The organism is Aeromicrobium wangtongii (assembly GCF_024584515.1).
Classification (GTDB): Bacteria; Actinomycetota; Actinomycetes; order Propionibacteriales; family Nocardioidaceae; genus Aeromicrobium; species Aeromicrobium wangtongii.
Window position 1 is genome coordinate 1853770 of sequence record NZ_CP102173.1, and the last position, 56423, is coordinate 1910192.

The 56423-nt window shown below is 69.6% G+C and carries 55 protein-coding genes (2 of these 55 only partly in view); 31 read left to right on the plus strand and 24 right to left on the minus strand.

Features of this window, described 5'->3' with window-relative positions:
- Positions 1-425 carry the end of an HAD-IC family P-type ATPase gene (locus NQV15_RS09200; protein WP_232399525.1) on the plus strand. It extends 2257 nt beyond the left edge of the window, so 425 of the gene's 2682 nt are visible here — the last part of the coding sequence; the start codon falls outside the window, past its left edge; its stop codon occupies positions 423-425.
- Here NQV15_RS09200 and NQV15_RS09205 read toward each other — a convergent pair.
- Together NQV15_RS09205 and NQV15_RS09210 are read right to left on the minus strand one after the other, a co-directional pair.
- Positions 413-1261: a universal stress protein gene (locus NQV15_RS09205; protein ID WP_232399526.1), complete on the minus strand. Its 849-nt coding sequence runs from the start codon at positions 1259-1261 to the stop codon at positions 413-415. The genes NQV15_RS09200 and NQV15_RS09205 overlap by 13 nt on opposite strands.
- A gap of 6 nt (positions 1262-1267) precedes the next feature.
- The gene (locus NQV15_RS09210; protein WP_232399527.1) at positions 1268-1678 is read right to left on the minus strand and encodes an Hsp20/alpha crystallin family protein; all 411 of its coding nucleotides are present in this window, start codon (positions 1676-1678) and stop codon (positions 1268-1270) included.
- Between the two features lie 527 nt (positions 1679-2205).
- Between NQV15_RS09210 and NQV15_RS09215 the strand changes: the two genes are divergently transcribed.
- Complete coding sequence (locus tag NQV15_RS09215; RefSeq protein ID WP_318532941.1) at positions 2206-2931, plus strand: response regulator transcription factor; 726 nt, start codon at positions 2206-2208, stop codon at positions 2929-2931.
- Positions 2924-3325: a hypothetical protein gene (locus tag NQV15_RS09220; protein WP_232399528.1), complete on the plus strand. Its 402-nt coding sequence runs from the start codon at positions 2924-2926 to the stop codon at positions 3323-3325. Before NQV15_RS09215 ends, NQV15_RS09220 begins: the two co-directional genes overlap by 8 nt.
- 15 nt (positions 3326-3340) lie before the next feature.
- Here NQV15_RS09220 and NQV15_RS09225 read toward each other — a convergent pair whose 3' ends face one another.
- From NQV15_RS09225 to NQV15_RS09235, 3 genes are all read right to left on the minus strand, one after another.
- A complete protein-coding gene (locus tag NQV15_RS09225; RefSeq protein ID WP_232399529.1) occupies positions 3341-4909 on the minus strand; it encodes a GAF domain-containing sensor histidine kinase in 1569 nt (522 codons plus the stop codon).
- Positions 4910-5505: 596 nt separating this feature from the next.
- Positions 5506-6177 carry a response regulator gene (locus NQV15_RS09230; protein ID WP_232399530.1) on the minus strand — a complete coding sequence of 224 codons (672 nt, stop codon included), beginning with the start codon at positions 6175-6177 and terminating at the stop codon, positions 5506-5508.
- Between the two features lie 4 nt (positions 6178-6181).
- A complete protein-coding gene (locus NQV15_RS09235; RefSeq protein ID WP_232399531.1) occupies positions 6182-7402 on the minus strand; it encodes a sensor histidine kinase in 1221 nt (406 codons plus the stop codon).
- Between the two features lie 286 nt (positions 7403-7688).
- Between NQV15_RS09235 and NQV15_RS09240 the strand changes: the two genes are divergently transcribed.
- Entirely contained in the window at positions 7689-9074 is a 1386-nt protein-coding gene (locus NQV15_RS09240) for a magnesium chelatase (RefSeq protein ID WP_232399532.1), read from the plus strand.
- Positions 9067-11121, plus strand: coding sequence for a vWA domain-containing protein (locus NQV15_RS09245; RefSeq protein WP_232399533.1), 2055 nt, complete (start codon positions 9067-9069; stop codon positions 11119-11121). Before NQV15_RS09240 ends, NQV15_RS09245 begins: the two co-directional genes overlap by 8 nt.
- Before the next feature lie 7 nt (positions 11122-11128).
- On the opposite strand, the gene NQV15_RS09250 is transcribed toward NQV15_RS09245, so the two are convergent.
- Complete coding sequence (locus NQV15_RS09250; RefSeq protein ID WP_232399534.1) at positions 11129-12541, minus strand: serine/threonine-protein kinase; 1413 nt, start codon at positions 12539-12541, stop codon at positions 11129-11131.
- Positions 12542-12616: 75 nt separating this feature from the next.
- On the minus strand, positions 12617-13111 hold the full coding sequence (locus NQV15_RS09255; RefSeq protein ID WP_232399535.1) for an Lrp/AsnC family transcriptional regulator: 495 nt from the start codon (positions 13109-13111) through the stop codon (positions 12617-12619).
- 121 nt (positions 13112-13232) lie between these two features.
- Between NQV15_RS09255 and hppD the strand changes: the two genes are divergently transcribed.
- From hppD to NQV15_RS09275, 4 genes are read left to right on the plus strand one after another with little or no spacing between them, the layout of a single operon-like run.
- Positions 13233-14432, plus strand: coding sequence for a 4-hydroxyphenylpyruvate dioxygenase (gene hppD, locus NQV15_RS09260; protein ID WP_232399536.1), 1200 nt, complete (start codon positions 13233-13235; stop codon positions 14430-14432).
- Positions 14433-14450: 18 nt separating this feature from the next.
- A complete protein-coding gene (locus tag NQV15_RS09265) occupies positions 14451-15719 on the plus strand; it encodes a homogentisate 1,2-dioxygenase (RefSeq protein WP_232399537.1) in 1269 nt (422 codons plus the stop codon).
- Entirely contained in the window at positions 15716-16891 is a 1176-nt protein-coding gene (gene fahA, locus NQV15_RS09270; RefSeq protein WP_232399812.1) for a fumarylacetoacetase, read from the plus strand. Before NQV15_RS09265 ends, fahA begins: the two co-directional genes overlap by 4 nt.
- A gap of 14 nt (positions 16892-16905) precedes the next feature.
- A complete protein-coding gene (locus NQV15_RS09275) occupies positions 16906-17793 on the plus strand; it encodes a phenylalanine 4-monooxygenase (protein WP_232399538.1) in 888 nt (295 codons plus the stop codon).
- A gap of 3 nt (positions 17794-17796) precedes the next feature.
- Here the strand turns inward: NQV15_RS09275 and NQV15_RS09280 are convergent, their stop codons facing one another.
- On the minus strand, positions 17797-20232 hold the full coding sequence (locus NQV15_RS09280) for an excinuclease ABC subunit UvrA (RefSeq protein WP_232399539.1): 2436 nt from the start codon (positions 20230-20232) through the stop codon (positions 17797-17799).
- A 9-nt stretch (positions 20233-20241) separates the two neighbouring features.
- Complete coding sequence (locus NQV15_RS09285) at positions 20242-20727, minus strand: MarR family winged helix-turn-helix transcriptional regulator (protein ID WP_232399540.1); 486 nt, start codon at positions 20725-20727, stop codon at positions 20242-20244.
- 22 nt (positions 20728-20749) lie between these two features.
- Between NQV15_RS09285 and NQV15_RS09290 the strand changes: the two genes are divergently transcribed.
- The 3 genes from NQV15_RS09290 to NQV15_RS09300 all read left to right on the plus strand — a co-directional run bounded on the left by NQV15_RS09290 (position 20750) and on the right by NQV15_RS09300 (position 23684).
- Entirely contained in the window at positions 20750-22843 is a 2094-nt protein-coding gene (locus tag NQV15_RS09290) for an MMPL family transporter (RefSeq protein ID WP_232399541.1), read from the plus strand.
- The gene (locus NQV15_RS09295; RefSeq protein ID WP_232399542.1) at positions 22840-23058 is read left to right on the plus strand and encodes a hypothetical protein; all 219 of its coding nucleotides are present in this window, start codon (positions 22840-22842) and stop codon (positions 23056-23058) included. The genes NQV15_RS09290 and NQV15_RS09295 overlap by 4 nt, the downstream gene beginning before the upstream one ends.
- A gap of 152 nt (positions 23059-23210) precedes the next feature.
- Positions 23211-23684, plus strand: coding sequence for a ribonuclease H family protein (locus NQV15_RS09300; RefSeq protein ID WP_257125123.1), 474 nt, complete (start codon positions 23211-23213; stop codon positions 23682-23684).
- 15 nt (positions 23685-23699) lie between these two features.
- Here NQV15_RS09300 and NQV15_RS09305 read toward each other — a convergent pair whose 3' ends face one another.
- A complete protein-coding gene (locus NQV15_RS09305; protein WP_232399544.1) occupies positions 23700-24299 on the minus strand; it encodes a flavin reductase family protein in 600 nt (199 codons plus the stop codon).
- 169 nt (positions 24300-24468) lie between these two features.
- On the opposite strand from NQV15_RS09305, the gene NQV15_RS09310 reads away from it, so the two are divergent.
- The gene (locus tag NQV15_RS09310) at positions 24469-25983 is read left to right on the plus strand and encodes an MFS transporter (protein WP_232399545.1); all 1515 of its coding nucleotides are present in this window, start codon (positions 24469-24471) and stop codon (positions 25981-25983) included.
- A 9-nt stretch (positions 25984-25992) separates the two neighbouring features.
- Here the strand turns inward: NQV15_RS09310 and NQV15_RS09315 are convergent, their stop codons facing one another.
- Positions 25993-26754 carry an exonuclease/endonuclease/phosphatase family protein gene (locus NQV15_RS09315; protein WP_232399546.1) on the minus strand — a complete coding sequence of 254 codons (762 nt, stop codon included), beginning with the start codon at positions 26752-26754 and terminating at the stop codon, positions 25993-25995.
- A gap of 65 nt (positions 26755-26819) precedes the next feature.
- Here NQV15_RS09315 and NQV15_RS09320 point away from each other — a divergent pair, with 65 nt between their 5' ends.
- The 3 genes from NQV15_RS09320 to NQV15_RS09330 are packed head-to-tail and all read left to right on the plus strand — an operon-like array spanning position 26820 to position 29078.
- Entirely contained in the window at positions 26820-27590 is a 771-nt protein-coding gene (locus tag NQV15_RS09320) for a CPBP family intramembrane glutamic endopeptidase (RefSeq protein WP_232399547.1), read from the plus strand.
- A gap of 47 nt (positions 27591-27637) precedes the next feature.
- Positions 27638-28453, plus strand: coding sequence for a phosphatase PAP2 family protein (locus tag NQV15_RS09325; protein ID WP_232399548.1), 816 nt, complete (start codon positions 27638-27640; stop codon positions 28451-28453).
- Positions 28454-28502: 49 nt separating this feature from the next.
- Positions 28503-29078, plus strand: a complete 576-nt coding sequence (locus NQV15_RS09330) for a hypothetical protein (protein ID WP_232399549.1) — start codon at positions 28503-28505, stop codon at positions 29076-29078.
- Here NQV15_RS09330 and NQV15_RS09335 read toward each other — a convergent pair.
- On the minus strand, positions 29056-30528 hold the full coding sequence (locus NQV15_RS09335) for a vWA domain-containing protein (protein WP_232399550.1): 1473 nt from the start codon (positions 30526-30528) through the stop codon (positions 29056-29058). The genes NQV15_RS09330 and NQV15_RS09335 overlap by 23 nt on opposite strands.
- Complete coding sequence (locus tag NQV15_RS09340; protein ID WP_232399551.1) at positions 30525-31403, minus strand: AAA family ATPase; 879 nt, start codon at positions 31401-31403, stop codon at positions 30525-30527. Before NQV15_RS09340 ends, NQV15_RS09335 begins: the two co-directional genes overlap by 4 nt.
- 15 nt (positions 31404-31418) lie before the next feature.
- Between NQV15_RS09340 and NQV15_RS09345 the strand changes: the two genes are divergently transcribed.
- Together NQV15_RS09345 and NQV15_RS09350 are read left to right on the plus strand one after the other, a co-directional pair.
- On the plus strand, positions 31419-31823 hold the full coding sequence (locus NQV15_RS09345) for an SRPBCC family protein (RefSeq protein ID WP_232399552.1): 405 nt from the start codon (positions 31419-31421) through the stop codon (positions 31821-31823).
- A gap of 123 nt (positions 31824-31946) precedes the next feature.
- Complete coding sequence (locus tag NQV15_RS09350; RefSeq protein WP_232399553.1) at positions 31947-33239, plus strand: M20/M25/M40 family metallo-hydrolase; 1293 nt, start codon at positions 31947-31949, stop codon at positions 33237-33239.
- A gap of 207 nt (positions 33240-33446) precedes the next feature.
- On the opposite strand, the gene NQV15_RS09355 is transcribed toward NQV15_RS09350, so the two are convergent.
- The 3 genes from NQV15_RS09355 to NQV15_RS09365 form a co-directional block, all read right to left on the minus strand.
- Positions 33447-34442, minus strand: a complete 996-nt coding sequence (locus tag NQV15_RS09355) for a carbon-nitrogen hydrolase family protein (RefSeq protein WP_232399554.1) — start codon at positions 34440-34442, stop codon at positions 33447-33449.
- Positions 34443-34754: 312 nt separating this feature from the next.
- Positions 34755-34940, minus strand: a complete 186-nt coding sequence (locus tag NQV15_RS09360; protein WP_056610197.1) for a DUF5703 family protein — start codon at positions 34938-34940, stop codon at positions 34755-34757.
- Between the two features lie 11 nt (positions 34941-34951).
- Positions 34952-35905 carry an aldo/keto reductase gene (locus tag NQV15_RS09365; RefSeq protein WP_232399555.1) on the minus strand — a complete coding sequence of 318 codons (954 nt, stop codon included), beginning with the start codon at positions 35903-35905 and terminating at the stop codon, positions 34952-34954.
- Positions 35906-35953: 48 nt separating this feature from the next.
- On the opposite strand from NQV15_RS09365, the gene NQV15_RS09370 reads away from it, so the two are divergent.
- The gene (locus tag NQV15_RS09370; protein WP_232399556.1) at positions 35954-36787 is read left to right on the plus strand and encodes an undecaprenyl-diphosphate phosphatase; all 834 of its coding nucleotides are present in this window, start codon (positions 35954-35956) and stop codon (positions 36785-36787) included.
- Between the two features lie 79 nt (positions 36788-36866).
- Entirely contained in the window at positions 36867-37535 is a 669-nt protein-coding gene (locus NQV15_RS09375) for a class I SAM-dependent methyltransferase (RefSeq protein WP_232399557.1), read from the plus strand.
- A 4-nt stretch (positions 37536-37539) separates the two neighbouring features.
- On the opposite strand, the gene NQV15_RS09380 is transcribed toward NQV15_RS09375, so the two are convergent.
- The gene (locus NQV15_RS09380) at positions 37540-37896 is read right to left on the minus strand and encodes a hypothetical protein (protein WP_232399558.1); all 357 of its coding nucleotides are present in this window, start codon (positions 37894-37896) and stop codon (positions 37540-37542) included.
- A gap of 45 nt (positions 37897-37941) precedes the next feature.
- On the minus strand, positions 37942-38901 hold the full coding sequence (gene corA / locus NQV15_RS09385; RefSeq protein ID WP_232399559.1) for a magnesium/cobalt transporter CorA: 960 nt from the start codon (positions 38899-38901) through the stop codon (positions 37942-37944).
- 77 nt (positions 38902-38978) lie between these two features.
- Here corA and mshC point away from each other — a divergent pair, with 77 nt between their 5' ends.
- Positions 38979-40205: a cysteine--1-D-myo-inosityl 2-amino-2-deoxy-alpha-D-glucopyranoside ligase gene (gene mshC, locus NQV15_RS09390; RefSeq protein WP_232399560.1), complete on the plus strand. Its 1227-nt coding sequence runs from the start codon at positions 38979-38981 to the stop codon at positions 40203-40205.
- Positions 40206-40209: 4 nt separating this feature from the next.
- Here the strand turns inward: mshC and NQV15_RS09395 are convergent, their stop codons facing one another.
- The 5 genes from NQV15_RS09395 to metH form a co-directional block, all read right to left on the minus strand.
- Complete coding sequence (locus NQV15_RS09395; RefSeq protein WP_232399561.1) at positions 40210-41091, minus strand: FHA domain-containing protein; 882 nt, start codon at positions 41089-41091, stop codon at positions 40210-40212.
- 2 nt (positions 41092-41093) lie between these two features.
- Positions 41094-41339, minus strand: a complete 246-nt coding sequence (locus NQV15_RS09400; protein ID WP_232399562.1) for a hypothetical protein — start codon at positions 41337-41339, stop codon at positions 41094-41096.
- 95 nt (positions 41340-41434) lie between these two features.
- Positions 41435-42286 (minus strand): PAC2 family protein, encoded by an 852-nt coding sequence (locus NQV15_RS09405; protein ID WP_232399563.1) that lies wholly within the window; start codon positions 42284-42286, stop codon positions 41435-41437.
- A 67-nt stretch (positions 42287-42353) separates the two neighbouring features.
- Positions 42354-42953: a hypothetical protein gene (locus NQV15_RS09410; RefSeq protein ID WP_232399564.1), complete on the minus strand. Its 600-nt coding sequence runs from the start codon at positions 42951-42953 to the stop codon at positions 42354-42356.
- Between the two features lie 111 nt (positions 42954-43064).
- The gene (gene metH / locus NQV15_RS09415; protein ID WP_232399565.1) at positions 43065-46865 is read right to left on the minus strand and encodes a methionine synthase; all 3801 of its coding nucleotides are present in this window, start codon (positions 46863-46865) and stop codon (positions 43065-43067) included.
- A gap of 194 nt (positions 46866-47059) precedes the next feature.
- Between metH and NQV15_RS09420 the strand changes: the two genes are divergently transcribed.
- A complete protein-coding gene (locus tag NQV15_RS09420) occupies positions 47060-47710 on the plus strand; it encodes an HAD family hydrolase (protein WP_232399566.1) in 651 nt (216 codons plus the stop codon).
- Positions 47711-47872: 162 nt separating this feature from the next.
- Positions 47873-48178, plus strand: a complete 306-nt coding sequence (locus NQV15_RS09425; protein ID WP_232399567.1) for a GIY-YIG nuclease family protein — start codon at positions 47873-47875, stop codon at positions 48176-48178.
- Between the two features lie 85 nt (positions 48179-48263).
- Here the strand turns inward: NQV15_RS09425 and NQV15_RS09430 are convergent, their stop codons facing one another.
- Positions 48264-49079 carry a RecB family exonuclease gene (locus tag NQV15_RS09430; RefSeq protein WP_232399568.1) on the minus strand — a complete coding sequence of 272 codons (816 nt, stop codon included), beginning with the start codon at positions 49077-49079 and terminating at the stop codon, positions 48264-48266.
- Positions 49080-49156: 77 nt separating this feature from the next.
- Here NQV15_RS09430 and NQV15_RS09435 point away from each other — a divergent pair, with 77 nt between their 5' ends.
- The 8 genes from NQV15_RS09435 to prcB all read left to right on the plus strand — a co-directional run.
- Positions 49157-50092 (plus strand): site-2 protease family protein, encoded by a 936-nt coding sequence (locus NQV15_RS09435; RefSeq protein WP_232399569.1) that lies wholly within the window; start codon positions 49157-49159, stop codon positions 50090-50092.
- A complete protein-coding gene (locus NQV15_RS09440; protein WP_232399570.1) occupies positions 50089-50988 on the plus strand; it encodes a tRNA (adenine-N1)-methyltransferase in 900 nt (299 codons plus the stop codon). The genes NQV15_RS09435 and NQV15_RS09440 overlap by 4 nt, the downstream gene beginning before the upstream one ends.
- A 136-nt stretch (positions 50989-51124) precedes the next feature.
- Positions 51125-52837: a proteasome ATPase gene (gene arc / locus NQV15_RS09445; protein WP_404801331.1), complete on the plus strand. Its 1713-nt coding sequence runs from the start codon at positions 51125-51127 to the stop codon at positions 52835-52837.
- Between the two features lie 59 nt (positions 52838-52896).
- Positions 52897-53319, plus strand: coding sequence for a GNAT family N-acetyltransferase (locus NQV15_RS09450; protein WP_255669959.1), 423 nt, complete (start codon positions 52897-52899; stop codon positions 53317-53319).
- Complete coding sequence (locus NQV15_RS09455) at positions 53316-54158, plus strand: hypothetical protein (RefSeq protein WP_232399573.1); 843 nt, start codon at positions 53316-53318, stop codon at positions 54156-54158. The genes NQV15_RS09450 and NQV15_RS09455 overlap by 4 nt, the downstream gene beginning before the upstream one ends.
- Positions 54159-54167: 9 nt before the next feature.
- Positions 54168-55670, plus strand: a complete 1503-nt coding sequence (dop, locus tag NQV15_RS09460; RefSeq protein ID WP_232399574.1) for a depupylase/deamidase Dop — start codon at positions 54168-54170, stop codon at positions 55668-55670.
- Positions 55671-55747: 77 nt separating this feature from the next.
- Positions 55748-55945 (plus strand): ubiquitin-like protein Pup, encoded by a 198-nt coding sequence (locus tag NQV15_RS09465; protein WP_232399575.1) that lies wholly within the window; start codon positions 55748-55750, stop codon positions 55943-55945.
- Positions 55945-56423, plus strand: the 5' portion of a protein-coding gene (gene prcB, locus NQV15_RS09470) for a proteasome subunit beta (protein WP_232399813.1). Its footprint extends 343 nt past the window's final position; 479 of the gene's 822 nt are visible here — the first part of the coding sequence; the start codon lies at positions 55945-55947; its stop codon lies off the right edge, out of view. The genes NQV15_RS09465 and prcB overlap by 1 nt, the downstream gene beginning before the upstream one ends.

Consider the following 56423-nt stretch of genomic DNA (forward strand, 5'->3'; position numbering starts at 1 on the left):
CCATCGTGAGCCGTCCCATGGTGGTGCGGACGGCGCTCGTCTCGGCGCTGCTGCTGGTCGGCTCGTGGTGGGTCTTCCGGGCAGAGGTCGACGGCGGTTCCTCGCTCGAGGCGAGCCGGACGGCTGCGGTCAACGTGTTCGTGATGGTCGAGGCGTTCTACCTGTTCATCTGTCGTTCCCTGACCCGGCCCAGCTGGCGGGTGGGGCTGCTGAGCAATCCGTACCTGGTGGTCGGGGTCACCCTGCAGGCCATCGGGCAGCTGGCGCTGACGTACCTTCCCGCCATGAACACGTTGTTCCAGACCGCCCCGATCGGTTGGGACAGCTGGTTGAGGATCGTGCTGGTCGCGATCGCCATGTCCTTGGTCGTGGCGATCCACAAGTACCTGGCGAACGGACGCCGGTCCGGCGGTCAGACCGTGTAGCGCGGCGGCACCACGGCGACCGGCCGGCGGCCCGACCGGGTCAGTGCGCGGGTCACCGGGGCCCGCCACCCGCGCGCCGGGCCGCCCGCGGGACGTCCGGCCACCACGAGAGACCCCTCGCCCGCCACGTCCGTCGTCTCCTCGGCCGGGTCACGGCCCTCGGCCAGCACCGTGCTGGCGGAGACGTCGGGATATGTCTCGGCCCAGCCGGCCAGCGTCTCGGCCAGCACCAGTCGTGCCGAGTCGATGTCCTTGATGGCCTCGCGATGACTCATGACGTGCACGACGCGGACGGGCAGCGACAGCCGGTCGGCGATCTCGAAGGCGAACTGCATCGGGCCCCGCTCGGGGCCGCGCCCGTCGACCGCGACGACGATCTCGTCGACGGCGAACGACGAGATGTCGGGTGGCACCACCACGATCGGGCTGGAGGAGTGCAGGCACAGGAAGTTCGTGACCGCCTCGCCAGTGACCCGGTCCAGCCATCCGGCGTCATCGGTGCCGACCACGACGGCCTTGGCCCCGGTGCTCTCGGCGCCGAGCACCGCCGGTGGGAAGCCGACGACCAGGTCGTACTCGACGTCGGTCACCGCCAAGGACGTGTCGAGGTGCTCCTGGGCTCCGGCCACCACCCGTCGAGCGGCGGACACAAGATTCTCCGGCAGGTCTGCCGCGGTGTGGGGACCGTACCCATAGGGATAGGGAACCTGACATGCATGCACGACCCGCAGGCGGGTCCCGAAGCCGGCGGCCAGGCCGGCCGCGAAGTCCAGCGGGCCGGTCTCTTCGCCACGGACACCGACGACGACGGGGCGTCCGGAGGATGAGGGGCTCATGGAGACCTACTTGGACCGCTCGATGACGATCTTCTGCGGCCCGCCCTCCGATGCCTTCAGGGGGACGCGCACCTCCAGGATGCCGTCGGCGTAGCTGGCCTTGACGTCGTCCGCGGCGGCACGCGGGATGCGCACCTGCCGGGTGAACGAGCCGTACCGGTGCTCCTGCCGGTTCTTGTCCTTCTTCTCCTCGCGACGCTCCCCGTGAATCGTCAGGACATCGCCCTCGACGGTCACGGTGACGTCCTTGTCCGGGTCGACGCCCGGCAGCTCGGCGCGGACCACGTACTGGTCGTCCTCCGTGTAGTCCTCCACCGGCACCGAGGGGGCGACGCCGACGTGGCGCATCTCGGTCTCGAACCAGTCCACCAGGTCGGTGAAGGGTCCCTGCGAACGCCTGACGATGCCTTGGGCCATGGGAGTCTCCTGATGTCGGGTGTGAAGGGGCGCGGCGCGGCCCCGCACCCGACGATTCCACCCGGGCCGGCGTTCAACACCGGACCCAGGTCCTCTCGATCAGGGACCGCCGGCCCTGTGTCGCTCCGCACCACCGCTGCCCAGGACCGCCCCGACGGCTCGGAGGGGAGACGAGCGGGGCGGTCGAGGAGCACGGGGAAGGCTGCAGACGGAGCCTGCGGCATCCTCGGCTCGATCTCACGGTGCCATCCGGGTTCCGGTGGCCGAAAGGGACGAAGGACATCGAAGGCCGTCACCGTCGGTCCGATCCGATGGGCCGTGGAAACCGGGCCCTTCGTCCCTATGGCCGAGGCGTCGCCTGACCTTGGGTGTGTAGCACGCGGGTATGTCCTCGTACCCGCGCTGGTGGCCATCCTTTGTCCGCAACCGATCTGTCCGGACCGCTCCCGCACCATGGCCCTGCGAGTGCGGAACAGCTTGCTCGATGCAACAGTCATTGCACACCGAAAGATTCGTGAAGGGGCCACATGATGATTCGGGTCTTCTTGTTGGATGACCACGAGGTGGTGCGTGCGGGAGTCAAGAAGCTGCTCCAGCGCGACGGCGACATCGAGGTCGTTGGCGAGGCCGGGACGGCCGCGTCGGCGCTGTCGCGAATACCCGCTGTCATGCCGCACGTCGCGGTGCTGGACGGCCGTCTGCCTGACGGCAGCGGTATCGAGGTGTGCCGCATGATCCGCTCGAAGCTGCCCGAGATCGCCACCATCATCCTGACGACCTATGACGACGACGACGCGCTCTTCTCGGCCATCATGGCCGGCGCCTCCGGCTACGTCCTCAAGCACATCAGCGGCCAGGAGCTCGTCGACGCCGTACGGCACGTCGCCCGCGGCGGATCGCTCCTGGACCCGCTCGCCACGGCGAAGGTCATGGAGCGGCTGCGGGTGGGCAACCCCGAGGAGCCCGACGAGTTCAAGCGGCTGACCCCGCAGGAGCGCCGCATCCTGGTCCTGGTCGCCGAAGGGCTGACCAACCGGCAGATCGGTGTCCGTCTCCACCTGGCCGAGAAGACGGTCAAGAACTACATGTCCAACGTCCTGGCCAAGCTCGGTTTCGAGCGTCGCACCCAGGCCGCGGTCTTCGCCAGTCGCCTGCTCGGCGAGCAGGCTCCCGGGACGTCGGTCCTCGGTGAGGGGGGCGACACGACCCTGCACGGCACGACCGGTCCGCCCTCAGGCTGGCGGAATGACTGATCGACCTGCACGACCCGGAGGCCCACCGATCATCACCGTGCTGGTCCTGGCCGACGACTTCTCGGGCGCTCTCGCGTATGCACTGGACTACGCCCTGTTCAGGCCGGCGGCCGTACGGGCCGTGCGCGTGCCCGGAGCGGCCTTGATGCACCCACCGGCCCCGATACCCATCCGTGACGTCGGCGGTAACGCAGGCGCCTCGCTGATGCGCCTCAGCACGTCGTCGGAGCGCATGGTGGCGCAGACCGGCGGCCGCGATCCCAGGGGCGTTCTGGCGCAGCTGCGACAGAGCACGCACAGCCCGTTGGTGGAGGTCGATCGAGACGGCGCGGTGGTCCGGTTCACCGACCCGTGGCACTGGTCGAGGTCCCTCCGCGGGTCGGCGGCGGGCTGACGGGAGCGGGTCGGGTCACAGCGGGACGGACCACGTCAGCTTCGTGCCCCCGGCGGGTGGCCCATGCAGCTTGAACGTGCCGCCCCGCGACTCGGCGCGACGGCGCAAGTTGAGCAGGCCGCTGACCTCCGCGGCCTCGCCGGGTCCCCGACCGTCGTCGGTGACCTCGACGTTCACGGTGCCATCCATGGCAGTGACGGCGACGTCGACCTTCGACGCCTCGGCATGCTTGACCACGTTGATGAGGCCCTCAGTGACGACGGCCGCGACGTCGTCACGGCATGTCCCGGTGATCAACGTGTCGACGGGCCCGGACAGCACCAGCTGGGTCGTGCCTGGTGACGCGCCGGTCACATGATCGACGATCTGCAGGATGCGGGTGCGCAGATTGACCGCGCCCGGGCGCGGCTCACGCCGCAGCTCGAAGATGCTCTGCCGGATCTGCGTGATCGTGCTGTCGATCGAGTCGATCTCGGACCCGATGCGTGCCGCGGCGTCCGCTGGGACCATCGCCGCGATCTCCTCGAGGTTCAACCCGGTGGCGAACAGGCTCTGGATGACGTGGTCGTGCAGGTCCCTGGCGATCCGCCCGCGATCCTCGAGCACGGCGACCCGCTGGCGGGTCTGCAGCAGCTCCCGGCGCCGGGACATCTCGTTGATGAGTGCCGCGAACTCCACGCCCATCTCGATGTCCTGTGCGTCGAAGAACTCCTTGCCGGCATCGCGGCAGACGACGAGCGCTCCGACTGCTGCACCGTGGCGCGGATAGGTCACGATCATGGTGGGCCCGGACAGCGCCGGCACGGCGAGCCCGCCGGGCTCCGGCGGGACGAGCCGGTCCAGGAGGACCGGCACACCCGCGGTGACGACGGCTGCCAGGGCGGCTGCGTCCAGCGGGAAGGAGACGTCGCTGAGGTCCTCGGTGGCGCTGCCGGCGGCACGTTCCACGATCACTTCACCGGTCGCAGCGATCTTGGCCAGGAAGGCCAGATCGGCGGAGGACTGCTGGCGGACCTCCTCCACGATGCGGCACAGATTTCCCTCGTCGTCGATCTCGATGGGTCGCCTGGCCAGGTCGGCGAGCGCGGCCGACCACTTCGCCCGGCGGTTGGAGGCGTCGAGCTGACGGGCGTTCTGGAGCGCGATCCCAGCAGTCGCCGCCAGCGCCTCGGCCATCTCCTCGTCGGCGTCCGAGAACGCCCCGCGCTCGCTGTCGGCGATCAGGAGCGTGCCGTAGAAGACGTCCTGCACGCGGATCGGCACGCCCAGGAAGCTCTTCCACGGATGGTGCGCCGGAAATCCGACGGATCCGTCCGGGTCCCCCTCAGCGGCATCCAGCCGGAGGGTGTCGATCAGGGCCCCCAACAGGTCCTTGCCTTGCGGCATCGTGCCCATCAGCTCCACACCGTCGTCGTCCATCCCGGTGTGGATCAGCGCCTTGATCCGGTGCTCGTCGTCCAGGATGCCGATCGCGGCGTATCGCGCTTCCAACAGCTCCTTGCCGAGCTCGGCGATGGTCTGCAGGATCCTGGGCGTGTCCAAGTTGTCGGTCAGCTCGTGGTGGATGCGGATCAGATCTCTCAACCTGGCTTGGGAGTAGGCGCGAGTCGTCTGATCCGTGATCTCGGTCGAGGCAGGCCTCGTGCGCGGCCCCGACCCGCTTGAGTGCAACTCGTCCATGATCGTGCTCCTGTCTAACACGTGCCTCTCACGTTACGCCGGAACCTCGGAGACGGCCTGCTGTAGCAGGCGGCCACAATCTGAGGAGGGCGAACGGCTGTCCGTGCGCCGCAACTCGCGGGGAGGCCGCCCCGTTGCCTCCGGGCGGGCGGGTAGCTGAGCGGCTCCGCCTTCTCGTGCCAGATGCCGTCCGGCGCGATGGTGAGCCGGGTGACGACGAAGCGGTCGGCGGCGAGCGAGCTGGCGACGGAGTTGGCCGATGCTGGACCGGCCCGGCCGTCCCTGCCGCGCCCCCCGCTGATCACGGCGACACGTAGGGGTCGCTTGGTGGGCATCCGATGCTCCTCGGGACGGCGGGGCGAGGCTCTTTAGGAAGGACAGTAGAAGAAAGACTGTCCTTTCGGATCCACCTGAGGTACCGCCTCGCGGCCCTCAGGTACCGGTCCGATCGATCCTGTGGTGCACCGTCCGGCACGCGACCAGCGTAGGGCGATGTTCGCTCAGACGGTGCTGGTTATCCCGTGATCGTGGGAGAAGACCACGATCTGCACGCGGTCGCGCAAGCCGAGCTTGCGCAGGATCCCGCCCACGTGCGTCTTCACAGTTGACTCACTCGACAAGATCTCCTCCGCGATCTCGGCATTGCTGAGTCCGCGGGCCACGGCGCCGAACACCTCAAGCTCCCGATCGGTGAGCTCGTGGTATCCATCGGGGAGCACACGCGGCTCCGCGAAGGTCGCCGACATCAGCGTCGTGAGGTCTGTGGGGGAGAGCACCGCATTGCCCGCATGGACCGTGCGAATGGCCTGGCACAGCATCTCCGGGGTGACGTACTTGAGCAGGAAGCCGCTCGCACCGTGCCGGATCGCCGTGGCAGCACGCTCATCGAGGTTGAACGTCGTCAGGATGACGACGCGGACGATCCTGTCGCGATGGCTGACCCGATCCGGCGAGAAGATCAACTGGGTGGCCTCCACTCCGTCCATGTGGGGCATCCGGTTGTCCATGAGGACGATGTCCGGTGACTGCTCATCGACCAGCAGCACCGCCTCGGCACCGTCGGCCGCCTGCCCGACGACCTGCATGTCCGGCTGCGCGTCGACGATGGCAGCGATCCCGGCGCGGAACAGGTCCTGGTCGTCCGCCAGGACGACGCGGATCGAGCTGGTCATGCCGTCACGGTACGCGAAGTGGGATGCTCGCGGTGGCGATGAACATGGCGCCGGTGGCATGATCGTGCGTCTCGACCGCCAGCCGGCCACCGACGGATTCGACCCTGCGGCGCATGCCCGCCACGCCGTGGCCGCCCCCGGGGCGGTGCTCACAGGGCGGACGGACGACGTTGCGCACCTCGAGCTGCAGGTCATTCTCCCAGCGCTGTGCCACCCACAGCGGCGCGTCCAGCAGCCCGTGCCGCAACGCGTTGGTCAACATCTCCTGAAGCACACGGAATGCGACGAATTCGACATCGTGGGGAAGGGGCTGCGGCATTCCGACGACGCTGACACGGATGTCCCTGCCGGCTTTTCTGAGTCCGTCGATGAGGTCCTCGACCCTCACGGAGGCGGGCCCGGCATCGGAACCACCCGCCCGCAGGACGGCGTGGATGTCCTGCAAGGACAGGCGGGCCGCGGAGGCGACATGCTGGAGAATCTCGCGAATTCGGTCGGGCTGGTCGTCGTCGAGGAAACGGGCCGACTCCGCCTGCGCGAGGATCACCGCGAGCGAGTGCCCCACCACGTCGTGGACCTCATTGGCCATTTGCGTCTGCGCCGCCCTCAGGTCCGCGACCTCGGTGGCGTGGGCGAGCCGAGCCTCGGCCTCGTGCTGCCTCGCCTCCGCGACGTCCCTGTCGATCCGCGACCGCTCGTTGGCGTCGTGGCTGCGCAGGAGAAGCCCGATCAGCCAGGGTGTCGAAAGGGTGACCACGGCGACGGCGAGGGGGGCGAGTACGTCGGACGTCGCGCCGTGGGCGACGGACCCGGCGCGGTCACCGACCCGTAGTACGTCGAGGGGATCGCCGTCCTGGTGGAAGATCAGCACCTCGACGCCAGCCTCCAGCGCGATCGAGAGCCCGCTGAGCCACACGACGAGTGCGTTGCCGTAGCGAGCGGCGCCAAAACTGACGAGGAGAGCAACGAGGTGAGCTGAGGTCAGGTGGACGGAGGCCGTCATCATGGCGAGGTTGGCCAGCCACGCTGTCAGCAAGGCAGCACCCGGGGCACGGAACAACAGCGCCGCGGCGACCGTACACCCGAGCATCCCGGCCCACGCGCCCGCTGGGACGTCCGACCAGCCGCTGTACCGCAGCTTCAGGTCGAACCAACCGAGCGCCGCCACGGGGAGGCTGACCAGAGCAGGCAGCCACGATACGCGGAAGACCGGATGCGAGGTCATGCTGAGGTTCATCCTCGAAACGGCGGCTCCGAACGGCACGGCTCTGAGAATGGCACGCTGGCGCCCGATTGTCACCGCCCAGCCTGTTCGGCGGTACTGACGAGCCCCTTGCGCTCCACGGCGTCCCGGACGAGCACCGTTCGCTGGCCCCGTCCCCTCATGACCGGTTTGACGGCAACGGGCCCGTTCCACCGGACCGAATCGGCGGTCCTCGACGTCGCGACCGCACCCGAGGCGGTCAAGAGGAGGGAGGCCGGTCGTTGTGCACCGCAGTAGCGTGGAGGACGTGACCCACCCCACGATCGCCACCGCCGGTGAGCTGCGCGCCTCCGGCCACGTCCAGAAGTCCCTGCGTGCCGAGATCCGCGACAACCTCCTGTCGGCCCTGCGGGAAGGCCGTGATCCCTGGCCCGGCCTGCACGGCTTCGAGTCCACCGTGATCCCGCAGCTGGAGCGCGCGCTGATCGCCGGCCACGACATCGTGCTGCTGGGTGAGCGCGGGCAGGGCAAGACCCGCCTGCTGCGCACCCTGGTCGGCCTGCTCGACGAGTGGTCGCCGGTCATCGCCGGCTCCGAGCTGGGCGAGCACCCGTTCGAGCCCATCACCGCCGCGAGCGTGCGCCGGGCCGCCGAGCTCGGTGACGACCTCCCCGTCCAGTGGCGCCATCGCGACGAGCGCTACGCCGAGAAGCTCGCCACCCCCGACACCAGCGTCGCCGACCTGATCGGTGACGTCGACCCCATGAAGGTCGCCGAGGGACGCAGCCTGGGCGACCCGGAGACGATCCACTTCGGGCTCATCCCGCGCAGCCATCGCGGCATCGTGGCCATCAACGAGCTGCCCGACCTCGCCGAGCGCATCCAGGTCGCCATGCTCAACGTCATGGAGGAGCGCGACATCCAGATCCGCGGATACGTCCTGCGCCTGCCCCTGGACGTCCTGGTCGTCGCGAGCGCCAACCCCGAGGACTACACCAACCGCGGCCGCATCATCACGCCGCTGAAGGACCGCTTCGGCGCCGAGATCCGCACGCACTACCCGACCGAGCTGGTCGACGAGATCGCCGTGATCCGGCAGGAGGCCGAGCTGGTCGCCGACGTCCCGGACCACCTGGTGGAGATCCTCGCCCGTTTCACCCGGGCACTGCGCGAGTCCAGCGCGGTGGACCAGCGCAGCGGCGTGAGTGCGCGGTTCGCGATCGCCGGTGCCGAGACGATCGCGGCTGCGGCGATCCACCGCGCCACACGTCAGGGTGAGGAGGAGGCCGTCGCACGCCCCGTCGACCTCGAGACCGCCGTCGACGTGCTCGGCGGCAAGATCGAGTTCGAGTCGGGGGAGGAGGGCCGCGAGGACGAGATCCTCGACCACCTGCTGCGCACGGCCACCGCCGAGACCGTCCGCGCGCACCTGCGCGGCGTCGATCTCGACCTGCTCGTCGCGGCGATCGAGAACGGTGCCCTGGTCACGACCGGCGAGCAGGTCACCGCCCGGGACTTCCTGACCGGGCTTCCTGCCCTGGGCGAGTCCGAGGTCTACGACGAGATCTGCGAGCGGCTGGGAGCCACCAACGACGGCCAGCGGGCCGGGGCGATCGAGCTGGCCCTGGAGGGGCTGTACCTCGCGCGCAGGGTCAGCAAGGAGACCGGCGAGGGCGAGACGATCTATGGCTAGGACCAACCGCCGGCTGACCCGCGACGCCCGATACGGCCGGTACGTCGACGGGCCCGATCCACTGGCGCCCCCGGTCGATCTCGCCGAGGCGCTCGACGAGATCGGCGAGGACGTCATGGCCGGGTACTCACCCGAGCACGCGATGCGCGAGTTCCTGCGCCGGGGTGGACGTGACCAGGCCGGCCTCGACGAGCTGGCACGCCGAGTCGCCCAGAAGCGCCGCGAGCTGGCCCAGAAGCACAACCTGGACGGCACCCTGGCCGAGATCAAGGAGCTGCTGGAGCGCGCGGTCCTCGCCGAGCGCAAGCAGCTGGCCCGTGACGTCGAGATGGACGACGCCGACCGGATGCTGGCCGAGATGCAGCTGGCCAACCTGCCGTCGTCGCCCGCGGCGGCCGTCAACGAGCTGAACGGCTACGAGTGGCGCAGCAGCGAGGCCCGCGAGGACTTCGAGAGGATCAAGGACCTACTGGGGCGAGAGATGCTCGACCAGCGCTTCGCAGGAATGAAGAATGCCCTCGAGAACGCGACGGACGAGGACCGCGCCGCGATCAACGAGATGCTCACCGACCTCAACGAGCTGCTCGACGCCCACCGGCGGGGCGAGGCCGGCCAGGAGCAGTTCGACAAGTTCATGGCCAAGCACGGCGAGTTCTTCCCCGAGAACCCGCAGACGATCGACGAGCTGCTGGACGCCCTGGCCCAGCGGTCGGCGGCGGCCCAGCGGATGCGCAACTCGATGACCCAGGAGCAGCGCGACGAGCTCGACTCCCTGGCCCAGCAGGCCTTCGGCTCTCCCGAGCTGATGCAGTCGCTGGCCCAGCTCGACGGCAACCTGCAGGCGCTGCGTCCCGGCGAGGACTGGGGTGGCTCGGAGCAGATGGACGGCCAGGAGGGTCTCGGCCTGGGCGACGGCACCGGCGTCTTCCAGGACATCGCCGACCTGGACGACCTGGCCGATCAGCTGGCCCAGTCGTACAACGGCTCCCAGATGGACGACCTCGACCTCGACAAGCTCGCGCGCCAGCTCGGCAACGAGGCCGTGGTCGACGCGCGCACCCTGCAGCAGCTGGAGAAGGCGCTGCGCGACTCCGGCACGCTGCGCCGCGGCACCGACGGGCAGCTCAAGCTGACGCCCAAGGCGATGCGCCAGCTCGGCAAGGCCCTGCTGCGCGACGTCGCCAACACGATCTCTGGCCGACAGGGCAACCGGGACGTGCGCCAGGCCGGTGCGGCCGGCGAACGCTCCGGCGCGTCCCGCGAGTGGGCCTTCGGCGACACCGAGCCGTGGGACGTGACCCGGACGATCACCAATGCCATCACGCGGACGGCCGGCGCCGGCGGCTCCACCACGGGCGGCGTGCGGATCGAGATCGGTGACGTCGAGGTGCAGGAGACCGAGGCCCGCACGCAGGCCTGCGTCGCCCTGCTCGTCGACACCTCGTTCTCGATGGCGATGGACGGCCGGTGGGTGCCGATGAAGCGCACCGCGCTGGCCCTGCACACACTCATCACGAGCCGGTTCCGCGGCGACGACCTGCAGCTCATCGCCTTCGGGCGTCACGCCGAGTCCATGAAGATCGAGCAGCTCACCGGCCTCGACGCGATGTACGACAAGGGCACGAACCTGCATCACGCGCTCCTGCTGGCCAACCGGCACTTCCGCAAGCACCCCAACGCCCAGCCGGTCCTGCTGATCGTGACCGACGGCGAGCCCACCTCACACCTGGAGAGCAGCGGCGAGGTGTTCTTCTCCTACCCGCCGCATCCGGTGACCATCGCGCACACCGTCCGCGAGCTGGACCAAGCGACGCGCCTCGGCGCACGGACGACCTTCTTCCGCCTCGGAAACGACCCGGGCCTGGCCCGGTTCATCCAGTCGATGGCCGACCGGGCCGGGGGCACCGTCGTCGCCCCCGAGCTGGACGACCTGGGTGCTGCGGTCGTGGGTTCGTACCTGGGCGCCCGCGGTGGCCGAGGCACGTCCGCTGCCGACGATGTGGGCTACGGGGGCCTGTGGAGCGGTCGCGGCTACTGGGCGGGCTGAGGGGCTCTCACACCGCGCCGGCGATGAGGAACGAGTCGTCGGCACTCTCCAGCTGCAGCGTCACCGACTCCGAGCGTCGCTCGCCCTTGAAGTCATAGGAGTAGGTGTAGGAGACCCGCATCTGGTCGGGGTCCGCGGAGATCTGCTGGATGTCCAGATTGTCGACATGGCTCCAGAACCCCTTGTAGCCCTCGATGCCGTCGCTCTCGCGCTGGTACGCCGGGGTGAGCATCGTGAATCCACGGTCGGGGTCGCTGCTCGCGGTGGACAGGTAGTCCGCGGCGAATCCTTCCAGCGCCGAGGGGGACGCACCGTCCTGCGATGGCTGACCCGCGCCCGTGGGGGTACGCCCGGTGCCCGTGGTGGCGGCCGGTGACGCAGCTTCGGTCTCGTCGCCGTCCCGCAGCGCGACGAACGTGACGGCCGCGACCACGGCGACGGCCGCGACCACGGCTGCGATCCGGAGGCCGGACGCGGCCCGGACGTGCGTGCCGGCGCGTGCGGGGGCCGCGGGGGCTGCGGCGACGGGCGGCTCCAACGGCCGAAAAGCGGTCGTCGGAGCCGGTGCGGACAGCGGGCCCGTCTCGTCCGCCGCGGGCGTCGCGAGCATCGCCTGGGTGATCTCCGGATCGCCGTCGGACTGCGCCGACAGCGCGTGGGCGACGGCCGCCATCGTGGGCCGAGCCTCTGGATCGTGCTGCATCATCGCGGTGACCAGATCGGGCAGCGTCCCGTGCGCATCGAGACGCGGCGGCTCCTCGTGCACGATCCGGTACATCGCGCCCAGCACGTTGTCGGCGACCTGGTAGGGCGGCCGGCCGGCGAGGGCGTGGAACACCGTGGCGCCCAGCGACCAGACATCGCTGGCGGACGTCGCCATCCGCCCGCTCGCCACCTCGGGGGACAGGTACGCCGGCGAACCGGTCACCAGCCCGGTCTGCGTGAGGGAGGCATCGGCCTGGGCGCGGGCGACGCCGAAGTCGGACAGCTTCGCGATTCCGTCGCCGGTCAGCAGGATGTTGGAGGGCTTGACGTCACGATGCACGATCCCGTGCTCGTGGGCGACGGCCAGCGCGCCGGCGACCTGCTGGACGATCGGGGCGAGCACATCCGGGTCGACGCGTCCGTGCTCGGCGATGACCGCGGCCAGGGTGGGCCCGTCGACGTGCTCCATCACGAGCCACTGATGGCCGCCGTCGTCGACGAGGTCATAGACCGCGACCACGTTCTGGTGGTTGACGCTGGCCGCCAGGTGGGCCTCCCGCGTGGCGCGCTCGAGATCCGGCTCGGCGCCCGTGTGGGCCATGCCGATCTGCTTGACGGCGACAACCCGATCCAGGACGGTGTCTCGACCCAGCCACACCGATCCCATGCCCCCACGACCGATCTCGTGGTCGAGCTCGTACCTGTCCGCGAGCATCCGGCCTCCGTTCCTCAGTGCTCAAACCTAGGGGGTGGGCCCTCGGGACGCGCGCCGGGCGGCCGGTACCGGCCGTCAGCGAGGCGTGAACGCGGGCGACCTGGACGGCCCGTCAGCGGCGCCCTTCTTCAACATCGGCAGGACCCGCGGGGGCACCAGCTCGGACAGCACGATGACGCTGGTGGAGCGGGCCACCGATCCGGACTGGCTGAGATGCAGCAGCGTGTCCTTCAGGTCCTCGTGGGACATCGCGGCGATCTTGCACACCACATCGGCGCTGCCGCTGGTGATGTAGGCCTCCAGGACGTTGGGCAGCGAGTCCAGCTCGGTGGTCACCGCGTCCAGCGAGCCCTGCACGATCTCGAGCGTCACGAAGGCCAGCACCGGGTGTCCGGCGGCGGTCAGGTCGATGTCGGGACCGTACCCGGTGATGATGCCGGCCGCCTCGAGCTTGGCCAGGCGGGACTGGACCGTCGCCCGTGCGACATTCGTCAGCCGGGACAGCTCGAGGTCACCGATGCGCGGATGTGCCTGCATCGTCTCGACGAGTGCGACATCGAGCTGGTCCATGGCGTCTCCATCTGGTCAATGTGCATGGGTGAGGCCTCTCATGGTGCACCGAGGTGCCCGGTTTGACCACCTCCGGACGGCGCGGTTGTCCATCACCGTGCAGTGGTGTGTCCTGACTCACATGACCATCGATCTCACCGACGCCGAGCGCCTCGCCGACCTCGACCTCGCCCAGCTCCAACAGCTCGTGGGGCTCGTCGAGCACGATCCCAGCACCGACCCGTTCCCGGTCACCGGCTGGGACGCCGTGGTGTGGGCGGTCGGCAATGCCACCCAGGCGGCGCACTTCTACATGTCGGCCTTCGGCATGGACCTGGTGGCGTACAGCGGTCCGGAGACCGGCAACCGCGATCACCATGCCTTCGTGCTGGAGAGCGGGGCCGTCCGCTTCGTCCTCCAGGGCGGAGTCGCCCCGGACAGCCCGGTGCTCGACCACCACCGCCGCCACGGCGACGGCATCATCGACATCGCCCTGGAGGTGCCCGACGTCGACGTCTGCATCGATCACGCCCGCGCCCAGGGCGCGACGATCCTGCAGGAGCCCCAGGACCTGTCCGACGAGCACGGCACGGTGCGGATCGCGGCCATCGCGGCCTACGGCGACACCCGGCACACGCTGGTCGACCGCAGCCGGTACACAGGGCCGTACCTGCCCGGACACGTGGAGCGGACGTCGTCGCTGGTGCGTGCCGCCGACGCCCCCAAGCGCATCTTCCAGGCCCTGGACCACGTCGTGGGCAACGTCGACATGGGGCACATGGACGAGTGGGTCGACTTCTACAACCGCATCATGGGCTTCACCAACATGGCCGAGTTCGTCGGCGACGACATCGCGACCGAGTACTCGGCGCTCATGAGCAAGGTCGTGGCCAGCGGCAACCACCGGGTCAAGTTCCCGCTCAACGAGCCGGCCGTCGGCAAGAAGAAGTCCCAGATCGACGAGTACCTGGAGTTCTACCAAGGACCCGGCGCCCAGCACCTCGCGCTGGCGACCAACGACATCCTGGACACCGTCGACCGGTTGCGGGCCGCCGGCATCGAGTTCCTCGCGACGCCCGACTCCTACTACACCGACCCGCAGCTGCGCGAGCGCATCGGCGAGGTCCGGGTGCCCATCGAGGAGCTGCAGCGTCGCGGCATCCTGGTGGACCGCGACGAGGACGGCTACCTGCTGCAGATCTTCACCAAGCCGATCGGCGACCGGCCGACGGTGTTCTTCGAGCTGATCGAGCGGCACGGCTCGCTGGGCTTCGGCAAGGGCAACTTCCAGGCTCTGTTCGAGGCCATCGAGCGGGAGCAGGCGCGTCGTGGGAACTTCTAGGACCGGGAACAGCTGAGCATGGCGCACTACCGCAGCGCCGGGTCCGTCCCGCCCAAGCGCCACACGCAGCACCGGTCGCCGGACGGGGCCCTCTACCGCGAGGAGCTCATGGGGGAGGAGGGCTTCTCGTCCGACTCCTCGCTGCTGTACCACCGCGGCGTCCCGTCGGCGATCGTCGACGCCCGCCGTTGGGAGCTGCCGGACCAGGCCGCGACGCCCAACGAGCCGTTGCTGGCGCGTCACCTGAAGCTGCACGACCTGTTCGACGGGGGAACCGGTCGCGATGTCGTCACGAGCCGCCGGCTGGTCCTGGCCAATGCCGATGTGCGCATCTCGTACGTCGTGGCCTCCGAGACGTCCCCCTTCTACCGCAACGCCACCGGCGACGAGTGCGTCTTCATCGAGTCGGGGACGGGGACCGTCGAGACGGTGTTCGGCCCGCTGCGCTTCGGCCCGGGCGACTACGTGATCATCCCGCGGGCGACCACGCATCGCTGGGTGCCGGACGTTTCGACAAGCTCAACGGGCGATGGGAGCTCAACGGGCGGCGGGAGCTCAACGGGCGGCGGGAGCTCAACGGGCGGCGGGAGCTCAACGGGCGAGGTGCGGGCGTACTGCATCGAGGCCAACAGCCACATCACGCCGCCGCACCGCTACCTGTCGCGGTACGGCCAGCTGCTCGAGCACTCCCCGTACTGCGAGCGGGACCTGCGCGGACCGGGGGAGCCCGAGCTGCGCGAGGGCTCGGACGTCGAGGTGTTCATCAAGCACCGCGGTTCGGGTCCCGGCGGGCTCAGCGGCACGGTCCACGTCCTGCCTGAGCATCCCTTCGACGTCATCGGCTGGGACGGCTGCCTGTATCCCTATGCCTTCAACGTCGCCGACTTCGAACCGATCACCGGACGCGTGCACCAGCCACCGCCGGTGCACCAGGTCTTCGAGGGCCGCAACTTCGTCATCTGCAACTTCGTCCCCCGCAAGGTCGACTACCACCCGCTGGCGGTCCCGGTGCCGTACTACCACTCGAACGTCGACTCCGACGAGGTCATGTTCTACGTCGCCGGCGACTACGAGGCCCGCAAGGGATCGGGCATCGGCCGGGGATCGGTCTCCCTGCACCCCGGCGGCCACTCCCACGGTCCGCAACCGGCCGCGATCGAGGCCAGCCTCGGCGCCGAGTTCTTCGACGAGCTGGCGGTCATGGTCGACACCTTCAGCCCGCTGGGGCTGGGCGAGGCGGGACGAGCCTGCGATGACGGCGAGTATGCCTGGTCGTGGAGCAGATGACGACGGACTTCGGTCGCACGACCCTGCCGTACTGCTCGTTCGTCGGGGTGGGGGAGAAGCGTCCTCGGGTCGGCGTCGGTGTCGGCACCGACGTCCTCGACCTGACCGCCGCAGCCGCACGGTTCGTCCCCGACCGGGCCGGCCTGTTCGCCGACGGCACGCTCGACCGGTTCCTCGCTGCCGGCGCAGATGCCTGGCACGAGGTGCGCGATGCGCTCACGGCGTGGGTCGACGACCCGTCAGCCCGAGCCTTCCTCGTCCCGGCGGCCGAGGTCGACCTGGTGCTGCCGTTCACGGTCGCGGACTACGTCGACTTCTACGCCTCCGAGCAGCACGCCACCAACGTCGGACGGCTCTTCCGCCCTGACGGCGAGGCGCTGCCGAGCGCCTGGAAGCACCTGCCGATGGGATATCACGGTCGCGCGGGCACGGTCGTCGTCTCGGGGACACCCGTCACCAGGCCGTCGGGGCAGAGCCGCGCGGCCTCCGGGCACATCGATGTCGGCCCCAGCGCGCGGCTGGACCTGGAGGCCGAGATCGGTTTCGTGGTCGGGGTGCCGTCCACGCTGGGCCGCCCGGTGGACGTGGACCGGTTCGAGCAGCACGTGTTCGGCATCTGCGTGGTGAACGACTGGTCGGCGCGTGACCTGCAGGCCTTCGAGTACGTTCCGCTCGGCCCGTTCCTCGCCAAGTCGTTCGCGACATCGGTGTCCCCGTGGATCGTCCCGCTCGCAGCCCTGTCAGGCGCCCGCGTCGAGCCACCGGCACGCGATCCGCATCCGCCCACCTACCTGCAGGACGAAGATCCGTGGGGGCTCGACCTGGAGCTGGTCGTCCGCATCAACGACACGATCGTCTCGCGCCCGCCCTTCGCCTCGATGTACTGGACGCCGGCGCAGATGCTGGCGCACCTCACGGCCAACGGCGCCTCGGTGCGCACCGGCGACCTCTACGCGTCAGGCACCGTCAGCGGACCGGCCGACGACCAGGTGGGCTCCCTGCTGGAGCTCTCCCGCAACGGCGCCGAGCCGGTGAAGCTCGACGACGGATCGTGCCGCACATTCCTGCTCGACGGCGACGAGGTCACGATCTCGGCCACCGCGGCGGCGCCGGGCGGCGGGCACATCGCCCTCGGCGAGGTCACCGGGAACGTCATCGCGCGCCAGCCCTGAGCACAGGAGGAATCATGTTCGATGAAGGTCAGTACTTCGCCCCGGTCGTCTCCCGCGACGACGGGAGCCTCGCGGTGCAGCTCGGCGACGGGCATCCGGGCCTCAACGATCCGGAGTACCGGCAGCGACGCGACCAGCTGGCGACGATGGCGGACCGCTGGGTGCCGGGGGAGCCCGCGCCCCGGGTCGAGTACACCGACCAGGAGCACGACGTCTGGCGGGTGGTGTGCGAGGACCTGCGGGCCAAGCACACGACCTACGCCTGCCAGGAGTTCCTGGACGGCAAGGAGGCGCTCGGGCTGCCGGTCGACCACGTGCCGCAGCTGGAGGACCTGTCGGACCATCTGGAGCCGCTGACCGGGTTCCGGTACCGCCCGGCGGCCGGGCTCGTGCCGTTGCGGGAGTTCTACGGCGTCCTGGCCGAGAGGGCGTTCTGGGCCACCCAGTACGTCCGGCACCACTCCGTCCCGCTCTACACGCCCGAGCCCGATGTGCTCCACGAGGTCGTCGGTCACGGCAACACCCTCGCCGATCCGCGCTTCACCGGGCTGTACGCCGCGGCGGGCGCCGCAGCACGACGCGTCGAGACGCCCGAGGCGCTCGACTTCGTCAGCCGGATCTTCTGGTTCACCCTCGAGTTCGGCGTCGTGCACGAGCCGGACGGCCTCAAGGCGTACGGGGCGGGGATCCTGTCCAGCCCCGGTGAGATCGAGGAGTTCCGCGACATCACGATCCGGCCCCTGGACGTCCTGGCGATGGGCACCCAGGACTACGACATCACGCACTACCAGGAGGTGCTGTTCGCCGGCCGGTCCTTCACCCACGTCGAGGACGTCATCGGCGGGTTCTGGACCGACTGCGACGACGACTCGATCGCCGCGCTGCGGGCTGGAGCGGCCTGAGTCTCAGCGCTCGAGGGCGCGTCGCAGATAGGGCGCCGTGATGCTGGCCGGGTCGTCGAGCAGGTCCGCAGGCGTCGCGGCAGCGACGATCGTGCCACCCTGGTCGCCACCACCGGGGCCCAGCTCGATGACCCAGTCGGCGGCCGCCACGACCTGCATGTCGTGCTCGACCGTCACGACGGTGTCGCCGGCAGCCGTGAGCCGTCCCAGCACGCGCACCAGGTCACGGACGTTGACCGGGTGCAGACCGCCGGTCGGCTCGTCCAGCACGAACACGGTGCCCTCGCGGCGCGGGCGCTGCAGCTCGGTGGCCAGCTTGATGCGCTGGGCCTCGCCGCCGGACAGCTCGGTCGCCGGCTGGCCGAGGGTCAGGTAGCCCAGCCCGACGTCCAGCAGCGTCGTGAGCGAGCGGTGGATCGCCGGCACGTCGGCGAAGAAGTCCGCCGCCTCGACGACGGTCATCGCGAGCACCTGCCCGATGTCGCGGTCGCGGTAGTGCACCTTGAGCGTCTCGGGGTTGTAGCGCGAACCGTGGCACGTGGGGCACTCGGAGTAGCTCGTGGGCAGGAACACCAGCTCGATCGCGATGAAACCCTCGCCCTCGCACGTCGGACAGCGACCGGCGGCGACGTTGAACGAGAACCGGCCCGCCGCCCAGCCGCGCTCCTTCGCGTCGGGTGTGGCCGCGAACAGCCGCCGGACGCCGTCGAACAGCCCCGTGTAGGTCGCCAGGTTCGAGCGCGGGGACCGCCCGATGGGCCGCTGGTCGATCGAGATGATGCGATCGGGCTGCTCCGACTTCTCGTTGTCTGCCTCGAGGCGTTCGACCATCGCGGCCAGCAGTGAGGACTTGCCCGACCCGGAGACACCGGTGATCGCCGTCATGACGCCGATCGGCAGCCGGATGCTCACGTCCTGGACGTTGTGCCGCGTCAGGTGGTCCAGCTGCCGCCAGCTCGCCGGCTCACGGGCGGACAGCACGGGCGGGTCGGTGCGGGAGAACATGAACTCGGCGGTCGCGGAGTCCTCGACGTCCGCGAGCCCGTCCGGCGGACCGCTGTGCACGATGTGCCCGCCGAGCACGCCCGCGCTGGGACCGACGTCCACGACCCAGTCGGCGTTCCGGGCGATCGACAGGTCGTGCTCGACCACGAACAGCGAGTTGCCGGCGGCCACGAGCTCGCGCAGCGCGGCGTACAGCGCCTCGGAGTCGGCCGGGTGCAGACCGGCGGACGGCTCGTCCAGCACGTAGAGCACGCCGAACAGTCCGGCGCGCAGCTGACCGGCCAGCCGGACGCGCTGCAGCTCGCCGGGGGACAGGGCCGTGCTGGAGCGGTCCATCGACAGGTAGCCCAGTCCCAGCCCGATGATCGCCTCGACGCGTGATGCGAAGTCCTTCACCAGTGACCGCGCCGCCGTGGACGCCGCCGCGCCGTGCCGGTCGGTGCCCTTGGCCTGCTGCTCCAGCCCGGTGTCGAGCAGCGCGCACACCTGCGACAGCGGCATGGCCGCGAGGTCGGCGATGTCGACGCCGGCGAACGTGACTGCCAGCGCCGCGGGTCGCAGCCGCTTGCCGTGGCACGTCGGGCACGGCCCTTCGGCGCGGAAGGCCTCCAGCTTCTCGCGCTGCGTCGCCGACTGGGTCTTCGCCAGGTTGCGCATCAGGTACTTTTCGGCCGACGACCAGTGGCCGTGGTACTGGCTGGCCTCGCCCTGCTTGTTGCCCTGCAGGAGCATCCGGGGCTCCTCGTCGGTGAACAGCAGCCAGTCACGCGTCTCCTGCGGCAGCGTGCGCCACGGGGCGTGGATGTCGATGCCGAGCTTGGTGACCATGCGGCGCACGTTCAGGCCGACCCAGGCCTTGTTGGCCCACACGCCGATCGCGCCCTCGTCGATCGACAGGCTCGGGTCCGGCACCAGCAGCGCCTCCGTCGTGGTGCGCGAGACCCCGCTGCCGTGGCAGGTCGGGCAGGCCCCGACGGCCGTGTTGGGGGAGAAGGCCGATGCGGGGAGGTGGTCGGCACCGTCGGGATAGGTGCCGGCCCGGCTGTACAGCAGCCGCAGGACGTCCGACAGCGAGCTCAGCGTCCCCAAGGACGACCGCGAGCTCGTGGCGCCGCGGGCCTGCTGCAGCGCCACGGCGGGCGGCATGCCGTCGATCGTGTCGATGTCGGGCGCGCCGACCTGGGACAGGAGCCGGCGGGCGTACGGGGCGACCGACTCGAAGTAGCGCCGCTGCGACTCGGCGAAGACCGTGCCGAAGGCCAGCGACGACTTGCCGGACCCGGAGACGCCGGTGAACACCACGAAGCAGTCGCGGGGCAGATCGACATCGATGTCGCGCAGATTGTGCTCGCGGGCTCCTCGGACGCGGATCCAGCCCGATGAGCCCTCGGGGAGTGCAGTGCCGTTCAGGTCGGGTCCAGGGCGAGCAGGCATCCCCCGAACCTAGGCCATGTGCTCGCTGCTCGCCTCGTCGGCGGCGGCCCGTGCCGCGTCCTTCAGCCGTCGCATCAGATCGGCCATGGCCGCCACCTCGTCCTCGTCGTAGGAGTCCAGGACGGTGCGCATGTGCCGGCCGAGCAGTCCGAACATCGCCGAGCCGACCGCGAGCGCCTGGTCGGTGACCTCGACGCGCACGGACCGCCGGTCGCCCTCGACCCGCTCGCGGTGCGCGTGACCGGCACGCTCGAGCCGGTCGACCATGGCCGAGGTGGCGGAAGGGCTCAGATTCAGCCCGTCGGAGATCTCCTTGGGCGACGCGCCCCCGCGATCCATGACCAGGGCGATCGCCGCCAGGTCGGTGTGGTGCATCGAGTGCAGATGGCTCATCTGTGCGACGTACCGCTCGGTCTCCTGGTTGAAGCCGCGCAGCTCGCGCACGAGATCGCGTGCTGCGGCCGAGCCCATGTCGCCCCGGTCTGCGCTTGTCATGAGTGCATCGTACAGTTTGATGGTGGAATCATTCGATCGCGGAACTAAATCAAAGCGGCGCGAGCCGGGTCGCAAGACGTCGATCCTGGTGGTGCTCCTGTTCGTCCTGTTCTCCGGCGCCGTGTTCGCGCTGGCCCCCGAGGCCCGCGAGTCCAATGCGCCCGCCACCGGACTTCCGGACTCCAAGGACTCGACGACCGTCGCACAGATCGAGGCGCGGCTGCCCTCCAGCGGCATCGCCCCGGCCATCGTGGTCGTGAGTCGCGACAAGGGCCCCCTCGACGCCCAGGACGATGCGGCCGTCTCCGAGCTCGCCCAGCAGCTCACCCGCTTCGCGAAGGGTGACGCGAAGCTCGAGCCGGTCTACTCCGACGACCGCTCCGTGGCGCTCGTGGCCGTTCCCCTCTCGTCCTCCACCGGCGAGGAGAAGATCGACGCGATAAGGTCTGCGGTCGACAAGGCACTGCCCGGGGGCCTGAGCGCCGAGGTCACCGGCGGGCCCGCCTTCGCCGCGGACCTGAAGGACGTCTTCGCCGGTGCCGATGTGCGTCTGCTGGCCGCCACCGCGTTCGTGGTGGCCCTGCTGCTGCTGGTGACCTATCGCAGTCCGTGGTTGTGGCTCGTCCCGCTGGTCGTGGTCGCCGTCGGTGACCGAGTGGCAGCGCTCGTCGTCGCGACCGCGAGCCAGGTGTTCAACTACGACATCGACGGGTCGACCGCCGGCATCACATCGGTGCTCGTGTTCGGCGCCGGCACCAACTACGCCCTGCTCCTGATCGCCCGCTACCGCGAGGAGCTGCGCCGCCACGACGACCGCTACGCCGCGATGCGGGCGGCCTGGCGGCAGGCAGCACCGGCCATCCTGGCGAGCTCGGGCACCGTGACGCTGGCGCTGCTGACCCTCAGCTTCGCCTCCACCCCGGGCAACCGCGCCCTGGGTTGGTCGGCAGCCATCGGCATCGTCGTCGCGGTGCTGTTCGGCCTGGTAGCGCTGCCCGCAGCGATGGTGCTGTTCGGCCGCAAGCTGTTCTGGCCGTTCGTGCCGCGGGTCGGCCAGGACGATCCGGCCCGGACCGGCCTCTGGTCGAAGGTGGGACGGACCGTCGTGGGGCGGCCGAAGACCTTCGCGGCCGGCTCCGTGGCGTTCCTGGTCGTGCTGGGGCTGCTCGGGGTCGGCCTGAACATCGGGCTGACCCAGAACGAACGCTTCCGGGAGACGCCGGAGTCCGTCCTCGGCCAGGAGACTCTCGCCAAGGCGTTCCCGGCCGGATTCGCCGAGCCCACGGTCGTGCTGACCCGCCCGGGCGACGTCGCCACGGTCCTGCGCGAGATCGAGGACGTGGACGGCGTGTCCACGGCCAAGCCGCAGTCCGACTCGTACGAGTGGGCCGAGATCAACGTGGTGCTCGACGGCGACCGCGGATCGGACCGCGCGGCGTCCACCATCGAGCGGCTTCGCGACAAGCTGGGCGACACCGCGCTGGTGGGCGGGCCTGACGCCGAGGACCTGGACGCCGCCGCGGCCGCCTCCCACGACCGCACGCTGATCATCCCGCTCGTGCTCGCCATCGTGATGGTGATCCTGCTGGTGCTGCTGCGCTCCATCGTGGCCGCGGTCGTGCTGGCCCTGACGGTCGTCGCCACCTATCTCACCGCCATGGGTGCGGGCTGGTTCGTGTTCGAGCACTTCTTCGACTTCCCGGCCATGGACCTGCCGGTGCCGCTGTTCGCGTTCATCTTCCTGGTCGCCCTGGGCGTCGACTACAACATCTTCTTGACGACCCGGGCCCGCGAGGAGGCCGCGACCCAGCCGATCGCCGGCGCCATGACGTCCGCCCTGGCCGTCACCGGTGGAGTCATCACCAGTGCCGGCATCGTGCTCGCCGCGGTGTTCGCAGTGCTGGGCGTCCTCCCGCTGGTGACACTGACCCAGATCGGCGTCATCGTCGGAATCGGCGTCCTGCTCGACACCCTGGTCGTGCGCAGCGTGCTGGTGCCGGCGCTCGCGACGTTGATCGGGGAGAAGTTCTGGTGGCCGGGGCATCCCGGACGCCGTGCGGCCCGCCGGGCGACATCGCGGTTGGAGGCACGACAGGAGGGTACGACCGCGCCATGAGTGACTACGAGAGCGATCAGATCGAAGCCATCCAGAACGTCGTCAACCACGTGTCGGCCTATCAGGACGGGGCGGAGCTGGACTTCGTCCGCGCCGAGCTCCGTCGCGGGTTCGACGAGGTCGCGGTCGAGGTCGACCCCGACGACGTGACGAAGCTCGCCACCGCCATCTACGAGGACAACGGGGACGTCTCGGTGACCGAGGTACTCGGCTGAGCTCCTCGGCGTGTCGACCGGCCGGGTGACCGGCTCGGTCACCGAGACTGTGTGGCGGCCCCCGGACCCGGGGCCCGTCCACACCTCCTCGGGAGCATCTCGTGACACTGGCCAAAGACCCCACCGCCGTCCTCGCACACCCTGGGGCGGTCGTGGTCGGGACCGACGGATCGTGCGTGAGCAATCCCGGCCCCACGGGCTGGGCGTACGTCAGCGACGACGGCGCCACGGCGTGCGGCGGCCTGCTGACCGGCACGAACAACATCGGTGAGCTGCTCGCGGTCCAGAACGCGCTGCGCGACTTCGCCGACCGGCCTTTGGTGATCCAGGCCGACTCCAGCTACACGATCGGCTGCTCGACGACCTGGGCCGCGGGCTGGGCCCGCAACGGCTGGCGCAACTCCAAGAAGGAGCCCGTCGCCAACCTCGCGATCGTCCAGGAGATCCATGCCCTGATGCAGGCCCGCAACGCCGCCGGTATGCCGGTGTTCTTCCAGAAGGTCAAGGCCCACCTGACTGATCGCACGGTGTGGCCGCTCAACGTGGCCGCCGACGAGCTCGCGGGTCAGGCCTCGGCCCGCGCTGCCCGGGGGGACGTCACGGAGGTCCGGACGGCCCTTCGCTGAGGTCGGTCGCGCCGGTCAGTCGATGTCCTCAGGCTTGAGCGGACGAGGGGTCGCATACACCTCCGGCGGCAGCCCCCACTCGTCGCGGCCCAGCCGGGCAACCGGGCGGAGCCTGTCGATCTCGGGATGCCCGTCCACCAGGACCGACTCGTCGACCGTGATCGCCACGACGGAACCGAGCACCAGCACCGAGTCACCCAGCTCGATCGTCGAGTGCAGGGTGCACTCGAGCGAGGCAGGCGAGCCCGCGACCCGTGGCGGCGCGACGTGCTCGCTGGGCTCCATCGCGATGTCCAGGAGCGACGCCTCGTCGTCCTCGGGGGCGAATGCGGCGCTGCTGTTGTTCACCAGATCGAGCTGGGGGAGCGAGGCGATGTTCACCACGAACTCCTGGGTGGCCAGCACGTTGGCCAAGGTGTCCTTGTGCCCGACGGAGGTCCACGACACGATCGGCGGGCGGGCGCACGCCACGCTGAAGAACGAGTGCGGCGCCAGGTTGCCGATGCCGTCCGCGGACAGGCTCGAGATCCACGCGATGGGACGCGGCACCACCAGAGCCGTCAGCAGCGGATAGGGCTTGACCTGGGGATCGTCGGTGCGAAAGACGGTGCGCATGGGCCCATCCTCGCGTGGTGGCGCAGGTTCGGCACGGTGTCCCGATCCGCCGAGCGTCACCCGCGCGAAACAAAATCTGTCGGACCGGAATAGCACGATGGAATGTGGTGCTGACCACACAGGGGAAACACCGCAATCACCATCAATTACTCGTTCCGAGGTCCTGCCGATGTCCAGTCTCGAACCACCCGTACCGTCCTCCGAAGCGCCAGACCCGAAGCGGTGGCTGGCCCTGGCCGTCATCGCGGTCGCCCAGCTCATGATCGTGCTCGACGCCTCGATCGTGAACATCGCGCTGCCGTCCGCGCAGAAGGATCTGGGCATCAGTGATGCCGACCGGCAGTGGGTGGTCACCGCCTACACGCTGACCTTCGGTGGCCTCCTGCTGCTCGGCGGGCGTATCGCCGACTTCGCCGGTCGCAAGCGCATCCTGGTGGTTGGGTTGATCGGTTTCGCGGCGGCGTCGGCGCTGGGCGGCATCGCCTCCAACGCCGCGCTGCTGTACTCCGCGCGCGGGCTGCAGGGTCTGTTCGCCGCGCTGATGGCGCCGGCGGCGCTGTCGCTGATCTCGGTCACGTTCACCGAGCCCAAGGAGCGCGCCACCGCCTTCGGTGTCTTCGGTGCGATCGCCGGCGGCGGCGCGGCCATCGGTCTGATCGTGGGCGGGGTGCTGACCGAGTACGCCTCGTGGCGCTGGTGCCTGGGCGTCAACGTCCCGATCGCGCTGCTCGCCGCCCTGGCCGCGTTGCGGTTCGTGCGCGAGAGCAAGGCCGAGGGCGACACCAAGTACGACATCCCCGGCGCGGTGCTGGTGACCGTCGGGCTGGCGTCGCTCGTCTACGGGTTCACCGAGGCCGCCAAGCTGAAGGATCCGGGCCGCAGCATGGAGGTCATGGGGTGGACGGCTCCGGGGACCATGACCTTCCTGGGTGTCGCGATCGTCCTGCTGGTGGCGTTCGTCCTGTGGGAGCGTCGGACTGCGAACCCGTTGCTGCCCCTGCGGGTGGCGCTGGATCGCAACCGCGGCGGTTCCTACCTGGTCTTCCTGTTCGTGGGGGCCGGTCTGTTCGCGATGTTCCTGTTCCTGACCTTCTACTTCCAGGCCACGCTGGGCTACACGCCGCTGCGCTCGGGCTTCGCCTTCCTGCCGTTCAGCATCGGCATCATCGCCGGCGCCGGCGTCATCTCCCAGCTGCTGCCCCGACTCGGGCCCAAGCCGATCATGCTGCCCGGTCTGGCCAGCGCGACGATCGGCATGCTGCTGCTGACGCGCGTCACCGCCGACACCTCGTACTGGACGCACGTCCTGCCGTCGCTGGTGCTGCTGAGCGTGGGCATGGCGGCGGTCTTCATCCCCGCGTCCAGCACCGCGCTGGTCGGCGTCGGCTCGCACGATGCGGGCGTGGCGAGCGCGCTGCTCAACACCTCCCAGCAGGTGGGCGGCTCGCTGGGGACGGCCCTGCTCAACACGCTGTACGGAGGCGCGGTGACGGCCTTCGTGACCGACAACCTGCGCGGGGCCGCCAATCCCAAGCAGGTCGCGGCGGACTCGCTGGTGCACGGGTACCACGTGGCGTTCTTCTGGGGAGGGATGCTGCTGCTCGCAGCGCTGGTCGCTGCGACCCTGCTGATCGTGGCCAAGAAGGACGACATCCCGGCCGAGGGCGCGGCTGCCGTGGCGTGACGTCCCGGCTCAGCGGGGCGCGATCGACACCGTGCACACCAGGCCCAGATGGTCAGAGCTGTCCGGCTCGGTGGCCTGGACCCGCCCGTCGAGCGCCGTGACGCGGGGGCCCAGGTAGATCGCGTCGAGGTGCTTGCCGGTGCGGGGGACCGGCTCGCCGATGCGGTGGTGGACCTGGAGGTCCGCGTCGACGACCTTCGTCGCGGATCTCCAGTCCACGTACCCGGCGGCCTGCAGGATGCCGCGGGGGGTGTCGGGCCGGACGGCGACGTTGTTGATGTCGCCGGCGATGACGTCGACCGAGAACTCCTCGCACACCTCGGCGAGCCGGGCGCCCTGGATCTGCCGGGAGGCGGCAGCCTTCTCCGCCGTGGTGTGGACCGAGGACGACAGGTGCGTCGTCGCCCCGGTCCAGACCACGCCCGTGTCGACGTGCTGGTACCGGGCGATCGTGACGTAGCGCTGCTGGCGGGTGCGGGTGCCCAGCTCGATCTCCTGCGAGCCGATCAGGCGGTGGACCGCCGGATCGCTGTAGACGTCATTGCGCCCGTGGGGCGACCGCACGACCTCCCAACGCGGCAGGATCGTGGCCAGGCTGCGCCGCTCCGGGCGCTGGTTGACCTCGACCAGGAAGTACACGCTCGCGCGCATCCCGTCGGGGCCGTTCATCTCCCGGTCGAGCATCCGGGCACGCCCTGGCCACCGGTGGTGCACGCGGGTCCAGTTGGAGCCGAGGATGTTCTTGAAGCCGAGGCGGAAAGTTGCCGTCATCCGGCGACGCTATCGGACCGCGGACGCCGAGCGGACGCAGCGCCGACCTTGTAGCGTCGAATCCGATGCCTCTTCTCAGCTCGACCTTCGCCGACAGGATCGTCTCGCTGCTGCCGCGCGAGCTCGTCGACAAGGTTCCGCGCGACCACCTGGAGTCCGATGAGGCATTCCACCGGCGCCGCCGGGTCGTCGGAGCGGTGAGCCTGACGGGCGCAGCCCTGCTGGGCAGGTCGTTGTCGACCGAGCCCGACTCCAAACAGTTCTACGCCCTGACGATGGGAGTCGCCGCCACGTGGACCGCGGGGGCGTTCGCCTCCGGTCCGTTGCACCTGGGCTGGGAGCAGGACCACGACGAAGGGCTGCGCCGACCGCTCGTGACCCCGGTCGTGATGGGTGCGGCGGCCTTCGGCGCCTTCTACGGTGCTGCGCTGGTGGCGCGCCGGATCCCGGTGCTGAACCGCGCGCTGACCAACATCCTGGCCTTCGCCGACCAGGGCTCGGCTCCGCTGGTCACGATGACGACGTTCGCCAACGGCGCCGCGGAGGAGGTCTTCTTCCGGGGAGCCCTGTACGCCGCGGCCGGCACCAACCATCCTGTGGTCAAGTCGACGGCGGTCTACACGCTGGCCACGACCGCGACCCGCAACCCGGCACTGGTCCTCGCAGGAGGTGCCATGGGGACGCTGCTCGGCCTGCAGCGTCGTGCCTCCGGTGGCATCCAGGCGCCGATGCTGACCCACCTGACCTGGTCGGCCCTGATGCTGCGGTTCATGCCGCCGCTGTTCCGCAAGACCGGCGCCGAGACCGTGCGTCCCGGACAGCCGCCACAGGTGTGACGATGGGCCCTTCCCCGCGGTGACCGGGCATCGACCACAATGGCCGTGTGCCGTGGCCGTCGTGGGAGCAAGCCTCCATCGCCGCGCTGCTGAGCATTCTCCTCTGGTGGATCCTCGGGCGGCTGCCGAGCACGCGTACCGGTGCGGCGCTGCAGCCGGCGTTCCGTGAGTTCGCGCTGGTCGCGGGGCTGTACGCCGTGTGGCGGCTGGCGCGCCAGCTGCCGATCACGCACGAGTCCGGAGCCATGGACCGGGCACGAGCCATCGATCACTTCCAGCACGCCCTGCGCCTGCCGAGCGAGATCGGGGTCCAGCACTTCGTGGTGGACCACGACTGGCTGGCCCGCTTCGTCAACGGCTACTACGCGATCGTGCACGTCCCGGCGCTGATCGCGTTCCTGGTCTGGGCCTTCTGGCACCACCGTGACCGGTACCCGCACTGGCGCAACGGGCTGGTGGCCGTGACGGCCGGTTGCCTGGTCATCCGGTTTCTCCGGGTCGCTCCGCCGCGGTTCGTCGAGGAGCTCGGATTCGTCGACCTGTCCTCACGGTTCGGCCTGGGCGTGTACGGCGACGTCGGGACCGGCGTCTCCGACCAGTACGCCGCGATGCCGTCGATCCACGTGGGCTGGGCCGCCGTCGTCGCGCTCGGGGTGTTCGCGATGAGCACCAGCCCTGTGCGCTGGATCGTCCTGATGCACCTGCCGGTCACGGTGTTCGTGGTCGCCGCGACAGGACACCACTGGTGGCTCGACGGCGTCGTGGCCCTCCTGCTGCTGGCCGGTGGGCTGGCGCTGGACACCGCGGTGAGGCGTCTGCGGTCAGCACCGGCCGCGCCGGCCGAGGTCACCGCAGCGCGCTGACCCGCCTTTCGCCCTGCCGCCCTGCGCCACCGGCCGTAGGGTCGGGCTCATGGCGCTCACCGGCATCCGCACCTGGCTCGCGGTCCTCGTACCGCCGATCGTCATCGCGCTGGTCGGCCTGACCCATCCGGCCCACCTCACCCAGGACGCGTCCGCCCGCTGGCGCGACCTGCACATCGTGCTGCTGCCCCTGTTCCCGCTGCTGGCGGTGGGGCCGTGGCTCGTCGCGCGCTCGGTGGAGCCGCTGTACGGATGGATCACGCTGGTCCTGGGGTACGTGTACGCCTGCTTCTACTCAGCGCTGGACATCTTGGCCGGCATCGCCGCCGGTGCCCTCAAGCACGACCGGGAGGGCGGGCTGGGCACCGTGTTCGGGTATGCCTCCGACCTGGGCCAGATCGGCTCGATCGCCTACCTGGGCGCCACCGCCGCAGCGGCCGGCTGCGTCCTGCGGGTCGCCGGGGCCAGGGCACTGCCAGGAGCGCTGGTCAGCCTCGGTGGGGCGTACGGGTTCATGGAGAACCACGTCTACCCGCCGTGGGGTGTCGTCTCGATGCTGGCCGTCGCCGCCGGGTGGGCGTGGATGCTGGTTGCGGTGCGCCTCAGACCGGCAGGAGCCGGGTGACGAACCGGGTGAGCTGGTCGACGTTGCTGCACTGGTGCATCTCGACGACCTCGGCATAGGCGGGAGCGACCGAGTCGCCGAGACCCCAGCGCATCGTGGCCTCCGGGTTGAGCCAGAACGTGCGTCGCGCCCGCTGGTTGATCTCGTGCAGGGCCGCCAGATTGGGGTCCTGGTTGTTGTTGCGGGCGTCACCGAGGATCAGCACGGCGGTCCGCGGCCCGATCGCCGTCATGAAGTCAGCGCGGAAGTCCGCGAACGCCTCGCCGTAGTCGCTGCTGGTGTGCCACTTGGTGATCCGCGCCTCCTGCGCGATGCGCGCCGCGAGATCGGCCTGGCCGGACTGCGCGGCGGACTCCTTGACCAGATCGGTCACCTCGGCCATCGCGTTGACGAAGGCGAACACACGGATCTTGCTGAACTGACCGCTGAGCGCCTGCACGAGGTGCATCGTGAAGCTGGAGAACCCGGCCACGGACCCCGAGACGTCGCACAGGAGCACGAGCTCCGGCCGGGCCGGATGGGGCTTGGCGTACGCCGGGTGCATCGGCACGCCGCCGGTCGACATCGAACGGCGCAGGGTGCGGCGGATGTCGATGCGTCCACGATTGTTCTTGCGCCGCCGGGCGGCCAGGCGGGTCGCCAGCTTGCGCGACAGCGGCTGCACCGTGCGGGCCAGCTCCTCCAGCTGCTGCTTGTTGGCGCTGAGGAAGTCGATGCGGTCGGTGCCGGACCGGACGGCGTGGCGGGTCACGGTGTCGCGTCCGCGCAGCTCGGCGGTGCGACGCCGGGCCTCGCCGGCGACCCGCTCGCGGAACCGGTCGATGTTGCGGCGGATCTCGTCGCGCTCGATCCGGTCGGTGAAGGCGGACTCGGCCGACCCGGCGCTCGGCGCGCCCGACGACTGCCCCGAGCCCTGGCTCCCCCCACCGCCGCCCTGCCCCCGCTGCTGCATCGCCTGCACGAGCAGCGTCTGCGGTCGAAGCCGGTCCAGCGTCAGGTACGCCGAGAACCCGTTGCTGGCGGTCCCCTCGGTGCCGACCCGGCCGAGGAGGTCGACCGCGATGTCGGCCAGCTGGTCCAGCGCGCGGGCGTCGTTGCCGGCCAGCGCCGCGGCCAGCTGCTCGCGCAGGTCGTCGACGTCGAAGTCCTCGTCGACGTCCAGTGCCGCCTGGGGCGTACCGACCCCGGCGGGGAAGTAGATGTCGAAGGCCATGTCGAAGACCTCGCGCTGCCCGCCGCGACGCACGAGCGCGGCGGCGAGCCCTTCACGCAGCTGGTGGCGGTCGGACATGCCCAGCACCTCGATGACAGCAGCGGCGTCGACGGTCTCGCTGGTGCCCGCCGGGATGCCCTTGCTGCGCAGCGCCGCGACCAGCTCGACCAGGCGACCCGCCAGGTCCTGCGACGCCGGGCGGGGCGGCGTCGCGGACCGGGCCGGGTCGGCGCTCACTGGCGCAGCACCTCGTCGAGGTTCAGGCGGGCCCGGGCCTTCTCCAGATCGTCCTGGTGCTTGAGGATCACGCCGAGGCTGTCGCGGACGATCTCGTCGTCCAGGGTGTCGGCGCCGAGGGCCACCAGGGTGCGGGCCCAGTCGATCGACTCCGAGACCGAGGGGGCCTTGCGCAGCGGCATCGCCCGCAGCGCGTTGATGACCCGCACGAGCGACTCACCGAGCGTCCCGTCCAGCCCTGGCACCGTGAGCCGGACGATGTCCTCCTCGAGCGCGGCGTCGGGGAAGTCGATGTGCAGGAACAGGCAGCGGCGGCGCAGCGCCTCCGAGAGCTCGCGGGTGGCATTGGAGGTCAGCACGACGAAGGGCCGGTGCTTCGCGCTGATCGTGCCGAGCTCGGGGACGGTCACCTGGAACTCGCCCAGGACCTCCAGCAGCAGGCCCTCGATCTCCACGTCGGCCTTGTCGGTCTCGTCGATCAGCAGGACCGTGGGGTTCTCGTTGCGGATCGCGGTGAGCAGCGGGCGGGGGAGGAGGAACTCCTCGGAGAAGATGTCGTCACGGGCCTCGTCCCAGGTCTCTCCTTGACCGGCCGTGATGCGCAACAGCTGCTTGGCGTGGTTCCACTCGTACAGCGCACGCGCCTCGTCGACGCCCTCGTAGCACTGCAGCCGCACCAGGTCCGCGCCGCAGGCCCGGGCCACGGCACTGGACAGCGCCGTCTTGCCGACGCCCGCCGGACCCTCGACCAGCAGCGGCTTGCCGAGCTCGCTGGCCAGGTACACGGTGGTGGCGATCGCGTCCGACGCGAGGTAGCCCTCGGCTGCGAGCTTGGTCTTGACGTCGTCGATCGAGTCGAACGGCATGGTGCGCATGCCTACGATGATGCCGTGGCCCTCATCGAGATCGTGCGTGAGGTGCGTCTCACGCCCGCGGACGCCTGGGCGCGCCTGACGGACTGGGACCGGCACGGCGACTTCGTGCCCTTGACCAGCATCGTGCAGACGCCGACCGGCTTCGATGCCTTCACCGGGGTGGGCCCGATCGGCTTCCACGACCCGATGGACGTCGTGCAGTGGGACGAGCCGTCCTTCTGCCGGCTCGAGAAGCGCGGCCGGGTCGTCACCGGCTGGGCCGAGCTGCGGGTCGACCCGGCTCCCGCGGGCAGCCGAGTCAGCTGGCGCGAGGACATCCACGTCCGCGGCACGCCGAGCCTCCTCGACGGCTTGACCCGCGCGTCCAGCCGCGCCCTGTTCTCCCGCGTCATCGACGGCCTCCTCGCCCCCGCCCCTTGAGCCCGTCGACCCTTGAGCTTGTCGAAACGCCCCCGCTCCTTGAGCCCGTCGAAAGGACCCCCGCTCCTTGAGCCCCCCGCTCCTTGAGCTTGTCGAAAGGACCCCGGCCCGTAGCATCGCCCTATGGCCTACGCACCCGAGACCGAAGCCCTCGAGATCTGCCGCGACCTGATCCGGATCGACACCAGCAACTTCGGTGACGACTCGGGACCGGGGGAGCGCAAGGCGGCCGAGTACGTCGCCGGCTCGCTGGCTGAAGTCGGCATCGAGTCACAGATCTTCGAGTCGGAGCCGGGCCGGGCCAGCGTCGTCGCCCGCTGGGGCAACCAGGACTCGCCGAAGCCGGGCCTGCTGATCCACGGGCACCTGGACGTCGTGCCGGCCCAGGCCGCCGACTGGAGCGTCGACCCGTTCGCCGCCGAGGTCATCGACGGCTACCTGTTCGGCCGCGGCGCGGTCGACATGAAGGACTTCGACGCGATGCTGCTGTCGGTGGTGCGGGCCCGCCAGCGCGCCGGCGCGATCCCCGACCGTCCGATCACGCTGGTGTTCACCGCGGACGAGGAGGCCGGCGGCCCGTTGGGTGCCCACTGGCTGGTCGAGCACCATCGGGAGCTGTTCGAGGGCTGCACCGAGGCCATCGGCGAGGTCGGGGGGTTCTCCACCGAGGTCGGTGGCCAGCGCCTGTACCTGATCGAGACCGGCGAGAAGGGCATCGCCTGGATGCGGCTGCGCGCCCGCGGGACCGCGGGGCACGGCTCGATGGGCAACAGCGACAACGCCGTGACGCACCTGGCCCGCGGCCTGCTGGCGCTGGGGGAGCACGAGTGGCCGGCCGAGCCCGGCCCGTCGATGCAGCTGCTGATGGCGAAGGTCCGCGAGCTGACCGGCTCGGACGGCACGCCCGACGAGCTGCTGGAGCACTTCGGCCCTGCCGTGCGGATGATCGGCGCGGGCATGCGCAACACGACCAACGCGACGATGCTGCAGGCCGGCTACAAGCACAACGTCATCCCCGGCGAGGCGCTGGCCTATGTCGACGGCCGCTACCTGCCCGGGCACGGCGACAGCTTCGTGCCGACGGTTCAGCAGATCGTGGGCGACGCCATCACGGTCGAGCCGTACATCTCCCAGGACGCGCTCGAGTACGCCTTCGAGGGCGACCTGGTCGACAAGATGACGATCGCGCTGCACTCGCAGGACCCCGGAGCCCACATCGCGCCGTTCCTGATGTCCGGCGGCACCGATGCGAAGGCGTGGCAGAAGCTGGGCATCACGTCCTACGGCTTCGTGCCGCTGCGCCTGCCGGCCGACCTGGACTTCACGGCGCTGTTCCACGGCGTCGACGAGCGTGTCCCCGTCGAGTCCCTGGAGTTCGGCGCAAAGGTATTCGACAACCTCCTCAGCCTCCTCTGACCCCACCGCTGACGCGTGGGTTGCGCACGCTGACGCGTGGGTTACGCACCCTGACGCGTGGGTTACGCACCCTGACGCGTGGGTTGCGCACGCTGACGCGTGGGTTGCGCCCGCTGACGCGTGGGTTACGCACCCTGACGCGTGGGTTGCGCACGCTGACGCGTGGGTTGCGCACGCTGGCGTAACCCACGCGTCACAGGCCGGGGCTCACTCGACGAAGTCGGGATCCCCGCTCACCATCGGGACGACGCCGTTGCCAGATGTCCGCGAGACAGACACTGCCGCGCGATCGTCCACCGAGAGCCGCAGGATGTCACCGCGTGCGTAGTGGCCATTGGAGTCGACGAACATCTTGACACCGGTGATGTCCTCCAGATCGATGGTCGCGTACAGGATCTTCTCCTCGAGGCCGGTGTGCGGCCCGGCCAGGTACGGCGTCATCGGGTGGATGATCGCCGACCAGCCGCCGCCGGTGGTGAGAAACTCCTGCGGCCCGAGCGCCGCCTCCAGCACGTCGAGCACCTGCTGGTTGACAGGGTTCTGAGCGACGACGACGAAGCTCTGCGACGTGAGGGCGTGATTGCGCGTCATGGCCTCGACCTGGTCGTCGAAGGTGTCGCTGAACCCTGCCAGCGTCGACAGTCCGGGCCACGACGAGGCGTGGATCTGCTCGCCGAGACCGACCAGCGCCTGGCGGGCCAGGTTCATCGTGTGCTCCCAGCAGATCAGCCCACCCAGGCGACCGACCTTGGTGTCGAACACGTTGAGTGTCGAGCCGTCGCCCTGTGCCCACAGGGTGCGCTCGGCGAACGTCAGCTGCAGCTTGCGGTGGCGCCCGATGATGTTGCCGCGCTCGTCGATGAAGACCTGGGCGTTGTACAGGCTCCCGCCCTCACGCTCGTTGATGCCGAGCACGACCATGGTCTCTGCCCGGCGCGCAGCCTCTTGGACCGGACGCAGGCTGGCGGCGTCCGACATGTCGATCGAGGTGTTGGCGTACCTGGCGTGCATGGGCACCTGCACGAGTGGTGCATAGCAGTTGATCCAGTACGGAAACCCGGGGACGAAGACTTCGGGGAACACGATCAGGTCGGCGCCTTGCTCGCCGGCCTCGATGATCAGGCCGCAGGCCTTCTCGATGGTGCGGTCCACGTCCAGGTACTCGGGCGCCGCGTGCACGGCGGCCACGGTGATGGGGGCCATTGTTCGTCCTCTCGAGGCGGTGGCCAGGTCGTCGCATCTCGGCGGCAGTCCTGGTTGTCCGAGGAGCCTAAATGTCTGACCTTTGTTCGTCAAGCGGAATTGCAGACCAAAACCCACGCCTCATGCGCAACCCACGCGTCAGCGTGCGGAACCCACGCGTCAGCATGCGGAACCCACGCGTCAGCATGCGGAACCCACGCGTCAGCATGCGGAACCCACGCGTCAGCGTGCGGAACCCACGCGTCAGCGTGCGGAACCCACGCGTCAGCGTGCGGAACCCACGCGTCAGCGGATGGGGTGGGGTGGCGTGGGTCAGAGGGTGCTGCGCATGCGGATGATCTTGCGGCGCAGCGTGACGGTGCGCTGGCCGGAGCCGTCCTTGCGCAGCCGGTCGAGCTCCCACCCCTGGTACTCCGCGGCATCGGTCAGCATCCGGCACACCGCCGAGCGCGACTTCGTGCGGTCGATCGTGAGATTCCAGAACTCGTACTCGATCATCGACTCGCCTCTCACCGTGCGGCCTGCGACACGTCGTCGAGCGCCTGGACGATCTCCGGCGGCAGCGTCAGGTCCTCCGAGGCCAGGTTCTCCTGCAGCTGGATGGTCGTGCGAGCGCCGACGATCGCGGCCGCCACCTGCGGCCGCTCGACCAGCCAGGCCAGCGCGACATGCGCGATCGTCACGCCGAGGCCCTCCGACGCACGGGCCAGCGCCTCGACCACGGCGGCCTTGCCGGGCGTCAGGTACGCCCCGACGAACTCCTCCCAGGCCGGCGACGCGGCGCGGGAGTCCGACGGGACGCCGCCGCGGTACTTGCCGCTGAGCACCCCACGGCCCAACGGCGACCAGGCCAGCAGCCCCATGCCGAGGTGGCCGGCGGCCGGAACCACCTCGTCCTCGGGGTCGCGGTTGACCAGCGAGTACTCGACCTGGTTGCTGATCAGCCCGACGCCCTCGGGCCGGCCGGCGAGCCAGGTGTGGGCGATGCCGGTCTGCCACCCGGTGAAGTTCGAGATGCCGACGTACCGCGTCCGCCCGGTGCGCACCGCGTGCTCCAGCGCGGCCAGCGTCTCCTCCAGCGGGACGTCCGGGTCGGGGGTGTGGATCTGCCACAGATCGAGGTGGTCGGTGCCCAGCTGGCTCAGCGAGAGGTCGAGCTGGTCCAGCAGGGTGCGGCGCGAGCCGTCCTTGACGACCTGACCGCGGCGCCGGACGAAGCCGGCCTTGCCCGCGAGCACGATGTCGTCGCGCACCCCGGTCTTGCCCAGCAGGCCGCCGAGCAGCTCCTCGCAGGCACCGTCGCCATAGATCGGCGCGGTGTCGATCAAGGTTCCGCCGGCGTCCAGGAAGGTGGTCAGCTGGTCATTGGCCTCGTACGAGTCGACGGCCGTTCCCCAGGTCATGGTGCCGAGCCCGAGCCGCGAGACCGTCAATCCGGAGCGTCCGACGCGGCGATAGTCCATGCGGCAAGGCTAGTCCTGGCGGGGCAACGGCACCGGTAGGCTCGCGCGGTGGACTTCTTCCGTGCCGTCGTTCTGGGCGTGCTCCAAGGCCTGACCGAGTTCCTGCCGATCTCCAGCAGCGCCCACCTGGCCATCTTCCCGAAGTTCTTCGGCTGGGACGATCCGGGCGCGGCGTACACGGCGGTGGTCCAGATCGGGACCGAGCTCGCGGTGCTGCTGTACTTCTGGCGCGACATCTGGACGATCGGGTCAGGATGGGTGCGCGGCGTGTTCTCCCGTGAGGCCCGCAGCGAGCCGGAGTGGCGCATGGGCTGGTTCATCATCATCGGCTCGCTGCCCATCGTGGCGCTGGGTCTGCTGCTGCAGGACGCGATCGACCGCGAGTTCCGCAATCTGTGGGTCATCGGCTCGACGTTGATCGTCCTGGGCATCGTGCTGGGCATCGCCGAGCGCATCGGCCGCAAGAGCCGGCCCATCGAGGACCTCACGATGAAGCACGCGATCCTGCTCGGCTTCGCCCAGGCCGGCGCGCTGGTGCCGGGTGTCTCCCGCTCCGGCGCCACGATCAGCATGGGCCTGATCCTCGGCTACGAGCGCGCCGCCGCGACCCGTTACGCCTTCCTGCTCGCGATTCCCGCGGTCGTCGGCGCCGGCATCTTCAAGCTCAAGGACATCGGCGGCGACAACACCTACGGTGTCGGGCCGACGATCGTGGGCACCGTGGTGTCGTTCGTCGTCGGCCTCGCCGTCATCCACTGGCTGCTGAAGTACGTCAGCACCCACTCCTACACACCGTTCGTGCTCTACCGCATCGGCCTGGGCGCGCTCGTGCTGATCCTGGTCGGGGCGGGCGTCATCACCGCCGGCACGACGGTCGGCTAGTCGCACGGCGGCTGCCGATATGCTCGGTGACCGCGTCATGCCCAGCCACGACACTGCACCTACGACGGACAGGACATCCATGTCGGCCTTTGACCGCGTCACCGAGACCTGGGGCGATCTGAAGTACATGAACCTCGCCCGCGCCAAGTACCTGCGCGAGCTGATCGTCACCAACGACATGCAGGACCTGCTCGAGCTGGGGTTCTACAAGGGCAAGAGCAGCGCCTACATGGCCGCCGTGCTCGAGGACCTGGGACGTGGCCACCTCACCACGATGGACCGGGGCAGCGCCCGGGGGCACGAGCCGGAGATCAACGAGGTCCTGACCACCGTGGGCCTCGAGCACCGTGTCACGCCGATCTTCGCGCACCGCTCCTTCACGTGGGAGCTGGGTCGCATGGTCGAGCAGAACCCCCGGCCGCAGTTCGACTTCTGCTATCTCGACGGCGGGCACACCTGGGACGTCACCGGGTTCGGCTTCCTGCTGGTCGACATGATGCTCAAGCCGGGCGGCATCATCTTGCTGGACGACCTCGACTGGTCGATCGCCGGCTCGCCGCAGGCCAAGACACCCGGCGGCCAGGCGACCTACCAGGCGTACTCGGACGACGAGAAGGCCGCGAAGGGCGTGCGGATGACGTTCGAGCACATCGCCGACCACCTGGGCTACGACGTCGAGGAGGTGCCCAAGTTCCAGTGGGGCATCGCCCGCAAGCGGGTGCCGAAGAAGGGCCTGTTCCGCCGGTAGTCCCTCAGGGCTGGACGTCCGGCAGCTCGGCCAGCAGGGCGTCCAGCACCCGGTCGGCGTCGGTGGCGCTGCGCTTGGCCAGGACGTGGAGTCGGCGCAGCTCGTCGAACCACTCGGCGTGCTCCGTGTTCTCGGTGCTCAGCTCGTCGACGAGGTCACCGTCCTCGTCCAGGATGCGCACGAACATCGGCAGGTCGCCGTCGCCGTCACGCGATCCCACCACGACCGAGGCCGAGGCCGCCGGGTGGACGAACACGTCGTTCTGGCCGGTCTCCTTCCACGCGATCTGCCGGGTCTGGGTCAATGCAGCGAGGCGCCGGACGATCAGCAGGATCTTCCCGAGCGAGATGTCATCGGGCACTGTCGCCTCCTGGATTCTTCGTGGTCGGGCCCGCGCTGGAGCCGCTCAGAGCCAGCCGGAACGCTTGAAGCGCCAGTAGATGAACCCGCTGAGCCCCGCGATGAACAGGATGCACGCGGCGTACCCGTACCTCCAGTCGAGCTCAGGCATGTGCTCGAAGTTCATGCCGTAGATTCCGGCGATCGCCGTCGGGACCGCGAAGATCGTGGCACCGGCGGTCAGCTTGCGCATGTCCTCGTTCTGCTGGACGCTCAGCTGCGCCAGGTGCGCCTGCAGGGCGTTGTCCAGCAGGTGGTCGATCGAGTCGATCGCCTCAGCGGCTCGGGACAGGTGGTCGGAGATGTCGCGGAAGTACGGTCGAGCCTCCTCCGGCGATGCTGACACCGCGAAGCGGTGGACCGGCTCGCGCAGGGGTTGGACCGCTCGGCGGAACTCCAGCGTCTCGCGCTTGAGCCGGTAGATGCGGGAGGAGTCGTTGGACCGGTCAGCCGAAAAGACCGAGGTCTCGACCTCCTGGACGTCGGTCTCCAGCTCCGCGGCGACGTCCTCGTAGTGATCGACGATCTTGTCGACCACCGAGTACAGCGCTGCGGTGGGGCCGTGGGCCAGCTCCTCGATCAGCTTCTCGGCGGCCTTGCGGGCGTCCTTGAGCGACGGCCCGCCGTGGCGCACGGTGAGCAGGTACTTGGCCCCCAGGAAGATGTTGACCTCGTGGGTGCTGATGTCGTCATCGGTGTATGTCACGGTCCGGATCGACATGAACGTGTGGTCGGCGTACTGCTCGACCTTCGGACGCTGGTGGGCCTCCAGCGCATCCTCGACTGCGAGCGGGTGGAGGCGCAGGGCATCACCGACCCGCTTCATCTCCTCGGCCGTGGGATCGCTGATGCCGATCCACAGGAAGTCGTCGTCCCCCAGCGTCGCGAGCGCCGACTGCAACGACCCGTTGTCGTGTGCGGTCGTCTCTCGGAGTCCGTCGCGGTAGACGGCGCAGTCGATGATCACGTCCTCAGTGTCTCGCGCGGGGGGTGCCCGCGCCATCCGTCGACGTGCGTCGTGCGTCATGCCGTTACGCTCGACCCATGCGCAGCTGGTCGAGTCCTGAGATCCCGTCACTCGACGATCTCGGACTGGGCAGAGGTCCGGCCGTCACCGTCCACGACACGTCGTCAGCCGCGGCTGTGGCCCTCGATCCCGATGGGCACGCGCGGATGTACGTCTGCGGCATCACGCCGTACGACGCGACACACATGGGTCACGCGGCGACGTACCTGGCGTTCGACCTGCTGCAGCGCACGTGGCGCGACCGTGGCCTGGACGTCACCTACACGCAGAACGTGACCGACGTCGACGACCCGCTGCTGGAGCGCGCGACCGCGACCGGCGTCGACTGGGTCGAGCTGGCCGAGCGGGAGACGCAGCTGTTCCGCGAGGACATGACGGCGCTGCGCATCATCCCGCCCGCCCACTACATCGGTGCCGTCGAGTCCATCGACCTGGTCGTCGACCTGGTGCAGCGCCTGCAGGAGACCGACGCGGTCTACACCGTCGACGACGACCTGTACTTCGACGTCCACGCCGATCCGGGATTCGGTCTGGTCTCCGGCTTCGACGAGGCGACCATGCTCAAGATCTTCCCGGAGCGCGGGGGAGACCCGGACCGCCCCGGCAAGAAGCACCCGCTGGACTGCCTGCTGTGGCAGGCCGAGCGTCCCGGCGAGCCCGCCTGGGACACCCGGCTGGGCCGCGGCCGTCCCGGCTGGCACATCGAGTGCGCCGCGATCGCGCTGCACCACCTCGGCACCGCCTTCGACGTGCAGGGCGGCGGCTCCGACCTGGTGTTCCCGCACCACGAGATGTCCGCGTCCGAGGCGACCGTCGCCACCCACGAGCCCTTCGCCCGGGCCTACGTGCACGCCGGCATGGTCGGCTACGAGGGCGAGAAGATGTCCAAGTCCAAGGGCAACCTGGTCCTGGTCTCCAAGCTGCGTGCCGCCGGTCACGACCCGATGGCGATCCGGCTCGCCCTGCTCGCGCACCACTACCGCAGCGACTGGGAGTGGTTCGGCGACGAGATCGAGGCGGCCGAGGCACGTCTGGCCCGCTGGCGCGACGCGGTCACCCGGCTGTTGGCGCCGTCCGGCGAGGCGCTGCTCGCGCAGATCCGTGCCGCGATGACCAACGACCTGGACGCTCCGGCGGCCCTGGCCGCGATCGACGCGTGGGCCGCCGACGACACCGCGCAGGATCCGCAGGCCGGTCGCACGGCACGGACCGCGATCGACGCCCTGCTCGGCGTCGCACTCTGACGGCTCAGAAGCTGGGGCCGCGCCGGTTGCTCGTGGGCTGGGTGCGCTGACGGCCCAGCTCACCGCCGATCCGGCCGCCGTACGGGCGTCCGTGATCGGCGAACTCGTCGCGCACGTAGGTCAGCCGCCACGTGCCCAGCTCGATCCGCGCCCCTGTGCGCAGCGTCTGACGCGGTAGCTGCCTGCCGCCGACAGTGCTCAGGATGTGCTCGCTGCGGGCGACGAGGACGTACTCGTCCTCATCGGTGCAGATGACCTCCGCCTGCAGCTCGTCGGTGCCGGCCAGCTGCAGATCGCAGCCAGCAGCACTGCCGATGCTGATGCCGTCGGGGGTGAGGGGGAAGACCCCCACCGGCCACGGCATGAGCGGATCGGAGGTGTCCGACAGGTAGAGCCGGGGATGGCCGCCGCCCTCCGGGTCATGCGTCGTGGTGACGACGCGCGGCGGGTCGGCCATCGACGGCAGCGGCGGCCACGGAGTGCCCGGCGGCAGGCCGGGTGCGTCGAGCCGGGTCCGGCGACTGGTCGGACGCAGCCGGGCGCGGGCAGCCTCGGCAGCGCGCCACCAGCTGCCGACCCGCATGTGCGGCGAACGGGTCACGAGCCGGTTCAGCACCGTGGACTCGACCGCACCCAGGCTCACGATGAGCCCGTCGGGACCGGAGATGTCCACCACCAGCCCCAGCTGGGCCAGCTGTCTGGCGATCTCGCGCACCGCGCCCCGGGAGGGCTGGCCGACCAGCGACAGCAGATCATCGCTGTGGATCCGCACGTGGTTTCCCGACGCGGTGACCGTGGCGTGGACGTGCGCGGCCGGGTACCCCGGGCTGGCGGGCACGTCGATGTCGATCGCCAGGTCGGCTGCAAGGTGCAGCGCCGCAGGCACGACTACACCTGATCGTGGTCGGTGAGCCCCGCGTCGCTGGTCGTGACCCGCAGCGTCCCGTTGACCTTCCAGGTGGCCCGCGGTGACTCGGGTCCGGTGTCGCGTGGCACCTCGACCGCCATGTCGACGAACTCGTAGTTGACCGCGGCCCCCTTGCCGGTCAGATAGCTCCACATCTCGCGGCCCAGGTCCGCCCAGTCGTTGACCGGCTGGATGGTCGGTGGTGTCGCGTCGTCGTGAGTTGTCATCGCTACTCCTCGAGGAACACGGGCGAGGTGTGCCGTCCGATACTTCGAGCGTCTCACCGAAATCACCGCGCGCAAACTCCAAATCGCGTGAGCGACTACTCCGGGTCGACGTTGCGGCGGCGCAGGTAGCGCTCGAACTCCTTGGCGATGGCGTCCCCGGATGCCTCCGGCAGCTCGCTGGTGTCACGCTCGTTCTCGAGGGCCTCCACGTACTCGGCGATCTCCGGGTCGTGGGAGGTCAGGTCCTCGGCCCCGCGCTGCCACGCCTCGCTCATCTCCACCAGGACACCCTGCGGCAACGGTGCGCCGATGGCGTCCTCGAGGGCGCCGAGCAGTGCAAGGGTCGCCTTCGGGCACGGCGGCTCGGCCAGGTAGTGCGGCACGGCGGCCCACAGCGACGCCGCTGCGATGCCCTCCTGCGAAGCCATCTCGCCCAGGACGGAGGTGATGCCGATCGGCCCGTTGTAGGTCGAGGGCTGCATCGACATCCGATCGATCATCACCGGATCGCTCGTCGAGCCGGTGACCGGCACGGGACGCGTGTGCGGGGAGTCGGCCAGCAACGCGCCGAGCGTCACCAGCTCGGTGACGCCGGCGAGCTTCGCGACGCCGAGCACCGTCGAGCAGAACGCCTTCCAGTGGAAGTTCGGCTCCGGGGCCCGCAGCAGGAGGACGTCACGGTCCAGCCGGGGCGGACGCGCGTGGTAGATCTGCGGCGACGGCCACAAGATCACCCGGCTGCCGTCATCGGTGGTGCGCACCTGGGGCCGGTGCACCTGGAAGTCGTAGTAGTCCTCCGGGTCGAGCTCGATCAGCAGCTCGGCATCCCACTCGTCGATCAGGTGGTCGACCACCCCGGACGCGGCGTCCGCGGCGTCGTTCCACCCCTCGAACGCAGCGACCATCCACGGATCGCGCAGCGGTGGGATGTCAGGAGTGGACGTCACCGGTCCAGCCTATCCGCCCGCGCGGCGGGCAGCGGCGGGCGACACGGGAGAGGCGGTGGGTCCGGCGTCAGGGAATGTACTGACCGATCCAGCGGCAGGTGCTGCCCGTCCGCACGCCTTGCACGCGCAGCGTCCCGGTACGGCCGGTGGCCCGGTCGGAGATCTGCAGATCGGCCCAGATCTTCGCCGCCGGGAGGCTGATCGGGACCCCCGCCGCCCCCGTGACGCTCAGCGATCTGGGCGCATCATCGTTGATCCCGTAGGTGCCGGCGGCCATCAGCCCGTTGGGATCGGCACTGTCGATGTCGACCTGGGTGAAGACCTGACTGGCGCTGCAGTACAGGTAGAGCTTGCCGAAGGGCACCCGAACGGTGGTCTGGCCGCCGGCCTCCAAGGACGTGTCGAAGCTGGTGGAGCCGGGCCCGCGGGGACCGGCCGGTCCTTGGGGACCGGTGCCCCCGCGCAGCGAGCGGGTCGTGCTGCGGGCCAGGTCGCCGGTGCGGATGGTCTTGTCCTTGATCTTTGCCGAGGTCACGGCATTGCTCTTGAGCTGTTTGGTGCCGATCTTGACCGCGGCGTAGGCCGAGCCCGCGCTGGTCGCGACGATGAGGGCCAGCACCGCGATGAACAGCGCAGCAGGGCTCATCGCCCGGGTGAGTCGAGACATGGTTTCTCCGTGGGATCACAGCCGAAACCGGGTGTCCCGGCATCTCGTCAGCGTAGGGAGCGATGCGCGGCAAGGGAACACCTGACCGGGCGACGGGTCAGGTGCACCGGGTCACTCGTTCTCGGTGCGGTAGCCCAGGTTCGGCGAGAGCCACTTCTCCGCCTCGTCCAACGTCCAGCCCTTGCGGCGGGCGTAGTCCTCGACCTGGTCACGGCCGATGCGCCCGAGCACGAAGTACTGCGACTGCGGGTGGGAGAAGTACAGTCCGCTGACCGACGCGCCGGGCCACATCGCCATGCTCTCGGTCAGCTCGATGCCGGTGTTGGCCTCGACGTCCAGCAGCTCCCAGATGGTCTGCTTCTCGGTGTGCTCGGGGCAGGCCGGGTAGCCGGGCGCCGGACGGATGCCCTCGTACTTCTCCTTGATGAGGTCCTCGTTGCTGAGCGCCTCGTGGGGAGCGTGGGCCCAGAACTCCTTGCGCACCCGTTCGTGCATGCGCTCGGCGAAGGCCTCGGCCAGCCGGTCGGCCAGCGACTCCAGCAGGATCGCGTTGTAGTCGTCGAGGTTCTTCTTGAACTCGGCGATCTTCTCGCCGATGTTCACGCCCGCCGTGACCGCGAAGGCGCCGACGTAGTCGCGCAGGCCGGTCTCCTTCGGGGCGACGAAGTCGGCCAGCGACTTGCGCGCCGAGCCCTCACGGCCCTCGCCCTGCTGACGCAGCTGGTGCAGCGTCGTCAGGACCGTCGAGCGCGACTCGTCGGTGTAGACCTCGATGTCGTCACCCGGCACCTGGCTGGCGGGGAACAGGCCGAACACGCCGTTGGCGCGAATCCACTTCTGGTCGATCAGCTGGTCGAGCATCGCCTGGGCGTCCTCGTACAGCTTGCGGGCGGCCTCGCCGGTCGACGGGTTGTGCAGGATGTCGGGGAACTTGCCCTTCATCTCCCACGCGTTGAAGAACGGCTGCCAGTCGATGTACTCGCGCAGCTCGGCCAGCGGGTAGTCGGTGAAGGTCTTGACGAACTGCGTCGCCTCGCCGTGGCGGTGGTCGCAGTCCGGGCCCGTGCAGACGTCGCGGGCCTGCTGCAGGAGCATGCGGGGACGCGGCGGGTGGTAGTCGCTCCAGTCGATCGGGGTGGCCTTCTCCCGGGCCACGGCGATCGGCAGCAGGGACCGGGTGTCCTGGCGGGCGGCGTGACGCTCGCGCAGCGCCTCGTAGTCGGCGTTCGTGTCGGCCAGCAGCTTGGGGCGCTGCTCGTCGGACAGCAGGGCGGCGACGACTGGCACGGACCGCGATGCGTCCTTCACCCAGATCACGGGGCCGTGGTACTGCTGGGCCACCTTGACCGCGGTGTGGGCGCGGGACGTGGTCGCCCCGCCGATCATCAACGGGATGTCGAAGCCCTGGCGCTCCATCTCCTTGGCGAAGCTGACCATCTCGTCCAGCGAGGGCGTGATCAGCCCGGACAGGCCGATGACGTCGGCGCCCTCGGCCTTGGCGGCGTCGAGGATCTTCTGCGCGGGCACCATGACGCCGAGGTCGACCACGTCGTAGTTGTTGCACTGCAGCACGACGCCGACGATGTTCTTGCCGATGTCGTGCACATCGCCCTTGACCGTGGCCATGACGACCTTGCCGTTGCTGCGCTCGACGTCGCCGGGCTGCTTCTCGGCCTCGATGAACGGGATCAGGTAGGCGACGGCCTTCTTCATGACACGGGCCGACTTCACGACCTGGGGCAGGAACATCTTGCCCTCGCCGAACAGGTCGCCGACGACGTTCATGCCGTCCATCAGCGGGCCCTCGATGACCTCGATCGGGCGTCCGCCGCGGGCGCTGATCTCGGCGCGCAGCTCCTCGGTGTCGGACTCGGCGAACTCGTCGATGCCCTTCACCAGCGCGTGGGTGATCCGCTCGCCGACGGGCAGCGAGCGCCACTCCTCGGTCGCGACCTCCTTGACCGAGCCGTCACCGGCGAAGTCCGCGGCGATCTCGAGCAGCCGCTCGGTGCTGTCGGGGCGACGGTTGAGGATGACGTCCTCGATGCGGTCGCGCAGCAGCTCGGGGACCTCGTCGTAGACCTCGAGGGCGCCGGCGTTGACGATTCCCATGTCCATGCCCGCGTTGATCGCGTGGAACAGGAAGACCGCGTGGATCGCCTCGCGTACCGGGTTGTTGCCACGGAACGAGAACGACACGTTCGAGACGCCGCCGGACACCAGCGCGCCGGGGAGATTCTGCTTGATCCACCGGGTGGCCTCGATGAAGTCCAGCCCGTAGTTGGCGTGCTCCTCGATGCCGGTGGCCACGGCGAAGACGTTGGGATCGAAGATGATGTCCTCGGCCGGGAAGCCGACCTCGTTCACGAGGATGTCGTAGGCCCGCTGACAGATCTGCTTGCGGCGCTCGAGGTTGTCGGCCTGGCCGTCCTCGTCGAAGGCCATGACCACGACGGCGGCGCCGTACTTGCGGCACAGCCGCGCCTCGCGGATGAACTTCTCCTCGCCCTCCTTCATGGAGATGGAGTTGACGATCGACTTGCCCTGGACGCACTTGAGCCCGGCCTCGATGACCTCCCACTTGGAGGAGTCGATCATCGTGGGAACCCGGCAGATGTCCGGCTCGGTCGCGACGAGCTTCAAGAAGCGATCCATCGCCTCGACGCCGTCGATCATGCCCTCATCCATGTTGACGTCGATGACCTGGGCGCCGGCCTCGACCTGCTGGCGCGCCACGGCGAGCGCCGTCGTGTAGTCGCCGGCCTTGATGAGGTTGCGGAAGCGGGCCGAACCGGTGATGTTGGTGCGCTCACCGACGTTGACGAACAAGGTGTCCTCGACGACCGTGACCGGCTCCAGACCGGACAGCCGCAGGGCGGGGGAGGTCTCGGTGGGGACGCGGGGCGTCTTGTCGGCGACGTCGCGTGCGATGGCGGCGATGTGCGCCGGGGTCGTGCCGCAGCAGCCACCGACCATGTTGACGAAACCGGCCTCGGCGAACTCCGCGACGATCGCGGCGGTCTGGTCCGGCTCCTCGTCGTACTCGCCGAAGGCATTGGGCAGACCGGCGTTGGGGTAGCAGGACACGAAGGTGTCGGCGACGCGGGACATCTCGGCGATGTAGGGGCGCATCTCCTTCGCGCCCAGGGCACAGTTCAGGCCGACCAGCAGCGGCTTGGCGTGCCGGATGGAGTGCCAGAAGGCCTCGGTGACCTGCCCGGACAGCGTGCGGCCGGACGCATCCGTGATGGTGCCGGAGATGACCACGGGCCAGCGGCGGCCCTGCTCCTCGAACACGGTCTCGACGGCGAAGATGGCGGCCTTGGCGTTGAGGGTGTCGAAGATCGTCTCGATGAAGATGACGTCGGCGCCGCCCTCCAGCAGCGCGAGCGTCGCGACCTTGTAGGCCTCGACGAGCTCGTCATAGGTGACGTTGCGGGCGCCCGGATCGTTGACGTCGGGGGAGATCGACGCGGTACGGCTCGTGGGGCCGAGGGCGCCGGCGACGTAGCGGGGCCTCTCGGGCGTGCGCTCGGTCATGGCGTCGCACTCGCGGCGGGCCAGCCGGGCCGACTCGAAGTTGAGCTCGTACGCCAGGTCCTGCATGCCGTAGTCGGACAGCGAGATCGAGTTCGCGTTGAACGTGTTGGTCTCGATCATGTCGGCGCCGGCCTCGAGGTACTCGCGGTGGATCCCGGCGATGATCTCGGGCTGCGTCAGCGTCAGCAGGTCGTTGTTGCCCTGGACGTCGGACGGCCAGTCCTTGAACCGTTCGCCGCGGTAGCCGGCCTCGTCGGGACGGTCACGCTGGATCGCCGTTCCCATGGCACCGTCCAGCACCAGGATCCGGCTCCTGAGGAGCTCGGTCAGCGCTTCGGTCGCGTCGGGGCGAAGATCAGGGGCGTGGGACACAAGCATTCCTCGAGGTGCGATGGGCGAAGGAGTGCTGGGGGGCTCCAGCCGGCGGCGGGCTCGCCTGGGCCTTCGGGAGCTCCCGAACTACGACCTCCATTGTCGCATGATCGGCAATCCCGCGGCGGAACGCCGACCACGGCGTGGACAGCACCCTCGCAGGGAGGGCCTCGCCGCTCCACTACCGTGGGCGCGTGACCTCCTATGCCGCCGTCCTGTGGGACCTCGATGGCACGATCGTCGACACCGAGCCGCTGTGGATGGCTGCCGAGCACGCGCTGGCGGAGCGGCACGGCAAGATCTGGACCGAGGAGGACGCCCTCGAGCTGGTCGGCAACTCGCTGATCGTCTCCGGCGAGTACATCCGGACCAAGCTCGAGATCGACATGACCGCAGAGGCGATCGTCGAGTACCTGGTCGACAGCCTGGTGGCATCGCTGCGCGAGCACATCGACTGGCGTCCCGGAGCCCGCGAGCTGATCGCGGCGCTCGCGGCCGAAGGTGTGCCGCAGGCCCTGGTCACGATGTCGTACACGGCGATCGCCGAGCCGATCGCTGCGGCGCTGCCGTTCGCGGCCGTCGTCACCGGCGACACCGTCTCCCGGCCCAAGCCGTACCCGGACCCGTACCTGCTCGCCGCCGAGAAGCTCGGTGTCGACGCCTCGGACTGCCTGGCGATCGAGGACTCGCGCACCGGCGCCGCCTCCGCCACCGCCGCGGGCTGCGACGTCCTCGTCGTGCCGCACTTCGTCACCGTGCCCGAGGCCGAGCGCCGGGTGTTGCTCCCGACCCTGGCCGGCCTCACCCCCGGCCACCTCGACTCCCTCTTCGCAACCGCCCCCTGAGCCCAACCGCCCTTGAGCTTGTCGAAAGGGAAACGCCCCTTGAGCCTGTCGAAAGGGGACGCCCCTTGAGCTTGTCGAAAGGGGAACGCCCCTTGAGCTTGTCGAAAGGGCCTCCTGTGGACACAGCACATCCCGATCCGCCAATTCGCGGTGCCATGTCTCATGGCCTGGGTCTACATCCTCGAATGCTCGGACGGTTCCTACTACGTGGGTTCGACCCGCAACATGGAGTCCCGTCTGTGGCAGCACCAGGAAGGCCGCGGCGGTGCGTACACCAGCCAGCGGCTTCCCGTCAGACTCGTCTACGCGTGCGAGTTCGCCCGCGTTGCGGACGCCTGGGGCGTGGAGCGCAAGCTGCACGGCTGGTCACGGGCCAAACGAGAGGCACTGATCCGCGGGGACTTCGCGGCGCTTCCCAATCTGTCCCGCAACCGGGAGGCTCGAGGGCCGCGCGAGCAGGATGAGTAGGGCCCTTTCGACAGGCTCAAGGGGCGTTCCCTTTCGACAGGCTCAAGGGGCGTTCCCTTTCGACAGGCTCAAGGGGCGGGGTGGCTCAAGGGACGAGGGGTGGGGGAGTGCCGCCGAACTCGGGGCACAGCGCCTGGTGGGCGCACCAGCGGCACAGCCCGCTCCTGCGGGGCGGGAAGTCGCCCAGCTCGATGGCCCGCTCGATCGCCGCCCACAGCGCCAGCAGCTTCTTCTCGGTCGCCAGCAGATCGCTCGTCGTCGGCTCGTACCGCAGGAACGACCCGTCACCCAGGTACATCAGCTGCAGCAGGGCCGGTACGACGCCGCGGGTGCGCCAGATGACCAGCGCATAGAACCGCATCTGGAACATCGCCTTGTCCTCGTAGCGAGGGTCGGGCGCGCGTCCGGTCTTGTAGTCCACGACCCGGATGCGCCCGTCGGGTGCGATGTCGATGCGATCGACGATGCCACCGAACCGGACGCCCTCGCCGTGCTCGTAGGAGACCCGCTCCTCGCGAGCCGCGGGCTCCAGACGGCGCGGGTCCTCCATGGCGAAGTACGTCTCGAGCAAGGTGATGCACGAGGCCAGCCAAGCCGTCTCGTCCGCCGCCTGCTCAGGGGTGAACAGCTCGGCCAGGCGCGGCTCCGACGTGCGCAGCTTCTCCCACTGGCTGGGCAGCAGCTCGACCGCCCGATCGAGGGTGCGACCGGGCGCCGGGTCACCGAACAGCTCCTCCAGGACGGCGTGCACGAGCGTTCCGCGCACCATGGGCGGCTCGGCGGGCTCGGGCAGGCGGTCGATCGTGCGGAACCGGTACAGCAGCGGACAGTTCTGGAAGTCGCCCGCCCGGCTCGGCGACAGCGACCGGCGTGATGTCGAGGCAGCGGCCAGCTCGGTCATGGCGGGAACGCTAGTCGGCGCCACCGACACTGCCCGACAGGTCAGGGCGTCCGCGCGCACCCGATAGATTGGACCGGGTGACCACTTCCCAGCGCGCCGGCACGTGGCGCATCGGCCGCGTGGTCGGTGTCGACGTGCTGATCAAGCCGTCGCTGCTGGTCATGGGCGCCGTGCTGGTCGTGCTGTTCGCGCCACGCTGGGAGAACCGGTCCGACACCAGCCCGTACCTCCTCGCGACAGTGTTCGTGGTGTCGCTGTACCTGTCGGTGCTGATCCACGAGATCGCGCACGTCGTCGCGGCGCGGGCCTACCGGATGCGCGTCGACTCGGTGACACTGCACCTGCTGGGTGGCGAGACCGTCATCGAGGGCGACAGCCGCACCCCCGGTCAGGAGCTCGTCACCTCGATCGTCGGCCCCCTGGCCTCCCTGCTGATCGCGGCGGCCGCATTCGTGACGTCCACCTCGATGGAGCTCGGGACGACGGCCGATGTCATCTGGTCGATCGCCTGGGTCAACTTCATCGTGGCCGGCTTCAACATGCTGCCCGGATTGCCCCTGGACGGCGGCCGGGTCTTCCGCGCCATCGTCTGGAAGCTGACCGGCAACGAGGCGACCGGCGTGCGGATCGCCGCCTGGATCGGCCGGCTCGCCTCGGTCGCCCTGGTGGTCTTCGCGGCCTTCTCCTTCAGCAACGCCCGCGACGCCACCATCAACTTGCTCATTGCCCTGTTCGTGGCGTGGTTCCTCTGGGAAGGTGCCAGCGACGCGCTGCACCACGCCCAGCGGACCGCGCGCATCAACTTGCTGGTCGCCCGTGACATCGGGTTCCCCGGCGCCACCCCGCCACCAGGAGCCGAGACCCTCTCGGCCGACCTGCGTGGCGCCGACCTCCTCCGGGCCATGGCGGCGCGTCCGGCGGAGGCCTACGCCCTCACGGAGCCCGATGGCTCCGTGTACGGCGTGCTCACGTCCCGCGCCGTCGACGATGCCTACAGATCGAGTCGCCGATGACCTCCTTCACCCGCAGTGGACCCCTCGCCGAAGGCGAGTGGGTCCGCCTCACCGACCCCAAGGGCCGCAAGCACAACGTGCAGCTCGAGGTGGGCCGTGAGTTCTCCACCAAGAAGGGGCAGATCAAGCACGACGACATGATCGGCCAGCCCGAGGGCATCGTGATCCAGTCGTCGATGGAGCACCCGTACCAGGTGTTCCGCCCGCTCCTGTTCGAGTACGTCGTGTCGATGCCGCGCGGTGCCGCGATCATCTACCCCAAGGACGCCGCGCAGATCGTCGCGCAGGCCGACATCTATCCCGGCGCCCGGGTCGTCGAGGCCGGCGCCGGATCGGGCAGCCTCACGGCGTACCTGCTGCGCGCGATCGGCCCCACCGGCACCCTCGGCTCGTACGAGCTGCGCGAAGAATTCGCTGAGAACGTGCGCAAGAACGTCCACCAGGTCGCCGGCACCGACCTGCCCGGGTGGACCCTGACGGTCGGCGACGTCCGTGAGTGCGTCACCGAGACCGAGATCGACCGGCTGATCCTGGACATGGTCGATCCGTGGACCTGCATCCCGCTGGCCGCCGAGCGGCTCGTGCCGGGAGGCATCGTGTGCGCCTACGTCGCGACGACCACCCAGCTGTCGATGTTCGTCGAGACCGTTCGCGCAGACGGCGGGTTCACCGAGCCGCGCGCGTGGGAGACCCTGGAGCGGGACTGGCACCTGGAGGGCCTCGCGGTCCGTCCGCAGCACAAGATGAACGGCCACACCGCCTTCCTGGTCACCGCACGTCGGATGGCTCCGGGCCACCGGTCGATGGGGACGTCCCGGCGACCCGCGCCCGGCGCCTACGGACCGGACTACAAGGGCCCGCGTCCTGCCGGGCTGGAGGCACCCGAGGCGCTCTGAGCGGCGACGTTCCTGCAACCTGACCGGCAAGACACTGGGTTCGTGTGCTTGAGAAGGCATTCACGACCTTCCCCCTGCGGGTAGGGTTTTGCTTACGAGCGGGAGGTGGCTGATGAGCGACAACGAGCCCACGGGCATGCACGGTCAGAACAGCGGTTCGGAGCAGGAGATCGCCTACCTGCGCGCGGAGGTGGAACATCTGCGGCGGCGGCTCGGTACCGAACGCTCCACCGACGCCCGCCTCTCCGAGCTCGAGGCGATGCTCGCGGCCACCAACAACCAGAACGAGCGGCTGACGTCGACCCTGCGCGAGGCGCGCGACCAGATCGTGACGCTCAAGGAGGAAGTCGACCGGCTTGCCCAGCCGCCAACCGGCTTCGGCACCTTCTTGCAGCTCAACGACGACGACACCGTCGACGTGTTCACCGGGGGCCGCAAGCTGCGGGTCAACGTGAGCCCCGCGGTCGACAAGCAGACCCTGCGCAAGGGCCAGGAGCTCATCCTCAACGAGGCGATGAACGTCGTGCTCGCGCTGGAGTTCGAGCAGACCGGCGAGATCGTCACCCTCAAGGAGATCCTCGCCGATCGGGAGCGGGCCCTGGTGATCGGCAACGCCGACGAGGAGCGGGTGGTGCGGCTGGCCGAGCCGCTGCGCGGCATGAAGATCCGCGCCGGCGACTCCCTGCTGCTGGACAGCCGCTCGGGCTACGTCTACGAGCGGATCCCCAAGTCGGAGGTCGAGGAGCTGGTCCTCGAGGAGGTCCCCGACATCGACTACGACAGCATCGGCGGGCTTCGCCAGCAGATCGAGTCGATCCGGGACGCCGTCGAGCTGCCCTATCTGCACCCCGAGATCTTCATCGAGCACGAGCTCAAGCCGCCCAAGGGCGTCCTGCTGTACGGCCCGCCCGGTTGTGGCAAGACCATGATCGCCAAGGCCGTCGCCGCATCGCTGGCCAAGAAGGTCTCCGAGCGCACCGGCGAGGAGGGCCGTTCGTTCTTCCTGAACATCAAGGGTCCCGAGCTGCTCAACAAGTACGTCGGCGAGACCGAGCGGCACATCCGCCTGGTGTTCCAGCGGGCGCGCGAGAAGGCCAGCGAGGGCACGCCCGTCATCGTGTTCTTCGACGAGATGGACTCGCTGTTCCGCACCCGCGGGTCGGGCGTCTCCTCCGATGTCGAGAACACGATCGTCCCGCAGCTGCTCAGCGAGATCGACGGTGTCGAAGGGCTCGAGAACGTCCTGGTCATCGGCGCCTCCAACCGCGAGGACATGATCGACCCGGCGATCCTGCGCCCGGGTCGCCTCGACGTCAAGATCAAGATCGAGCGCCCCGACGCCGAGTCGGCCCGCGACATCTTCAGCAAGTACCTGACGTCGACCCTGCCACTGCACGCCGACGACCTGGCGGAGTGGGATGGCGACCGCAGCGCGTGCGTCAACGGGATGATCCAGCGCACCGTCGAGCGGATGTACACCGAGTCCGAGGACAACCAGTTCCTGGAGGTCACGTACGCCAATGGTGACAAGGAGGTCCTGTACTTCAAGGACTTCAACTCCGGCGCCATGATCCAGAACATCGTCGACCGCGCCAAGAAGATGGCCATCAAGGACCTGCTGGAGCACCAGCAGCGCGGGCTGCGGATCCAGCACATGCTGCAGGCGTGCCTGGACGAGTTCAAGGAGAACGAGGACCTGCCCAACACGACCAACCCGGACGACTGGGCCCGGATCTCGGGCAAGAAGGGCGAGCGCATCGTGTTCATCCGCACCCTGATCTCGGGCAAGAGCGGCAACGAGCCGGGCCGCTCGATCGACACCGTCGCCAACACCGGTCAGTACCTCTGAGCACGCAGCACGCGGCCGATCTGCGTGTCGTCAGCTATGCCAGTGACGACGCCCAGCTGCTGACCGCAGAGGTCCAGGCCGAGTACCGGCGGCGCTACGGCGGTGAGGGCGACACCTCGCCGATCGACGTCCACCAGTTCGACCCGCCCGGTGGGCACTTCGTGATGATCTACGTCGACGGCGTACCCGCGGGGATGGGCGGGTGGCGACGCGGTGGCCCGGCGGGGGAGTCCGACGGCGAGATCAAGCGGATGTACGTGCGACCGGCCTTCGCCCGCCGGGGTCTGGCACGCCGGATCCTGGCCGAGCTGGAGCGCAGCGCATCCGATGCGGGCATCTCCCGGCTCGTGCTGGAGACCGGTACCGCCCAGCCCGAGGCGATCGCGTTGTACACGTCGCAGGGCTATGTCGACGTCCCGGCGTTCGGTTTCTACGCCGACTACGACGACAGCGTCCACCTGGCCAAGTCCCTGGTGCCATGACCGATCCGCGTCCCGGCCGCAGCGTCGAGACGTACCGGTTCCTGCGCCTGGCCATGGTCGTGCTGGTCGTGCTGCTGCTCACCGCAGTGCTGCGCGAGCGGCTGGCGGACGGCACGAGGTGCTTCGAGACGACCATCAGTGCCTACTACTTCACCCCGGTGCAGGGCGTGTTCACCGCGTCGCTGGGCGCGCTGGGCGTCTGCATGATCGTGATCAAGGCCGCCGATGGGGCCGAGGACCTCGCCCTGGCCATCGGCGGCATGCTGGCCGTGGTGGTCGGGCTGGTGCCGACGTCCGAGCGCGCCAGGTGCACGGCATCGCCGCTCAACGACCTCGACGTGGCGGCACGCGTCGACAACAACGTGTGGTCGGCACTGCTGGCCGGGGCGGTCGGCGTGATCGTCGCGGCGCTGGTGGCCCAGCGCCGAGGCCAGCTGTCTCCGATGACCCGCAGGCACCGGTCGGGTCTGCTGGTGACCGCGGCGCTGCTGCTGACGGGTGTCGTGTGGTTCGTCGCGTGGAGGGACGGCTTCATCGCCCACGTCCACAACACCGCGGCGATCGGGCTGTTCGCGAGCGTCGTGGCCGTGGTCGCCCTCAATGCGTGGGAGTGCCGGTCCCGCGACGACCGCCGCACCTTGTCACGCCGCTACCTGGTCGTGCTCACCGCGATGATCGTGCTGGGCGGCGGCCTGATCGTCGCACGATGGTTCGGCTTCGAGGCGGGCCTGCTCGCCGCCGAGGTGGTCGTGATCGCGCTGTTCGCGGCGTTCTGGCTCGTGCAGACCGATGAGCTCTGGGACGACGGACCCCGCCCACCACGTGACACCGGCCCGTAGTGTGACGTCATGACAGTTCGTCGTGTCCAGGGCAGCGAGGTCGAGTACGGCATCGCCGTGCAGGGGCAGCCGCATGCCAACCCCATGGTCGCCTCCACGCACGTCGTGAACTCCTACGCCGCCGCCCACGGTCTGACCCGGCGGGCACGCTGGGACTTCGAGGAGGAGAGCCCGCTGCGCGATGCCCGAGGCTTCGACCTCAGCCGTGACGTCGCCGACCCCTCGCAGCTGACCGACGAGGACATGGGCCTGGCCAACATCATCTTGACCAATGGCGCGCGCCTGTACGTCGACCACGCCCATCCGGAGTACTCCAGCCCCGAGGTCACCAACCCGCTGGACGTCGTCCGGTGGGAGAAGGCCGGCGAGAACGTCATGCGGCTGGGGGCCGAGCTGGCGGCACAGATCCCCGGCTCGCAGCCGATCGTGCTGTACAAGAACAACGTGGACAACAAGGGCGCGTCCTACGGCTCCCACGAGAACTACCTCATGCGCCGGGACGTCCCGTTCGACAAGATCGTGGAGCACCTGACCCCGTTCTTCGTGACCCGCCAGGTGTTCACCGGCGCCGGCCGGGTCGGCCAGGAGCAGGACGGCAGCGTCCACGCCTTCCAGATCAGCCAGCGCGCCGACTACTTCGAGGTCGGCGTCGGGCTGGAGACGACCCTGAAGCGTCCCATCATCAACACCCGGGACGAGCCGCACGCCGATCCCAAGAAGTACCGGCGGCTGCACGTCATCATCGGCGACGCCAATTGTTCCGAGACCGCGATCTACCTCAAGCACGGCACCACCTCGTTGGTGCTGGCCATGATCGAGGCCGGGTTCATCACCCGCAGCATGGCGTTGGCGGCGCCGGTCACGGCCGTCCACGACATCTCCCACGACCCGTCCCTGACACACAAGGTCGTGCTGGCGGACGGCCGCACCGCCACCGCGCTGGAGCTGCAGGGGGAGTACCTCGAGCTCGCGAAGGCCTTCGTCGCGCGGGAGGGGTCCGACGAGCAGACCGATGACGTCATCCGCCGCTGGGAGAGCGTGCTGGAACGCCTGGGGCGCGATCCGATGGAGTGCGTCCGCGAGCTGGACTGGGTCGCCAAGCTGGCGTTGCTCGAGCGGTACCGCGAGCGCGACAACCTCGACTGGGACCACGCCAAGCTGCACCTGGTCGACCTGCAGTACCACGACATCCGGCTGCACAAGGGGCTCTACCACCAGCTCGTCCGCACCGGGCGCATGGACCGGCTGCTCACCGAGGACCAGATCGCGGCCGCCGTGGTCGAGCCGCCCCACGACACCCGGGCGTACTTCCGCGGCATGTGCCTGGCCAGGTTCAGCCAGGACATCGCGGCCGCCTCGTGGGACTCGGTGATCTTCGACCTGCCCGGTCACGACTCGCTGCAGCGCATCCCGACGATGGAGCCGCTGCGCGGCACCGAGGAGCACGTCCGGGCCCTGTTCGAGTCCAGCAGCACGGCCGCAGAGCTGTTCTCGGCCATCACCGGACGCTAGGCGCACAGGCGGCTCCGTCGCGGCGCGGATGGCTCGACTCACCCCCTGTTTGGGCGTGGTGGGGCTAGTGTTGGGACATGTCAGAGCAGCAGCACAAGAGCACCCGCAAGCCAGCCGAGGCCGATGAGGCTCAGGCAGACACGACCGAGGTCGACACCGAGGCCAAGGTCAAGCTCGATGACGACGTCGACTCGATCCTCGACGAGATCGACGACGTGCTCGAGGAGAACGCCGAGGAGTTCGTTCGCAGCTTCGTGCAGAAGGGCGGCCAGTGATGCTGCCTGAGGGCACCCGCCTGACCGGCTCCTCGTCCTTCGCCGACTACCTGGCCAGCACCGCCCCCGAGCTCATGCCGGGAGCAGCCTCGCGCAGCGCCGGCACCCCGTCCGACCTGGCCCCGCACGCCACCACGATCGTGGCCGCCACGTTCGACGGCGGCGTCGTGATGGCCGGCGACCGGCGCGCCACGATGGGCAACGTCATCGCCCAGCGCGACATCGAGAAGGTCTTCCCGGCCGATGAGTACTCGTGCATCGGCATCGCCGGCAGCGCCGGCCTGGCGATCGAGATGGTCCGGCTGTTCCAGGTCGAGCTCGAGCACTACGAGAAGATCGAGGGCATCGTGCTGTCCGCCGACGGCAAGGCCAATCGGCTCGCTGCCCTGATCCGCGGCAATCTCGGGCTCGCGATGCAGGGCCTCGCCGTCGTGCCGCTGTTCGCCGGGTTCGATCGTGAGACGCAGCGGGGGCGCAT

Bases quoted from the DNA above. Each gene is read 5' to 3' on its own strand.
- fahA (WP_232399812.1), top strand. From the start codon at position 15,716: ATGACGACGGACTTCGGTCGCACGACCCTGCCGTACTGCTCGTTCGTC.
- NQV15_RS09265 (WP_232399537.1), top strand. From the start codon at position 14,451: ATGGCGCACTACCGCAGCGCCGGGTCCGTCCCGCCCAAGCGCCACACG.
- NQV15_RS09340 (WP_232399551.1), bottom strand. From the start codon at position 31,403: ATGCGCACCATGCCGTTCGACTCGATCGACGACGTCAAGACCAAGCTC.
- NQV15_RS09355 (WP_232399554.1), bottom strand. From the start codon at position 34,442: ATGGCCCCCATCACCGTGGCCGCCGTGCACGCGGCGCCCGAGTACCTG.
- NQV15_RS09425 (WP_232399567.1), top strand. From the start codon at position 47,873: ATGGCCTGGGTCTACATCCTCGAATGCTCGGACGGTTCCTACTACGTG.
- NQV15_RS09465 (WP_232399575.1), top strand. From the start codon at position 55,748: ATGTCAGAGCAGCAGCACAAGAGCACCCGCAAGCCAGCCGAGGCCGAT.
- NQV15_RS09310 (WP_232399545.1), top strand. From the start codon at position 24,469: ATGTCCAGTCTCGAACCACCCGTACCGTCCTCCGAAGCGCCAGACCCG.
- NQV15_RS09250 (WP_232399534.1), bottom strand. From the start codon at position 12,541: ATGCTCGCGGACAGGTACGAGCTCGACCACGAGATCGGTCGTGGGGGC.
- NQV15_RS09255 (WP_232399535.1), bottom strand. From the start codon at position 13,111: ATGGACCAGCTCGATGTCGCACTCGTCGAGACGATGCAGGCACATCCG.
- NQV15_RS09320 (WP_232399547.1), top strand. From the start codon at position 26,820: ATGCCTCTTCTCAGCTCGACCTTCGCCGACAGGATCGTCTCGCTGCTG.
- NQV15_RS09285 (WP_232399540.1), bottom strand. From the start codon at position 20,727: ATGACAAGCGCAGACCGGGGCGACATGGGCTCGGCCGCAGCACGCGAT.
- NQV15_RS09220 (WP_232399528.1), top strand. From the start codon at position 2,924: ATGACTGATCGACCTGCACGACCCGGAGGCCCACCGATCATCACCGTG.
- NQV15_RS09210 (WP_232399527.1), bottom strand. From the start codon at position 1,678: ATGGCCCAAGGCATCGTCAGGCGTTCGCAGGGACCCTTCACCGACCTG.
- NQV15_RS09430 (WP_232399568.1), bottom strand. From the start codon at position 49,079: ATGACCGAGCTGGCCGCTGCCTCGACATCACGCCGGTCGCTGTCGCCG.
- NQV15_RS09280 (WP_232399539.1), bottom strand. From the start codon at position 20,232: ATGCCTGCTCGCCCTGGACCCGACCTGAACGGCACTGCACTCCCCGAG.
- NQV15_RS09235 (WP_232399531.1), bottom strand. From the start codon at position 7,402: ATGACCTCGCATCCGGTCTTCCGCGTATCGTGGCTGCCTGCTCTGGTC.
- hppD (WP_232399536.1), top strand. From the start codon at position 13,233: ATGACCATCGATCTCACCGACGCCGAGCGCCTCGCCGACCTCGACCTC.
- NQV15_RS09305 (WP_232399544.1), bottom strand. From the start codon at position 24,299: ATGCGCACCGTCTTTCGCACCGACGATCCCCAGGTCAAGCCCTATCCG.
- NQV15_RS09360 (WP_056610197.1), bottom strand. From the start codon at position 34,940: ATGATCGAGTACGAGTTCTGGAATCTCACGATCGACCGCACGAAGTCG.
- mshC (WP_232399560.1), top strand. From the start codon at position 38,979: ATGCGCAGCTGGTCGAGTCCTGAGATCCCGTCACTCGACGATCTCGGA.
- NQV15_RS09315 (WP_232399546.1), bottom strand. From the start codon at position 26,754: ATGACGGCAACTTTCCGCCTCGGCTTCAAGAACATCCTCGGCTCCAAC.
- NQV15_RS09330 (WP_232399549.1), top strand. From the start codon at position 28,503: ATGGCGCTCACCGGCATCCGCACCTGGCTCGCGGTCCTCGTACCGCCG.
- NQV15_RS09455 (WP_232399573.1), top strand. From the start codon at position 53,316: ATGACCGATCCGCGTCCCGGCCGCAGCGTCGAGACGTACCGGTTCCTG.
- NQV15_RS09400 (WP_232399562.1), bottom strand. From the start codon at position 41,339: ATGACAACTCACGACGACGCGACACCACCGACCATCCAGCCGGTCAAC.
- NQV15_RS09275 (WP_232399538.1), top strand. From the start codon at position 16,906: ATGTTCGATGAAGGTCAGTACTTCGCCCCGGTCGTCTCCCGCGACGAC.
- NQV15_RS09205 (WP_232399526.1), bottom strand. From the start codon at position 1,261: ATGAGCCCCTCATCCTCCGGACGCCCCGTCGTCGTCGGTGTCCGTGGC.
- arc (WP_404801331.1), top strand. From the start codon at position 51,125: ATGCACGGTCAGAACAGCGGTTCGGAGCAGGAGATCGCCTACCTGCGC.
- NQV15_RS09350 (WP_232399553.1), top strand. From the start codon at position 31,947: ATGGCCTACGCACCCGAGACCGAAGCCCTCGAGATCTGCCGCGACCTG.
- NQV15_RS09365 (WP_232399555.1), bottom strand. From the start codon at position 35,905: ATGGACTATCGCCGCGTCGGACGCTCCGGATTGACGGTCTCGCGGCTC.
- NQV15_RS09440 (WP_232399570.1), top strand. From the start codon at position 50,089: ATGACCTCCTTCACCCGCAGTGGACCCCTCGCCGAAGGCGAGTGGGTC.
- NQV15_RS09375 (WP_232399557.1), top strand. From the start codon at position 36,867: ATGTCGGCCTTTGACCGCGTCACCGAGACCTGGGGCGATCTGAAGTAC.
- NQV15_RS09215 (WP_318532941.1), top strand. From the start codon at position 2,206: ATGATGATTCGGGTCTTCTTGTTGGATGACCACGAGGTGGTGCGTGCG.
- NQV15_RS09245 (WP_232399533.1), top strand. From the start codon at position 9,067: ATGGCTAGGACCAACCGCCGGCTGACCCGCGACGCCCGATACGGCCGG.
- NQV15_RS09410 (WP_232399564.1), bottom strand. From the start codon at position 42,953: ATGTCTCGACTCACCCGGGCGATGAGCCCTGCTGCGCTGTTCATCGCG.
- dop (WP_232399574.1), top strand. From the start codon at position 54,168: ATGACAGTTCGTCGTGTCCAGGGCAGCGAGGTCGAGTACGGCATCGCC.
- NQV15_RS09230 (WP_232399530.1), bottom strand. From the start codon at position 6,177: ATGACCAGCTCGATCCGCGTCGTCCTGGCGGACGACCAGGACCTGTTC.
- NQV15_RS09295 (WP_232399542.1), top strand. From the start codon at position 22,840: ATGAGTGACTACGAGAGCGATCAGATCGAAGCCATCCAGAACGTCGTC.